The 56,263-nt window shown below is 66.9% G+C and carries 50 protein-coding genes (1 of these 50 cut by a window edge); 15 read left to right on the top strand and 35 right to left on the bottom strand.

What is annotated here, in order from left to right; translation table 11 throughout:
- The 3 genes in view from ACJ7C5_RS03475 to ACJ7C5_RS03465 are tightly spaced (at most 34 nt apart) and all read right to left on the bottom strand, a layout consistent with a single transcriptional unit that may run on beyond the window.
- Nucleotides 1–832, bottom strand: partial view of a DMT family transporter gene (locus ACJ7C5_RS03475; RefSeq protein ID WP_049461762.1) — the 5' portion only. Its footprint begins 116 nt before the window's first position; 832 of the gene's 948 nt are visible here — the first part of the coding sequence; its start codon is at nucleotides 830–832; its stop codon lies beyond the left edge, outside the window.
- A 34-nt stretch (nucleotides 833–866) separates the two neighbouring features.
- Nucleotides 867–1,697, bottom strand: coding sequence for a DUF72 domain-containing protein (locus ACJ7C5_RS03470; protein ID WP_412703062.1), 831 nt, complete (start codon nucleotides 1,695–1,697; stop codon nucleotides 867–869).
- Nucleotides 1,694–2,137, bottom strand: a complete 444-nt coding sequence (locus ACJ7C5_RS03465; protein ID WP_412703061.1) for a VOC family protein — start codon at nucleotides 2,135–2,137, stop codon at nucleotides 1,694–1,696. The genes ACJ7C5_RS03470 and ACJ7C5_RS03465 overlap by 4 nt, the downstream gene beginning before the upstream one ends.
- A 155-nt stretch (nucleotides 2,138–2,292) precedes the next feature.
- On the opposite strand from ACJ7C5_RS03465, the gene ACJ7C5_RS03460 reads away from it, so the two are divergent.
- The 3 genes from ACJ7C5_RS03460 (at nucleotide 2,293) to agp (ending at nucleotide 7,157) form a co-directional block, all read left to right on the top strand.
- A complete protein-coding gene (locus ACJ7C5_RS03460; protein ID WP_412703060.1) occupies nucleotides 2,293–3,807 on the top strand; it encodes a serine hydrolase in 1,515 nt (504 codons plus the stop codon).
- A gap of 205 nt (nucleotides 3,808–4,012) precedes the next feature.
- Nucleotides 4,013–5,845 (top strand): multidrug efflux ABC transporter SmrA, encoded by a 1,833-nt coding sequence (gene smrA / locus ACJ7C5_RS03455; RefSeq protein ID WP_412703059.1) that lies wholly within the window; start codon nucleotides 4,013–4,015, stop codon nucleotides 5,843–5,845.
- An 88-nt stretch (nucleotides 5,846–5,933) separates the two neighbouring features.
- Nucleotides 5,934–7,157, top strand: coding sequence for a bifunctional glucose-1-phosphatase/inositol phosphatase (agp, locus tag ACJ7C5_RS03450; RefSeq protein WP_412703058.1), 1,224 nt, complete (start codon nucleotides 5,934–5,936; stop codon nucleotides 7,155–7,157).
- A 141-nt stretch (nucleotides 7,158–7,298) separates the two neighbouring features.
- Here the strand turns inward: agp and ACJ7C5_RS03445 are convergent, their stop codons facing one another.
- On the bottom strand, nucleotides 7,299–9,107 hold the full coding sequence (locus ACJ7C5_RS03445) for a DUF885 domain-containing protein (protein ID WP_014036483.1): 1,809 nt from the start codon (nucleotides 9,105–9,107) through the stop codon (nucleotides 7,299–7,301).
- A 112-nt stretch (nucleotides 9,108–9,219) separates the two neighbouring features.
- On the opposite strand from ACJ7C5_RS03445, the gene ACJ7C5_RS03440 reads away from it, so the two are divergent.
- The gene (locus ACJ7C5_RS03440; RefSeq protein ID WP_412703057.1) at nucleotides 9,220–9,576 is read left to right on the top strand and encodes a GFA family protein; all 357 of its coding nucleotides are present in this window, start codon (nucleotides 9,220–9,222) and stop codon (nucleotides 9,574–9,576) included.
- Nucleotides 9,573–10,388 carry a DUF4349 domain-containing protein gene (locus ACJ7C5_RS03435; RefSeq protein ID WP_412703056.1) on the top strand — a complete coding sequence of 272 codons (816 nt, stop codon included), beginning with the start codon at nucleotides 9,573–9,575 and terminating at the stop codon, nucleotides 10,386–10,388. The genes ACJ7C5_RS03440 and ACJ7C5_RS03435 overlap by 4 nt, the downstream gene beginning before the upstream one ends.
- Before the next feature lie 31 nt (nucleotides 10,389–10,419).
- On the opposite strand, the gene ACJ7C5_RS03430 is transcribed toward ACJ7C5_RS03435, so the two are convergent.
- Together ACJ7C5_RS03430 and ACJ7C5_RS03425 are read right to left on the bottom strand one after the other, a co-directional pair.
- Nucleotides 10,420–10,713, bottom strand: a complete 294-nt coding sequence (locus tag ACJ7C5_RS03430; protein ID WP_005415831.1) for a hypothetical protein — start codon at nucleotides 10,711–10,713, stop codon at nucleotides 10,420–10,422.
- A 68-nt stretch (nucleotides 10,714–10,781) separates the two neighbouring features.
- Nucleotides 10,782–11,726, bottom strand: a complete 945-nt coding sequence (locus tag ACJ7C5_RS03425; RefSeq protein WP_412703055.1) for a LysR substrate-binding domain-containing protein — start codon at nucleotides 11,724–11,726, stop codon at nucleotides 10,782–10,784.
- A gap of 115 nt (nucleotides 11,727–11,841) precedes the next feature.
- On the opposite strand from ACJ7C5_RS03425, the gene ACJ7C5_RS03420 reads away from it, so the two are divergent.
- A complete protein-coding gene (locus ACJ7C5_RS03420) occupies nucleotides 11,842–12,714 on the top strand; it encodes a DMT family transporter (RefSeq protein WP_032128339.1) in 873 nt (290 codons plus the stop codon).
- A 589-nt stretch (nucleotides 12,715–13,303) separates the two neighbouring features.
- On the opposite strand, the gene ACJ7C5_RS03415 is transcribed toward ACJ7C5_RS03420, so the two are convergent.
- Both ACJ7C5_RS03415 and ACJ7C5_RS03410 read right to left on the bottom strand, forming a co-directional pair.
- The gene (locus ACJ7C5_RS03415; RefSeq protein ID WP_412703054.1) at nucleotides 13,304–14,206 is read right to left on the bottom strand and encodes a peptidylprolyl isomerase; all 903 of its coding nucleotides are present in this window, start codon (nucleotides 14,204–14,206) and stop codon (nucleotides 13,304–13,306) included.
- 130 nt (nucleotides 14,207–14,336) lie between these two features.
- Nucleotides 14,337–14,804 (bottom strand): hypothetical protein, encoded by a 468-nt coding sequence (locus tag ACJ7C5_RS03410; RefSeq protein WP_412703053.1) that lies wholly within the window; start codon nucleotides 14,802–14,804, stop codon nucleotides 14,337–14,339.
- Nucleotides 14,805–15,024: 220 nt separating this feature from the next.
- Here ACJ7C5_RS03410 and ACJ7C5_RS03405 point away from each other — a divergent pair, with 220 nt between their 5' ends.
- Together ACJ7C5_RS03405 and ACJ7C5_RS03400 are read left to right on the top strand one after the other, a co-directional pair.
- The gene (locus ACJ7C5_RS03405; RefSeq protein WP_010486360.1) at nucleotides 15,025–15,390 is read left to right on the top strand and encodes a PadR family transcriptional regulator; all 366 of its coding nucleotides are present in this window, start codon (nucleotides 15,025–15,027) and stop codon (nucleotides 15,388–15,390) included.
- Nucleotides 15,387–16,376 (top strand): sensor domain-containing protein, encoded by a 990-nt coding sequence (locus tag ACJ7C5_RS03400; RefSeq protein WP_412703052.1) that lies wholly within the window; start codon nucleotides 15,387–15,389, stop codon nucleotides 16,374–16,376. The genes ACJ7C5_RS03405 and ACJ7C5_RS03400 overlap by 4 nt, the downstream gene beginning before the upstream one ends.
- A 136-nt stretch (nucleotides 16,377–16,512) precedes the next feature.
- Here the strand turns inward: ACJ7C5_RS03400 and ACJ7C5_RS03395 are convergent, their stop codons facing one another.
- A complete protein-coding gene (locus ACJ7C5_RS03395; RefSeq protein ID WP_412703051.1) occupies nucleotides 16,513–17,820 on the bottom strand; it encodes a polyhydroxyalkanoate depolymerase in 1,308 nt (435 codons plus the stop codon).
- 93 nt (nucleotides 17,821–17,913) lie between these two features.
- Entirely contained in the window at nucleotides 17,914–18,504 is a 591-nt protein-coding gene (locus tag ACJ7C5_RS03390) for a class I SAM-dependent DNA methyltransferase (RefSeq protein ID WP_412703050.1), read from the bottom strand.
- Between the two features lie 147 nt (nucleotides 18,505–18,651).
- Between ACJ7C5_RS03390 and ACJ7C5_RS03385 the strand changes: the two genes are divergently transcribed.
- Nucleotides 18,652–19,107: a CopD family protein gene (locus ACJ7C5_RS03385; protein ID WP_412703049.1), complete on the top strand. Its 456-nt coding sequence runs from the start codon at nucleotides 18,652–18,654 to the stop codon at nucleotides 19,105–19,107.
- 325 nt (nucleotides 19,108–19,432) lie between these two features.
- Here the strand turns inward: ACJ7C5_RS03385 and ACJ7C5_RS03380 are convergent, their stop codons facing one another.
- The 24 genes from ACJ7C5_RS03380 to ACJ7C5_RS03265 form a co-directional block, all read right to left on the bottom strand.
- A complete protein-coding gene (locus ACJ7C5_RS03380; protein WP_097048365.1) occupies nucleotides 19,433–20,392 on the bottom strand; it encodes an acetyl-CoA carboxylase carboxyltransferase subunit alpha in 960 nt (319 codons plus the stop codon).
- A gap of 113 nt (nucleotides 20,393–20,505) precedes the next feature.
- The gene (locus tag ACJ7C5_RS03375; RefSeq protein WP_094000197.1) at nucleotides 20,506–21,375 is read right to left on the bottom strand and encodes a hypothetical protein; all 870 of its coding nucleotides are present in this window, start codon (nucleotides 21,373–21,375) and stop codon (nucleotides 20,506–20,508) included.
- A 64-nt stretch (nucleotides 21,376–21,439) separates the two neighbouring features.
- Entirely contained in the window at nucleotides 21,440–25,030 is a 3,591-nt protein-coding gene (dnaE, locus tag ACJ7C5_RS03370) for a DNA polymerase III subunit alpha (RefSeq protein ID WP_094000196.1), read from the bottom strand.
- 260 nt (nucleotides 25,031–25,290) lie between these two features.
- Entirely contained in the window at nucleotides 25,291–25,962 is a 672-nt protein-coding gene (locus ACJ7C5_RS03365) for a ribonuclease HII (RefSeq protein ID WP_412703048.1), read from the bottom strand.
- Nucleotides 25,959–27,218: a lipid-A-disaccharide synthase gene (gene lpxB, locus ACJ7C5_RS03360; protein ID WP_176433056.1), complete on the bottom strand. Its 1,260-nt coding sequence runs from the start codon at nucleotides 27,216–27,218 to the stop codon at nucleotides 25,959–25,961. The genes ACJ7C5_RS03365 and lpxB overlap by 4 nt, the downstream gene beginning before the upstream one ends.
- Nucleotides 27,215–28,006 carry an acyl-ACP--UDP-N-acetylglucosamine O-acyltransferase gene (lpxA, locus tag ACJ7C5_RS03355; protein ID WP_088025398.1) on the bottom strand — a complete coding sequence of 264 codons (792 nt, stop codon included), beginning with the start codon at nucleotides 28,004–28,006 and terminating at the stop codon, nucleotides 27,215–27,217. The genes lpxB and lpxA overlap by 4 nt, the downstream gene beginning before the upstream one ends.
- Nucleotides 28,007–28,022: 16 nt before the next feature.
- Nucleotides 28,023–28,481 carry a 3-hydroxyacyl-ACP dehydratase FabZ gene (fabZ, locus tag ACJ7C5_RS03350; protein WP_049445343.1) on the bottom strand — a complete coding sequence of 153 codons (459 nt, stop codon included), beginning with the start codon at nucleotides 28,479–28,481 and terminating at the stop codon, nucleotides 28,023–28,025.
- Nucleotides 28,478–29,500 carry a UDP-3-O-(3-hydroxymyristoyl)glucosamine N-acyltransferase gene (lpxD, locus tag ACJ7C5_RS03345; RefSeq protein WP_088025400.1) on the bottom strand — a complete coding sequence of 341 codons (1,023 nt, stop codon included), beginning with the start codon at nucleotides 29,498–29,500 and terminating at the stop codon, nucleotides 28,478–28,480. The genes fabZ and lpxD overlap by 4 nt, the downstream gene beginning before the upstream one ends.
- 495 nt (nucleotides 29,501–29,995) lie before the next feature.
- On the bottom strand, nucleotides 29,996–32,359 hold the full coding sequence (gene bamA / locus ACJ7C5_RS03340; protein WP_412703047.1) for an outer membrane protein assembly factor BamA: 2,364 nt from the start codon (nucleotides 32,357–32,359) through the stop codon (nucleotides 29,996–29,998).
- Between the two features lie 74 nt (nucleotides 32,360–32,433).
- Nucleotides 32,434–33,792 carry an RIP metalloprotease RseP gene (rseP, locus tag ACJ7C5_RS03335; protein WP_412703046.1) on the bottom strand — a complete coding sequence of 453 codons (1,359 nt, stop codon included), beginning with the start codon at nucleotides 33,790–33,792 and terminating at the stop codon, nucleotides 32,434–32,436.
- A 55-nt stretch (nucleotides 33,793–33,847) separates the two neighbouring features.
- Nucleotides 33,848–35,038, bottom strand: coding sequence for a 1-deoxy-D-xylulose-5-phosphate reductoisomerase (locus ACJ7C5_RS03330; RefSeq protein ID WP_412703045.1), 1,191 nt, complete (start codon nucleotides 35,036–35,038; stop codon nucleotides 33,848–33,850).
- 2 nt (nucleotides 35,039–35,040) lie between these two features.
- Entirely contained in the window at nucleotides 35,041–35,877 is an 837-nt protein-coding gene (locus tag ACJ7C5_RS03325) for a phosphatidate cytidylyltransferase (RefSeq protein ID WP_094000190.1), read from the bottom strand.
- Nucleotides 35,874–36,641, bottom strand: coding sequence for a polyprenyl diphosphate synthase (gene uppS / locus ACJ7C5_RS03320; RefSeq protein ID WP_049445328.1), 768 nt, complete (start codon nucleotides 36,639–36,641; stop codon nucleotides 35,874–35,876). Before uppS ends, ACJ7C5_RS03325 begins: the two co-directional genes overlap by 4 nt.
- Nucleotides 36,642–36,646: 5 nt before the next feature.
- Nucleotides 36,647–37,201: a ribosome recycling factor gene (frr, locus tag ACJ7C5_RS03315; RefSeq protein ID WP_032127942.1), complete on the bottom strand. Its 555-nt coding sequence runs from the start codon at nucleotides 37,199–37,201 to the stop codon at nucleotides 36,647–36,649.
- 96 nt (nucleotides 37,202–37,297) lie between these two features.
- Entirely contained in the window at nucleotides 37,298–38,026 is a 729-nt protein-coding gene (pyrH, locus tag ACJ7C5_RS03310) for a UMP kinase (RefSeq protein WP_010486325.1), read from the bottom strand.
- A 121-nt stretch (nucleotides 38,027–38,147) separates the two neighbouring features.
- The gene (locus ACJ7C5_RS03305; RefSeq protein ID WP_049445325.1) at nucleotides 38,148–39,686 is read right to left on the bottom strand and encodes a GGDEF domain-containing protein; all 1,539 of its coding nucleotides are present in this window, start codon (nucleotides 39,684–39,686) and stop codon (nucleotides 38,148–38,150) included.
- A 257-nt stretch (nucleotides 39,687–39,943) separates the two neighbouring features.
- Entirely contained in the window at nucleotides 39,944–40,819 is an 876-nt protein-coding gene (tsf, locus tag ACJ7C5_RS03300) for a translation elongation factor Ts (RefSeq protein WP_094000189.1), read from the bottom strand.
- A 126-nt stretch (nucleotides 40,820–40,945) separates the two neighbouring features.
- Nucleotides 40,946–41,752, bottom strand: coding sequence for a 30S ribosomal protein S2 (gene rpsB, locus ACJ7C5_RS03295; protein ID WP_088025413.1), 807 nt, complete (start codon nucleotides 41,750–41,752; stop codon nucleotides 40,946–40,948).
- Nucleotides 41,753–41,972: 220 nt separating this feature from the next.
- A complete protein-coding gene (locus ACJ7C5_RS03290) occupies nucleotides 41,973–42,671 on the bottom strand; it encodes a fimbrial biogenesis chaperone (protein ID WP_412703044.1) in 699 nt (232 codons plus the stop codon).
- Nucleotides 42,671–42,916 carry a hypothetical protein gene (locus tag ACJ7C5_RS03285; RefSeq protein WP_412703043.1) on the bottom strand — a complete coding sequence of 82 codons (246 nt, stop codon included), beginning with the start codon at nucleotides 42,914–42,916 and terminating at the stop codon, nucleotides 42,671–42,673. The genes ACJ7C5_RS03290 and ACJ7C5_RS03285 overlap by 1 nt, the downstream gene beginning before the upstream one ends.
- A 218-nt stretch (nucleotides 42,917–43,134) precedes the next feature.
- Nucleotides 43,135–44,172: a Csu type fimbrial protein gene (locus ACJ7C5_RS03280; RefSeq protein WP_412703042.1), complete on the bottom strand. Its 1,038-nt coding sequence runs from the start codon at nucleotides 44,170–44,172 to the stop codon at nucleotides 43,135–43,137.
- Nucleotides 44,169–46,547: a fimbria/pilus outer membrane usher protein gene (locus ACJ7C5_RS03275; protein ID WP_412703041.1), complete on the bottom strand. Its 2,379-nt coding sequence runs from the start codon at nucleotides 46,545–46,547 to the stop codon at nucleotides 44,169–44,171. Before ACJ7C5_RS03275 ends, ACJ7C5_RS03280 begins: the two co-directional genes overlap by 4 nt.
- A 7-nt stretch (nucleotides 46,548–46,554) precedes the next feature.
- The gene (locus ACJ7C5_RS03270; protein ID WP_412703040.1) at nucleotides 46,555–47,289 is read right to left on the bottom strand and encodes a fimbrial biogenesis chaperone; all 735 of its coding nucleotides are present in this window, start codon (nucleotides 47,287–47,289) and stop codon (nucleotides 46,555–46,557) included.
- Nucleotides 47,290–47,303: 14 nt separating this feature from the next.
- Entirely contained in the window at nucleotides 47,304–47,834 is a 531-nt protein-coding gene (locus tag ACJ7C5_RS03265) for a Csu type fimbrial protein (RefSeq protein ID WP_088025424.1), read from the bottom strand.
- Nucleotides 47,835–48,006: 172 nt separating this feature from the next.
- Between ACJ7C5_RS03265 and map the strand changes: the two genes are divergently transcribed.
- From map to dapE, 6 genes are read left to right on the top strand one after another with little or no spacing between them, the layout of a single operon-like run.
- Nucleotides 48,007–48,849, top strand: a complete 843-nt coding sequence (map, locus tag ACJ7C5_RS03260; protein WP_014036515.1) for a type I methionyl aminopeptidase — start codon at nucleotides 48,007–48,009, stop codon at nucleotides 48,847–48,849.
- A gap of 2 nt (nucleotides 48,850–48,851) precedes the next feature.
- A complete protein-coding gene (locus ACJ7C5_RS03255) occupies nucleotides 48,852–51,479 on the top strand; it encodes a [protein-PII] uridylyltransferase (protein WP_088025426.1) in 2,628 nt (875 codons plus the stop codon).
- Nucleotides 51,479–52,567: a 2,3,4,5-tetrahydropyridine-2,6-dicarboxylate N-succinyltransferase gene (gene dapD, locus ACJ7C5_RS03250; RefSeq protein ID WP_088025427.1), complete on the top strand. Its 1,089-nt coding sequence runs from the start codon at nucleotides 51,479–51,481 to the stop codon at nucleotides 52,565–52,567. Before ACJ7C5_RS03255 ends, dapD begins: the two co-directional genes overlap by 1 nt.
- A 2-nt stretch (nucleotides 52,568–52,569) precedes the next feature.
- Entirely contained in the window at nucleotides 52,570–53,436 is an 867-nt protein-coding gene (locus ACJ7C5_RS03245) for a hypothetical protein (RefSeq protein WP_412703039.1), read from the top strand.
- Nucleotides 53,437–53,473: 37 nt separating this feature from the next.
- Nucleotides 53,474–53,839 (top strand): arsenate reductase, encoded by a 366-nt coding sequence (locus ACJ7C5_RS03240; RefSeq protein WP_094000313.1) that lies wholly within the window; start codon nucleotides 53,474–53,476, stop codon nucleotides 53,837–53,839.
- Nucleotides 53,836–54,963 (top strand): succinyl-diaminopimelate desuccinylase, encoded by a 1,128-nt coding sequence (dapE, locus tag ACJ7C5_RS03235; protein ID WP_412703038.1) that lies wholly within the window; start codon nucleotides 53,836–53,838, stop codon nucleotides 54,961–54,963. Before ACJ7C5_RS03240 ends, dapE begins: the two co-directional genes overlap by 4 nt.
- An 85-nt stretch (nucleotides 54,964–55,048) precedes the next feature.
- On the opposite strand, the gene ACJ7C5_RS03230 is transcribed toward dapE, so the two are convergent.
- The gene (locus ACJ7C5_RS03230; RefSeq protein WP_412703037.1) at nucleotides 55,049–56,029 is read right to left on the bottom strand and encodes an IS110 family transposase; all 981 of its coding nucleotides are present in this window, start codon (nucleotides 56,027–56,029) and stop codon (nucleotides 55,049–55,051) included.
- Nucleotides 56,030–56,263 lie beyond the last annotated feature (234 nt).

Raw genomic sequence — 56,263 nt, 5'->3', positions numbered from 1 at the left:
GGTAGAACCACGGGGTGACTTCGTGCTGTTCGCGCAGCAGCACCACCGCCAGCACCACCGCATAGACCGGCTCCAGGTTGGTCACCAGCTGCACCGTATAGGCGCTCAGGTGGCGCAGTGCGACCAGCGCCAGCGCGAACGGCAGCAGCGTGCAGAACCCGGCCAGCACCAGCAGCAGGATGCCGTCGTGCAGGTCCGGGACCACCCACAGCGGGCTGGCCAGGGCAGGCAGCAGGTACGGCATCAGCGGTGCCAGCAGGGTCAGGGTGAGGGTGCCCGCACCCAGCTCCAGCGCGGTGACCGTGAGCGGGTCGGCGTGGCTGACCATGCGCTTGTTGAGCGAGCCGAACACCGCCACCAGCAGCGCCGATATCGCACCGATCAGCACGCCCAGGCGCATGCCATCGGGTACGCCACCGACCACCAGTGCCACGCCCGGCAGCACCGCCAGGCCGAATGCCAGTTCACGCAGCTGGAACGGTCGCTTGGCCACCCAGGGTTCGATGATCGAGGTGAACACCGGGGCCAGCGCAATGCACGTGGCGGCCACCGAGGCGTTGGCCAGCTTCACCGCGCCGTAGAAGGTCAGCCAGTGCAGGGCGACCAGCGCGCCGATGCCGGCGTAGCCTGCCACCAGCCGCAAGGGCAGCGTGCGCAGTCCGCGCCAGACTCGCGGCAGCAGTGCCAGCATCGCCGTCACCAGCAGCATGCGCCACCACACCAGCGGCAGCGCGGGCAGGGTGATCAGCTTGCCGAGGATGGCGGTGACGCCCCACAGCAGGACACAGAAGTGGATCTGCCACAGCGCTTTGCGGGTGTCGGGTGTGCTCATCCGCCTATTGTGAGGCAAGCCGATGACCGCAGCGCTATCCGCGTGAGGGATTGCTGGAAGTGTCCACCCGCCGCTGCAGGGCCATCGCTGCCGCCGGGTTGCGCGCCTTGCCCGCACCGATGCACAGCAGGTAGACCTCGCGTGGCTCGGCCGGGGCCGGTCCGGCCAGGCAGGGCAGGTCATCCACCGGCTCGCCGCGGGACCAGCGGCGTGCGCGTTCGGCCCAGCGCTGCTGCACGGGCGCCGGCAGGCCCTCGTTCAAGCGGGCCTGGCTGCGCTTGATCCGCGCGTAGACGAAGCCGGCACTGACATCGCCGTGCAAAGGCGCCTCGTCGCTGTCCTCGATCACCAGCGCCACGCCGAGGCGGCGCGCGGCGTCGACCAGTGCCGGGCCATGTGCCTCGGCGTTGCGGACCTCCAGCGCATGCTGCAGCGTCACCCCGTCCAATTGTTTCGGCAGCCGCGCCATCAGGGCACCCAATGCATCGGCATCGGCCGGATGGCGTGGATCGAATTGCCACAGCAACGGGCCAAGCCGGTCACCGAGCGCGAGTGCTGCCTGCAGGAAGGGCGCGGCCGCTTCCACCGTGCTGGACAGGTCGCGCCGCTGCACCAGATAGCGTGGTGCCTTCATCGAAAACCGGAACCCTTCCGGCGTCTGCGCGGCCCACTGCGCACACTGCGCCGCGGTGGGCGTGCGGTAGAAAGTGCCGTTGATTTCGATGCAGCGCAGGGCGCGGCTGGCATGGGCCAGTTCCTCGCGCTGCGGTAGGCCTGCTGGATAGAACACACCGCCGCGCCATTCGGGAAACACCCAGCCACCGATGCCGCAGCGGATGGCCGCCTGGCCGGCAGCTGTGGTCATTGGCCGTGGTCCGCGCGCCACGGATCGTAGCTGCCGAACCACCACAGGTAGCCTTCCGGGTCGGCGCAGGCGTAGCCACGGCCGCCGTAGTCCTGGTCGGCGATGTCGATGACGATGCGCGCGCCGGCGGCCTTGGCCCGGGCATAGTGCGCATCGGCATCGGTGACGATCACGCAGGCGCTCTGGGTCTGGCGTCCGCCGACCTCGTCAGGCATCACTGCATGCTGGTTCCATTCGCTGTCCTTGTTGACCGAACCAAGCATGATCATGCCGTGGCCGAAGGTGAGCTGCGCATGGAACACCGTATCGCCATCGGCGTACACGGCCTGGGCATGGAAGCCGAAGGCGCGCTGCAGCCAGTCGATGGCGGCCTGCGCGTCGCGATAGCGCAGGCACGGAATGATGGTGGAGCCGTTGCTCGGTTGCCCGTTCCCGCCCATGACACCCCTCCTATGGCACAGGGCAGGGTGCGCTGCAGACCGTTACCATCCCGCGAAACCCCGGTGACGGCCTGCACATGGCCGCCACCCCTGTTCGGAGATCGTGCTGAATGAAACCCTGGATTGGAGGAGCCGTGCTGCTGGCGTGCACGACCATGGCGAGCGCTGCCACCCCCGCGCAGCTGCAGGACCTGGATGCGACCGTCGAGCGCGTGCGCGCGCAGTTCGACGTGCCCGGCATTGCCGTGGCGGTGGTCAAGGATGGCGAGGTGGTGCTGGAGCGCGGCTGGGGCGTGCGCGAGCAGGGCAAGCCGGAGCCGGTGCAGGCCGATACGCTGTTCGCCATCGCTTCCAACACCAAGGCGTTCACCGCCACTTCGCTGAACCTGCTGGCCGAGGACGGCAAGCTGAAGATGGACGACAAGGTGATCGACCACCTGCCGTCGTTCCGCATGTCCGACCCGTTCGTGACCGGGCAGATGACGATCCGCGACCTGCTGTCGCATCGCAGTGGCCTGAGCCTGGGCGCCGGTGACCTGCTGTTCTGGCCAACCACCTCCTATAGCAATGCCGAAGTGGTACAGCGGCTGGGCAAAGTGCCGTTGAAAGGAGGCTTCCGCGAGAGCTACGCCTACGACAACATCCTGTACGCGGTCGCCCAGCAGGTGATCGAGCATGTCTCCGGTATGAGCTACCAGCAGTTCCTGCAGACCCGCATCTTCGACAAGGTGGGCATGACCGGCACGCGCTACAACGCCGATCACCTGAAGCCGGGCGACAAGGCTGCGGTCGGCCACGCCAAGTACGATTTCAAGGACCTGCGCACCGTTGCACCGCTGACCTGGTCGAACAATGCCGGTGCCGGTGGCATCTATTCCAGTGCGCACGACATGGCGCGCTGGATGCAGGTGCAGCTGGCTGCGGGCAAGCTGGCCGATGGCACCGCGCTGTTCACCGACAAGAGCCAGCAGCAGATGTGGCGGATGATCACGCCGCAGTCGATCCCGGCGCCGAGCGTGCCGGAGCTGGCACCGGCGCGGGCCAACTTTGCCGGCTACGGCGAAGGCTGGAGCCTGAGCGACTACCGTGGCCAGAAGCTGGTCTGGCACACCGGTGGCTGGCCGGGCATGGTTTCGCGGCTGACCCTGGTGCCGGGCGAGAAGCTGGGCGTGGTGGTACTGACCAACCAGGAAGTGGGCGCGGCGTTCAATGCGATCACCCTGAGCGTGCTTGATGCTTACCTGGGCGGTGAGAAGCACGACTGGGTGGACGCCTATGCCAAGGCCGTGGCCAAGGGCCAGGACAAGGCCGACGAGGCCTGGGCCAAGCACCAGGGCGCGCGCGACAAGGGCAGCAAGCCGTCACTGGCACTGGCCGGCTACACCGGCACCTTCCGTGACCGCTGGTATGGCGACATGCAGATCAGTGCCGAGGGCAAGGGCCTTCGCCTGCGTTTCATGAAAACCGCACAGCTGAGCGGACGCCTGGAGCACTGGCAGCACGACACCTTCATCGTGCGCTGGGACGACCGTTCGCTCAACGCCGACGCGTTCGTGAACTTCAGCCTGGACCCGGACGGAAAGGTACGCGAGGTGCGCATGCAGTCGATCTCCGACCTGACCGATTTCAGCTTCGATTTCCAGGACCTGCTGTTCACCCCGGTGAAATGACGCCGCGGGGCGTGGCCCGGCGCTGACGTTTGACGATCCCGCTGCGTGGGGGCGGGGGGGGGGGGGCCCCCCCCCCCCCCCCCCCGGGGGGGGGGGGGGGGGGGGCCGCCCCCCCCCCCGCCACTACCGGAACGGTGGCGATCATCGGCTGGCGTACACATCCGGCGTGGGATACTTCGCCGCTTGCAAGAGGCGAGGGAGTGCGATGTTCCGTTGGTTTGAATCCCTGATTCCGGTGTTCCCGCCCGTGGACGGGCGCATGCCGCCGCGCAAGGTGCTGCCGTTCTACCTGCACTACCTGCGCCCGGTGTGGCCGGTGCTGCTGGCGACTCTGATCGCCGGCCTGCTGCTGGCGCTGGTGGAAGTGGCGATGTTCGATTACCTGGGCCGCATCGTCGACATGGTCGCCGAGCAGCCGGGGGCCGATTTCTTCAAGCGCCATGCCAATGAACTGGGCTGGATGCTGTTCATCACGGTCATCGCGCGGCCGATCCTGGTCGGCCTGCACAACCTGCTGGTCAACCAGGCCATCGTGCCCGGCCTGAGCAACCGCTCGCGCTGGCTGATGCACAACTACGTGGTGCGGCAGAGCCTGAGCTTCTTCCAGAACGACTTCGCCGGCAGCGTCGCCAACCGGGTGATGCAGACCGGTACCTCGCTGCGTGAATCGGCCGTGCAGATGGTCGACTCGCTCTGGTACATCGTGGTCTACACCGGCACCGCGCTGTACCTGTTCGCGCAGGCCGACTGGCGGCTGATGGTGCCGCTGATCCTGTGGCTGCTGGCCTATGCGGTGATCATGGTCTACTTCGTGCCGCGCGCGAAGGAACGGGCCTGGATTGCGTCCGAGGCACGTTCCAAGGCGATGGGCCGCATCGTCGATGGCTACACCAACATTCCCACGCTGAAGCTGTTCGCCCATGGCGGACGCGAGCAGGCCTACGTCGCCGAATCGATCCAGGAACTGGCGGTCAAGCACCGCGCGCAGACCCGGGTGACCACCGGCATGGACCTGACCATCGCCATCGTCAACGGCTTCCTGATCGCCGGTACCTGCGGGCTGGCGCTGTGGCTGTGGAACGGCGGGCACATCACCGTCGGCGCGATCACCCTGGCCACGGGCCTGGTGATCCGCATCCACAACATGTCCGGCTGGATCATGTGGACCATCAACGGCATCTTCGAGGACATCGGCACGGTGCAGGATGGCATCACCACCATCGCCCAGCCGCTGACGGTGCAGGACCGCGAGGATGCGGTGCCGTTGCTGGTGACCCGTGGCGGCGTGCACTTCCAGGACATCCATTTCCACTACGGCAAGAAGGGCGGCGTGATCGCAGGCCTGGACCTGGTGGTGAAGCCGGGCGAGAAGATCGGCCTGGTCGGTCCCTCGGGTGCCGGCAAGTCGACCCTGGTCAATGTGCTGCTGCGCCTGTACGACCTGGAGAGCGGCCGCATCCTGATCGACGACCAGGACATTGCCTACGTCACCCAGGAAAGCCTGCGCCAGCAGATCGGCGTGGTCACCCAGGACACCTCGCTGCTGCATCGCTCGATCCGCGACAACCTGTTGTACGGCCATCCCGACGCGACCGATGAGCAACTGCGCGCAGCCGTAGCCAAAGCACGTGCCGAGGCCTTCATTGATACGCTGGTGGACGGGCAGGGCCGTCGTGGCTACGACGCACATGTCGGCGAGCGTGGCGTGAAGCTGTCCGGTGGCCAGCGCCAGCGCATCGCCATTGCCCGCGTGCTGCTGAAGGACGCACCGATCCTGGTGCTGGACGAAGCGACTTCGGCGCTGGACTCGGAAGTGGAAGCGGCGATCCAGGACAGCCTCGACCAGCTGATGGGCGGCAAGACGGTGATCGCGATCGCACACCGGTTGTCGACCATCGCGCGCATGGACCGGTTGGTGGTGATGGACCAGGGCCGCATCGTCGAGACCGGCACCCATGCCGAATTGATTGCGGCCGGTGGCCTGTACGCGCGGTTGTGGGCGCGGCAGACCGGTGGCTTCGTGGCTGCCGACCAGTAGATCCACGCCATGCGTGGATGCATCCCTTGGGGTCGGATTCCTTTCCGCAGGAAAGGGCTCTGACCCCAGTGTGTTTCCGGAGACCCGCATGATCCACCCGCTATGCCCTTTGCTGCTCGCGCTTGCCCTGGTCAGTTCAGCCGCGGCAGCCGCGCCAGCCCCCGTGCACGGCGACACGCTCGCGCAGGTCGTCCTGCTCAGCCGCCACAACCTGCGCGCGCCGGTGGTGGCCTCGGGCGCGCTGGCCAATGCCACTCCGGAGCGCTGGCCAGACTGGGACGTAGGCGCAGGCGAGCTGACCACCAAGGGCGGCGTGCTGGAGGTCTACATGGGCCGCTACATGGGTCAGTGGCTGCGTCAGGCACAGCTGTTGCCGGCCTCGGGTTGCCCGCAGCCGGCTGACTTCCACGCCCATGCCAACAGCCTGCAGCGTACCCAGGCCACCGCGCAGTTCTTCGTTGCCGGTGCCTTCCCAGGCTGTCATGTTGCGGTCGAACAGCGCATGCCGCTGGGCACGATGGATCCGTTGTTCGACCCGGTGATCCACCGCGACCATGCGGCGTTCCGCACACGTGCGGTATCGGTGATGCAGCAGGCGCTGTCCGCATCCGATCTGGCACCGGCACTGTCCGTGGTGGAGGGGATCACCCTCTACCCGCAGTCGGCGGCCTGTACGGGCCGCAGCAACTGCCATCTGGCGCTGGCCGATACCACCTTCAGTGCGGAACCGGGCAAGGAGCCTCGTGCGTCCGGATCACTGGCCCTGGCCAGCGGGCTGGTCGATGCCTTGTTGATGGAGCACTACCAGGGCAGTGGCATCCCCCGCGAAGGCTGGGGCCGGTTGACCACCGAGGCGCAATGGCACGCGCTGGCGCAGATCCGCAACCGCTACCAGGACATCCTGTTCGGAACGCCGGAGGTGGCGCGGGATGTGGCCGCGCCGCTGCTGGCACGCGTGGATGCGTTGTTGGAAGATCCCGCATCGCCGAAGGTGAGCCTGTTGGTCGGTCACGATTCTAATATCGGTTCGGTGCTGGCGGCGTTGGGAATCACGGACTACACGTTGCCGGGCCAGTACGAGAAGACACCGATTGGCGGCCTGCTGCAGTTCGAGCGCTGGCGCGACCGTGGGGCTGGTGAAGTGCGTTATCGGTTGGTGTATGTCTATCCCACGCGCGAGCAGCTGCGTGGTGCGATCCCCTTGACCGACGCGCAGCCGCCGGGGCGGGTGGAGCTGGTGCTGCCGGGCTGTGGGCCGTCGGGTTGCAGTGAAGTGCAGTTCGAGCGCGTGCTGCATCGCGCGCTGAATTGAATGCCATCCACGCATGGCGTGGATCTACTGGCGGGCGGGTAGTAGATCCACGCCATGCGTGGATGGGTCCATCCCGGGACGCCGAACAGAAAACGGCCCGGGTTTACCCGGGCCGTTCTGTTTCACGTCACACCGGCGCGATCACTCGATCGGCTGGTCCAGCATCAGCTGGCGTGCGAATCGCACCGGCGGGGCGCCGTAGGACAGCACCTGGTCGTGGTAGGCCTTCAGGTTGAACTTGTCGCCCAGCTTCTCCTGCACCGCCTTGCGGGTGTCGAAGTGTTCCTGCGCACCCACGAAGTAGGTCGGCAGCTGCGCCGACGTCAGCTGCGCGCGCACCCACTTGCCGGCGGCTTCGCTTTCCTGCTGGAAGGCGTCATGGGTCATCAGGTGCATCGCCTTCTCGCGATCCCAGTTGTCCACGTGCACGCCCTGGTCAAGGATCGCGTTGGAGATCGTGCGCAGGTAGAACTTCAGCTGCACCAGGTGGAACAGCGGGTCGTTGTTGAGGTAACCCTGCTCCTGCATCATGCGCTCGGTGTAGACCGCCCAGCCTTCGGCGAACAGGCCCGAACGCAGCACCGCACGCAGGGTGGAGGGGAACTTGGCCGAGTGCCAGCCTTCCAGGTAGTGGCCCGGGGTGCCTTCGTGGATGCTCAGCAGGTGGATCATGCGCGAGTTGTATTCACGCAGGAACGAGTCGACCTGCTTCTCGTTCCAGTCGTCCGGAATCGGCGACACGGCGTAGAAGGTCTTCAGGTTCTTGTCCAGCGGGCCCGGCGAATCGCAGTAGGCCACGGCCACGCCACGCTGGAATTCCGGCATCAGGATGATGTCCACCGGCGCATCGGGCAGGGTCACCAGGTCGTGCTCGCGCACGAACGCGGTGGACTGCTCCAGCGCGGCCTTGGCGTCGTCGACCACCTTGTCGCGTGCCGGCTTGTCGGCGTAGGCCAGTTCCAGTGCCGCCTCGATCGCCTTCTGCTGCTGCTCGTCGGTCGGCTGGGCCGGCATTTCCGGCGCACCCGGCTTGTCCTTCAGCACGGTCTGCGCGATGCCGTACATGTCTTCGCGCACGCGCTTGAGTTCGGCGCGTGCACGCTCACCGATCTCCTGGCGCGACAGCGAGGAGCTCAGCGCGAACTTCAGCTTCTGGTCGTACTTTTCCGCACCGATGCGGAAGTCGCCCTTGGCATTCGGCACCAGGGTCTTGTCCAGCCAGGTCTGCTGTTCGTCCACGGCTTTCTTCAGGCCGTCGATGGCGGCCTGCAGGCGCTGCTGGTCGGCCTGCGGCAGTTCACCGATGTGCGGGGTGATGAAGGTATCGACGATGCTGAGGATGCCCTTGTTCTGCTTGGCCACCGTCTCGGCATGGATCTTCGGCACGCGGGCCGGATCCAGGTTCTCGCGGGCCTGGGCGAAGATCGCCGGCAGCTTTTCCATGCGCGCGGTGGCCGACTTCAGGCGTTCCGGCAGCGGCGCGAACTCGCGCGCCATCAGGCCGTAGATCGCGCTGCCGGCAATGCCGTTATACAGCTGCGGATCCCACTTGCCGGACTGCAGCACTTCGGCGTTCCAGATTTCCGACTGCAGCTGGTTGCGCAGGATCGCTGCGTCCACCTGGTTCTCGCGGCCCAGCTTGGCCACCTCGATCTTGTCCAGCTCGCCCAGCAATGCCTTGTAGGCGGCCACGGTCTTCTGCTGGCCGGCGGCGCTCAGGTCGTCCAGCTCGCTGTCGTAGCGGTGGTCACCGATCTGGGTGGCGCTGACCGGCGAAAGCTGCATCCAGGTGTCCAGGGCGCGCTTGGACAGGTCGGCGAAGGCGGCATCGACCGCCGCGTCACCGGCCTGCTGGCTGGCGGCCGGGGTGGAACCGTTGGTCGGGGCGTCGGCCGGCTGGCAACCGGCCAGGGCGGCGACCAGGGCGAGGGCAAGAAGATGCGGGCGCATCGGCGTTCCTGTACAGGGTCAAACCCCGAGCATAGGCCCCCGGGGCTGCTTTGTCCCCGTGCCATAGGATTACCATGGGCGCAGACAGGGACCCTCCAGCGGAGCGCAGGACATGGAATACCAGGGAAGCTGCCATTGCGGCAGGATCGCATTCACCGTACAGGCCGAGACGCCGATCAGCGACGTCATCGACTGCAACTGCTCGATGTGCCGCCGCCGCGGCAGCCTGCTGTGGTTCGCGCCGCGCGAGGCGTTCCAGCTGACCACCGATCCGGCGGACGTGGCCACCTATCATTTCAACAAGGCGCACATCGATCATCACCACTGCCGCGAGTGTGGCGTCGCGCCGTACAGTGAAGCGGTGGACCCGCGCACCGGCACGCCGATGGTGGCGGTGAACGTGCGCTGCATACCGCAGGTGGATCTGGCCACATTGGCCGTCATGTCCTACGACGGAGCGGCACTGTGAGGCCGCTGCACGCGTGGACGCGCGTGGTGGCGATGCCGTTGCTGCTGGTTGCATTGGCAGCCTGTGCCAAACACGGCGATGCGGCGGCCGATGCAGGCGCCACTGCCGCCGAAGCAGCCGTTGCTTCACCGGAAGGCGCATTCCTCGCCTACGAACACGATGTGCAGGTGCAGCTGGAAGCGGCGCAGATCGCACCGCGCATCCAGCAGGTGGCGCAGGCCTGCCAGAGCGCGAAGTTCGGTGACTGCGCGGTGCTGCAGGTCGATCAGCGCAGTGGCGAGCAGCCCAGCGGCGAGGTCAAGGTACGCATCGCGCCGAAGGGCACCGAGCCGTTGATCGCGTTGGCCGGTGAGGGCGGCAAGCTGCAGTCGCGCAACACGCGTGCCGAGGACCTTGCGCAGGCCGTGGCCGACACCGCGCTGACCAAGGCGCGGCTGGAGAAGGAACACGCGCGGCTGCTGTCCTACCAGGACCGCAAGGACCTGAAGATCGAAGACCTGATGGCGATCACCACGCGGCTGTCGGAGATCGAGGCGGGTGTCGAACAGGCCAACAAGGATGCCGCGCAGCAGCGCCGGCGCATCGATACCCAGCTGGTGACGATCCACTTCGACACGACCTCGGGCCAGCGCAGCCGCAGCGAGATCGGTGAGGCGCTGAGCGAATCGGGCAGCATCCTCAGCACCAGTATTGCGTTCCTGATCCGCGCCGCGGCCGCGCTGCTGCCGGTGGCGGTGCTCGCCCTGATCGCAGCCTGGGGTGTGCGGGCATGGTGGCGTCGCCGCCGCCGCAAGCTACCGCCCAACCTCTGAGGTGAAGGCTGATGCCGGTAGTCTGCCGGCATCAGCCCTCGTCGGTCTCGTACTCGACGAACACATCCAGCTCCAGCGCCAGTTCCTGCACCGCGTCGCGCACCTTCTGCGCGGTGCTTTCATTGCCGACTTCCACTTCCAGCTCGTGGATGCCCGGGCCGATGTCATCGGACAGCCCGGCCGAGCTGGAATCGTCGTCGTCCATGTGTGGCATCAGGTCGTCGGTTTCCTCGACATGTTCGATGCCGTCCAGGCCGAGCAGCAGGTCGCTGATCGCGCGGGCGTCGTCTTCGGTTCCGGTGATGCGCAGTCGCAGCATGGCCATGGCGTCGATACGGTGTGGGGTTGCCTGCAGCCTAGCCAGCGTGAAGCAAAGAGCGGGTGAGGGCGCAGTCAGCCGTGCGTGGCCGGGCGCCCGAGCAGGCTTTCCGGCAATGCGGGAATCGGCGTGCGTTCGTCCTGCGCCTGCTCCAGCAACCAGTCGATGAACAGGCGCGCGGCGTGGCTCGGCAGTTGCCCTTCGGCGTGTACGACGTGATACGCGTAGCGCGCCTTCAGCGCCGGGCCGGGCAGGCGCACCACTTCGTAGCGCTGCAGGTAGGGCTGGGCGATGTGCGTGCGCGCCAGCACCGCGCCCATGCCGTACACCGCGGCACGCATCGCATCGGTACTGTCGGCGAAGGTGTGCATCGGCGGCAGCGGCGAGGGCGGGCGCACACCGGCATGACGGAACCAGTCACGCCAGCCCTGTGGCGACAGATCGGTCAGCAGCGGCAGGTCGGCGATGCGCGCCGGATCGACCAGTGCTTCGACCCCGGCCAGCGCCGGTGAGGCCACCGGGAACAGGTAGTCATCCATCAGGTGCTGTGCACGCAGGCCGGGCCACTGGCCCAGGCCATAGCGGATGCCGACCTCCGGCCCGTTGTCGTCGTAGCGATCCAGCCCGCTGCCCGTATGCAGCTCGATACGGATGTGCGGATGGGCCTGGGTGAAGCGTGGCAGTCGCGGCAGCAGCCAGCAGTAGGAAAGCGAGCGCAGCGTGGTGATCCGCAACGGCACGCTGCCGGCATCCGGCTGCAGGTGATGGGCGACGGCCGCGACATCGGAGAAGGCGGCGCTGGCGGCGTCGGCCAGCTGCCGGCCCTCGGCAGTCAGACGCACGCCGCGGGCGTGGCGCAGGAACAGCCGGGTTTCCAGCACCTCCTCCAGCCGGCGCACATGGTGGCTGACCGCGCTGGCGGTGAGGTGCAGCTCCTGCGCGGCCTGGGCGAAATTCTGGTGACGCGCGGCAACCGCGAACACGGCCAGCGCGGGGAGCAGGGAAGGGCGTAGCTGCATGTTGAGCCTCAAACCATATTTGTGGCTGGCAGCGATACTACGCGCTTGTGCGGCGGGCGTCTGCGCCCGATGCTGTCTGCCTTGGCGGGGAACAGACGATGGACGGAGGCAGGGCATGAATGCGGTCCCACAGGCGGCCGAGCGCGACTGGCGCACGCCGCTGGAATTGACCCTGCTGGGCGCCATCTGGGGCTGCTCGTTCCTGTTCATGCGGGTGGCGGTGCCCTCGTTCGGCCCGTTCGCGCTGGTCGAGGTGCGGCTGGTGCTGGGTGCGCTGGTGCTGCTGCCATTCCTGTGGCGGGCGCGTGCGCAGTTTCCGCCGCGGCGCTGGCTGTGGCTGGCACCGATCGGCCTGATCAATTCCGCGCTGCCGTTCGTGCTGTTCGCCTATGCCGCCGAACAGGCACCGGCCGCGATCGGTGCGATCTGCAATGCCATGACGGTGCTGTTCGCCGCGCTGATCGCGTTCCTGTTCTTCGGCGAGAAGATCGGCATGCGCCGTGCGGGCGCGCTGCTGGTCGGATTCGCCGGCGTGGTGGTACTGGCCACGGCCAAGGTCTCTGGCCTGAGTATCGGCACCGCGGTGCTGGCGGGTGCAGCGGCCTCGTTGCTGTACGGCCTGGGCGTGAACCTGGTGAAGCGGCACATGACCGGGCTGCCGTCGGCGGCGGCTGCGGCGGCAACGCTGTCCTGCGCTTCGCTGTGGATGCTGCCGATGGCGGTCAGCCACTGGCCGCAGGCGGCGATTCCGGCCAAGGCCTGGGGCGCGGCGATCGCATTGGGCGTGGCCTGCACCGGCCTGGCGTTCCTGATGTTCTATCGCCTGATCGGGCGTATCGGCCCGTCGCGTGCATCGACCGTGACCTACCTGATTCCGTTGTTTGGTGCGGCCTTCGCGTGGTTGTTCCTGGGTGAGCCGGTGACGCTGCAGATGCTGATTGCCGGTGCGTTGATTCTGGGTAGCGTGGCGGTGAGCCAGAAGGGCTGAGGGTGCCGAAGCACTGGTAGTGCCGGGCGCTGCCCGGCAGGTCTTTTCCGCGCCTGCGGAGAGGTGTCACTTTCTTTGCTCGTGCAAAGAAAGTAACCAAAGAAACACGCCGCCAGGTCGCGAACCGGTGCTGCGCACCGGTACCCTGCGCTCCTCGGCCCGTCGAGGGACGGCGCGCAGAAGTCAGCCGACTAACAGTCGGCTCTACAGGACATCGGCACCTCTTCGCCCTCGCCGGACCTGCGGTGCTCGGCTCGCTCAAGGCGGACTGGAAGGTCAAGATCAACGGCAAAGGCATCCACGCATGGCGTGGATCTACTGGGTGCAGCTGCGGCCTTTGATCTTGGATCCGCCTTGAGCGAGCCGAGCATCGCAGGGGAATCAGGGGCGAAGAGGTGCCGATGTCTGAGCGCAGCGAGTTCGGCACCGCCCCCTGATTCACCGAGAAGCGCAGGGGACCGACGTGCGAAGCACGGCGGCTCGCGACCTGGCGGCGCGTTTCTTTTGGTTACTTTTCTTTTCGCGCGAAAAGAAAAGTGACGCCCATGAACAATGAAGCGCCTTCAGCACGCGTAACGTGCGGAAACCATCACCGCACCGGCACCGGAATATTGCAAAGATCGATATGCCCCGCCGGGCGCTTGTAGAAATCATCCACGCGGTTGCGTCGCGCCTCCACCGTCTCGGCGAAGGTCTTCGAATCGGTGCGCAGCACCTGGATCGGCGTGCGCTCGACTGCCGGCACGTCGCTGGCACGGCGGATCGACACGATCGGCGTACGCAGCTTCGGGTCGGTGTAGAAGCCCATCGGCGCCGGGCCGCGCGGGGTCGCGCTGAGCAGCTCCATGCCCTTCAGCACGCGGCCGACCAGGGTGATGTTGCGGTCCAGCTGGCGCGGCGACTGGCCGGTCACCACGTACAGTTCGGCACCGATGCTGCTGTCTTCCTCGTTGCTGCGGCCGGCGCCCAGCATGCCGTAGCAGTGCGCAAGCCAGGCCTTGCCGGCCTGCGGATCCTGGCCGACCGGGAAGCCGTCGACGAAACCGGTCTGCGCGGCCCAGCCATCGCGGTCCGGCAGCACGCTGACCTTCAGGCCGGCACTGGCACGTTCGAACTCGGCCGGCAGCTTGCGCGCGGCACTGCCGAACGGCTTCGCCTTGGCCGCATCATCGGCGTCGGCATCGCCGAACTGCACCACGAAGTTGTCCTGCGAACGGTAGATGCTGGTGCCGTCCCAGAAGTGCTCGTGGGCGAAGGTCTGGATGTTGGCGACATGGCGCGGGGCGAACTGCGGTGCCAGCTCGATGATCACCCGCCCGGCCGGCAGGTCCATGTACAGCAGGTTGGCCGGGTCCGGGGTGCGCCAGTCGCTGGCCGCCGACGCGTCGAGGATCTGCTGCGGGCTGCGGTAGGGCGTGGCCGCACTGGCCAGGGCGGGCAGCAGGCAGGACAGGGCGAGGGCGGTCAGGGCAAGGCGACGACGGTGCGGCATGGGAACCCCGGAACATGAACGAGGCTTCGATTCTGCGCGACTAGAGACCACATCGCCAAGCGATATGTAGGGCAATCGCGTCAGCCTGCGCGCCGCCTCTTGGACGATTCAATCGGTCTGGCATCAACGTCTATCTTTCTTCTGCAATTAGAGCGGAGTAATGGCCGAAGACAGGAACAGGCTCGTAGTTGCCTATTGGGTCGTGCGTAGTTGAACACTCTTCCACATGATGGGGCGAGAAATTCTCTATGGTGAGCCGACCATCTTCGTTGAAGATATAGCAGGTTCCTTCAGCAACGTTGTCGCTCTTTCCAGCGAACTCCGTGTACACCGCCATGCTCAGGAACAGCTTGTCCGGTGCCACCTGCTGGAACTGATACGACAGGCGCTTCCTTAGGTGTTCATCCAGAAAGTCGACGCCAATCATTTCTTTGTCCAACAGCACATCGATAATCGCTGATGGCGTGGTGGGGGAGCCAACGAGAACCGTGTAGCGGGTCCGGCTCTCATGTCTCGCTTTGGCCTCGGATTCACTGATTATGTTTCGGGCGGACTTCTTTACGCCAAACCAGAAGTCGCAATAATAAAACTCAGTCATAAGTGGATATTCCCGGGATCGTCGTGCTCGCAGGAGCTGGATCAGCCGCTGCGCTGTTGGAAGGCGACGGTATGCCGCGGCTCGCAGAGGGACAAGCAAGCCAATGGGCCTGCCGGCCAGGTGGTCAGCCGACCCACGCCGACCGGCAGAGTGACTAACGACACATTCGCTATACCGAACTTCGCACTACTGTGGACTTCAACGTAGTGGAGGGCCGGTCATGTCCGAGGACGATGTCCACCTGAAGAAGTTCCAGAAGGAACTCAGCGCCGGAACCGTGTCGCTGGCCCTGTTGGCGGTGCTGGCCCGGGCCGGCGAACCGCTGTACGGCTACCTGATCGCCAAGGAGCTGGAGCGGGTGGGCGAGGGCGTGCTGAGCGGCAAGCAGAGCGCGCTGTACCCGGTGCTGCGCAACCTGGAGGGCGCCGGCCTGCTGGAAAGCCATGTGGAGCCGTCCAGCAGCGGGCCGCCGCGGCGCTATTACCGCATCAATGAACGTGGCCGCGACGTGCTGGCGCAGTGGCGCCAGGCCTGGCAGGCCACCCGCGATTCCGTCGATTCCGTGTTGGAGGGGGTACCACAATGAACGACCCGAGCCTGGCAGGCCGAGCTCTGCCGACCACCATTCCGCAGTACCTGGCGCAGCTGCGCGCAGCGCTGGAAGGCGCCGACCCGGCGATGGTGCAGGACGCGCTGTACGACGCCGAGGAATACCTGCGTTCGGAGCTGGCCGCGCAGCCCGGCCGCAGCGAGGCCGAGGTGATCGCTGACGTCGCCGGCAGCTATGGCGCGCCGGACGAAGTGGCCGAGATCTACCGCGAGACCGAAGTGACGGTGAACCGCGCGCTGCGTACGCCGCGCGCGGATACCGCGCCGGTGCTGCGTGCTGCGGCGGAAGCCAGTGGCGTCGAGCCGGCCGCACCGCCGCCGGTGCCGGTGCAGCGCTCGCTGCTGACGCGCTTCTTCGGTGTGGTGACCGATCCACATACCTACGGCGCGCTGTTCTACATGCTGCTGTCGCTGGCCACCGGCACCTTCTTCTTCACCTGGGTGGTGACTGGCCTGTCGCTGTCGCTGGGCCTGCTGATCCTGATCATCGGCATCCCGCTGACCGTGCTGTTCTTCGGCTCGGTGCGCGGGCTGGCGTTGCTGGAAGGGCGCCTGGTGGAAGCGCTGCTGGGCGAGCGCATGCCGCGTCGTCCGCGTTACACCGACCGCAGCCGCACGTGGCTGCAGCGCATCGGGGACATGTTCACCGACGGCCGCACCTGGCTGACCCTGCTGTACTTCGTGCTGATGCTGCCGCTGGGCGTCATCTACTTCACCATCGCGGTGACGCTGCTGTCGCTGTCGCTGAGCCTGATCTGGGCGCCAGTCGCAGCGATCTTCAGTGGCGACATCCCCGGCGTGTACATCAATGACGTGAACGTGCTGCCGATGGCGGCCTCGCCGCTGGTGGCGATCGCGGTTGCCGCGGCGGGCGCGCTCCTGCTGCTGCTGACGATGCACCTGGCACGCGGGATCGGCAAGCTGCATGGGCTGATCGCCAAGAACCTGCTGGTGCGGCTGTAAGCGGGAATCCACGCTTCGGTAGGTGCCAACCTTGGTTGGCACAATCCATCAGATACCGGGATTCATGGTAGAGCGCCAACCAAGGTTGGCATCTACCAGGGCGTACCGACCAAGGTCGGTACCCACCAGGGCCGAGTTACCCCGCCTTGCGGCGCAACGGGGTGACGTTGCTGTTCTTCTTCGTGGCCTTTGCCGCCGGCGCTTCGGCATGCGCGGCGAAGAAGTCGCGCACCTTCGGGTACACCACTTCGCGCCAGCGACGACCGCTGAAGATGCCGTAATGGCCGGCGCCTTCGACGATGAAATGCTCGCGGCGGTCAGCGTCGATGCCGGTGCACAGTGCCTGCGCGGCTTCGGTCTGGCCGAGGCCGGCGATGTCGTCCAGCTCGCCCTCGATGCTCAGCAGTGCAGTATCGCGGATGGCCGACGGATCGACCTTCTCGCCGTTGACCACCCACTCGCCGCGCGGCAGCAGGAAGTCCTGGAACACCACGGAAATCGTATCCAGGTAGTACTTGGCCGGCATGTCCAGCACCGCGTTGTATTCGTCGTAGAAACGACGATGCGCGTCGGCGTCTTCCAGGTCGCCCTTGACCAGGTCGGTGTAGAAATCCCAGTGCGAGCTGAAGTGGCGGCTCGGGTTCATCGATAGGAAGCCGGCGTGCTGCAGGAAGCCCGGGTATACGCGACGGCCGGCGCCGGGATAGCTGGCCGGCACGGTGTGGATGACGTTGTTCTCGAACCACGACAGCGTGTTCTGCGTGGCCAGATTGTTCACTGCGGTCGGGCTGCAGCGTGCATCGATCGGGCCACCCATCATCACCAGCGTGCGCGGTGTCGGTTCGCCACGGCTGGCCATCAGCGAAACCGCAGCCAGCACCGGAACGGTCGGCTGGCACACGCTCACCACGTGCAGGCGCTCCACGCCGAGGTGGCGGATGAATTCCTGGATGTAGGCGATGTAGTCGTCCAGGCCGAACTCGCCTTCGCTGGACGGCACCATGCGCGCGTCCACCCAGTCAGTCACGTACACGCGGTGGTCGCGCAGCAGGGTGCGCACGGTATCGCGCAGCAGCGTGGCATGGTGGCCGGACAGCGGCGCCACCACCAGCACGAACGGCTGGTTGAGCATGGTGTGCAGCTGGTCGGCTTCATTGCTGTGGCGCTTGAAGCGCAGCAGCTTGCAGAACGGCTTGCTCACTTCCTCGTGCACGACGATGGGCACGCGTTCGCCATCGACGTCGATTTCGTTGATGCCCCACTCGGGCTTCTCGTAATCCTTGCCGATGCGGTGGAAGAGTTCATTGACCGCCGCCAGGCGATCAGCGCCGGGCATCTGCGACCACCAGTGGCCCTGGTTGGCGAAGAACTTGGCGTTGGCCTGGGCCTGGTGCACCCAGGGGGCGAGCAGGTTGCGGGTCAGTTCGTGCAGTTGATAGAGCATGACGACCGAATATGTATGGTCATATGTTGCCGCGCAGCATATCCCATCCGGGTGTCCCGCAGGTTAAGTCGGCTGAAAATAATGAATCCGGATTCACATCCGTTCCAGCGCGGCCGCATCGCCTGCCAGGGCGGGGCCGAGCCAGCAATGCGACCCTACCGGCTGCAGGCCGTGCCGGGCCAGCGTCCGCCGGTACCAGCGCGCCGGGCGGGCCTGGAAGCCGTCGTGGTCGCCCTCGAACGCGTCCTCGGCGGCGAAGGTCTCCAGGAAGGCCACGCCGCCGGTCAGCTCCGCCACGCCGGCCAGTCCGGCACGCAGCTCACGGTCGGGCACGTAGTGCATCACGTCCGAACACACCAGCAAGTCGACCGGGGCGCAGGGCCGCAGCCAGGCGAAGTCGCCGAAGCGGGCCAGGTGCAGGTTGCGGGTGCGGCCGTAGCGGCGCACAGCGTACTCGCTGCTGTCGAAGCCGAGGTATTCGACCTTCGGACGCAGCTTCAGCAGCGGCGCGCGCCAGGCGCCTTCGCCGCAGCCGATGTCCAGCACGCTGCAGATCGGCCGTTCCAGGTAGTACTCGGCGCTGGCCACGGCCAGAGCGACCTTGCGCGCCAGCCGAGCGCTGCCGCCGATGTCGGCGCTGCGGTACCAGCGTTGGAAGTAGGCGGCGTCGTAGGTCTTGTCCATGGGGCGGTCGCAGTGGTGAAAACGGCGCTTATCGTACGGCGTTGCGGCGTGCCATGCGTCGATGTGTCGCGGCGCTGGCGCGTGGGGTGGCCCGGCCACGGCATGCGAGAATGGCCGCCAACCTACGCCAGCCGCCGGAACGAGCGCATGCAGAGCTACTACTGGGTCAAGACCTTCCACATCGTGTTCGTGGTGGCGTGGATGGCCACGGTGTTCTACCTGCCGCGCATCCTGGTCAACCTGGCCGAGACCGCAGGTCAGGCCGCCGTGAGCGAGCGCCTGCAGCTGATGGGCCTGCGCCTGTACCGCTTCGGCCATTCGATGTTCGGGCTGGCCTTCGTGCTGGGCCTGGTGCTGTGGCTGGGCTACAAGGTCATTCCGGATTTCCCGACGATGGTTGCCTCGGGCGGTGCCGGTTGGCTGCACGCCAAGCTGGGCCTGGTCGTGGTGCTGCTGGCGTATTTCATCTGGATCGGCCGCCTGTTGAAGGGCGTGGCCAAGGGCAGGGCGCTGCCGTCGTCGCGCGCGCTGCGCTGGATCAACGAGATCCCGTTGCTGGCCTTCATTCCGATCGTGTGGCTGGTGTTGGCCAAGCCGTTCTGAGATCCCGCGCGCTCGAACATGTCACTTTCTTGCTCGTGCAAGAAAGTAACCAAAGAACACGCCGCCGAACGCGAGCCGGTGCTGCGCACCGGTTCCCTGCGCTTCTCGGTGAATCAGGGGACGGCGCCGAACTCGCTGCGCTCAGACACCGGCGCCTCTTCGCCCCTGATTCCCCTGCGATGCTCGGCTCACTCATGGCGGACCCGAACGTCAACGGCCGCAGCTGCACCCAGTAGATTCATGCCATGCGTAGATGCTGTGCGAGGTGCAGACAAAAAAAGCCGGGCATCTGCCCGGCTCTTTTTTGTCCGACGTCAGGTAGCGCTCAGGCCGCTTCGTACGTGCCGTAGCTGCGCAGGCGGGTGTAGCGCTGTTCCAGCAGCTGTTCGGTGGACAGCTTGTCCAGCGCGTCCAGTTCGTTCAGCAGCACCGCCTTCAGGCGCTTGGCCATCTGCGTCGGGTTGCGGTGGGCGCCACCGGTCGGCTCGCGCACGACCTTGTCGACCAGGCCCAGGCTCTTCAGGCGCGGGGCGGTCAGGCCCAGTTGTTCGGCGGCATCCTTGGCCTTGCCAGCATCCTTCCACAGGATCGAGGCGCAGCCTTCCGGGGTGATGGTCGAGTACACCGAGTACTCCAGCATCACGGTGCGGTCGCCCACGCCCAGCGCCAGCGCGCCGCCGGAGCCGCCTTCACCGATCACGGTGCAGATGATCGGCACCTTCAGTTCGGCCATCTCGATCAGGTTGCGCGCGATCGCTTCGGACTGGCCGCGCGATTCGGCGTCGATGCCCGGCCAGGCGCCGGCGGTGTCGATCAGGGTCAGCACCGGCAGGCCGAAGCGCTCGGCCATCTTCATCAGGCGCAGGGCCTTGCGGTAGCCCTCCGGCTTGGGCATGCCGAAGTTGCGCTTGATCTTTTCCTTGGTGTCGCGGCCCTTCTGGTGGCCGATCACCATCACCGAACGGCCGTTGATGCGGGCCAGGCCGCCCATGATGGCCTTGTCGTCGGCGAAGGCACGGTCGCCGGCCAGCTCCTGGAACTCATCGAACATGACGCGGAGGTAGTCCGCGGTATACGGGCGCGACGGATGACGGGCCAGCTGCAGCACCTGCCACGAGGTCAGGTTGCGGAAGATCTGCGCGGTGCGCATGCGCAGCTTGTCCTGCAGCGCGTGCACTTCCGCCTCGACATTGACCGCCGGCCCGGCACTGGCGTTGCGCAGTTCCTGGATCTTGGCTTCCAGGTCGGCGATGGGTTGCTCGAAGTCGAGGTAGTTCGGATTCATCGGAAGCCGTCGTGTAAAGAAGAGGGGAATTCTAGCCGAATGCGTGCAAACCACCCGTACGCCTTCGTCTGGAAGGCGACGGTAGCGCAGCCGGGCAGGGCGCGCCAGTCAGCTCAGGGCACCACCAGGGCGCTGCGGCCCATCAGCTGGCTGCGCTGGGAAACGAAGTCGTTGTAGGCCTCGTTGGCCTCACGGCCCAGCCCGCTGCCCAGCGTGGCGGTGGCCGAGGTGAAGGCCATCTGCGCGGCGAAGTCCTGCTTGCGCAGGGCCTTCTGTTCATCGGCGGTGGTGGCCTTCAGCCAGCGCGCATAGACGTCACGCAGCGGCGCGGCATGCGCCTCGAAGGCCGGCACCAGCGCCGGCAGGCTGGCCGGGGCCGGTTCCAGGCTGAACGCCGGGGCCACGTAGCCGGCCGGCTGCTCGCGCTTGAACGCGCCGGGCTCGCCCATGCCTTCTTCCACGTAGGCAATGAAATCCGGCGCGGTGAACACCTTGGCCACGATCTGGCCGCCGCTGGCATCGACATGGGCGACCACCTTTTCCTTCGGGAACGGTTCGCGTACGCCGTAGGTCCAGGTCTTGTCGATGAACAGTGCGTGGCTCTTCTCGAACGGGCCTTCGAAGTCGACGCCACCAAGCTCGATGCCGGCCTTGCCGGTGCCGAAGTTCTTCAGCTTGCTCTCGTCGGTGACATAGATCTCGCGGGCGATCACGTACTCGCTCAGGGTCGGGTTGATCAGTCCGCCACGGCCGTCGACGTAGACGATGAAGCGCACATCGCCGAGCTTGTCGGTGTGCAGGCGGTGCTCGCCCACGGCCAGCGAGATCGGGCGCGAGCCCTGTGCGGCCACCGGCAGGTCCTTGCCATCGATGCTCAGCGCCAGCGGTGTGTCGGTCGGGTTGTCGATCTGGAACTCGATCTTCGACGGGGAGCAGGCGGCCAGGGCCAGCGCGGCAGCGAACGGGAACAGCAGGGTTTTCATCGGCAATCGTCCTTGATACATGGAACGGGAAAGCAGGGGTTTGAGCAAAACCAAGGAGCCAGCCTCAGCTGGCCCATGGCGGGCTGTAGCGCACCTTCAGCGTGCGCACGGCCGGGTCGGCGCGCAGCGCCTCCATCAGCTTGGAATCGATGCGCACCGCGCTCTGCCCGGACACATCGAGCATGCCGGCGACGCCGCCCTGCGGCCCCTTCAGCAGCAGGTCCAGGCGCAGCGGCGTGCGGCCGGGGCGATGGCGGTCGAGCAGGGCGTCGATGCGCTCCCAGACCGGGCGCTGCTGGCGCAGGTCCAGGCGCAGCGAGAGCCGGGTGGCGTAGTTGGCGCAGACTTCGTCGAAGTCCCAGCACTGGCGGATGCGCAGCGCGAAGCCGCCGTTGAATTCGTCCTCGCGCAGGCCACCCTTGACCACCAGGATGCGGTCCTTGGTCATCAGGTGGCCGAACTCGGCCATCGCGTCGGAGAACGCGCTGCACTCGACGCGGCCACGGCCGTCCTCGAGCTGGATGAAGATCTGGCTCTCACCCTTGCGGCGCACGCCGACCACCTGGCCGGCCAGCACGGTCTGCACTTCCGGGCGCCAGCGCTTTTCGCCGCCGCCACCGCCACCGCTGTTGGCGCTCCAGATCTTCTCCACCGAGCCCAGGTCGTTGCCGACCAGGTCGCGCACGTCGTCGCGCCAGGGATCGAACGGGTGGCCGCTGAGGTAGAAGCCCAGCGTGTCGCGCTCGCCGTTCAGGCGCTGCAGCAACGGCCATTCCTCGGCTTCGGGCAGGTCCAGCTGGATCGTGGTCGCGCTCGGGTCGGGGCCACCGAACAGCGAGTTCTGGCCCGACGCACGTTCGCGCGCCATCTGGTCGGTGGCCTTGATCACTTCCGGCAGCTGCAGCATCAGCGAGGCGCGGTTGTGCCCGAGCTCGTCCAGCGCGCCGCAGTTGATCATCGCTTCCAGCGTGCGTCGGTTGAGCTTGGCCGAGCCGACGCGGGTACAGAAGTCGAGCAGGTCCTTGTAGTCGCCACCCTTCAGGCGTTCGTCCACCACCGCTTCGCAGGCACCCTGGCCGACGCCCTTGATTGCGCCAAGGCCATATTGGATGGTGTCCGGGGTGACCGCTTCGAACATGAAGGCGGAGTGGTTCACCTTCGGCGGCAGCACGGTCAGGCCAAGGTTGCGCACCTCATCCAGGAAGCCGACCACCTTCTCGGTGTTGTCCAGGTCCGAGGACAGCGTGGCGGCCATGAACTCGGCCGGGTAATGACGCTTGAGCCAGGCGGTCTGGTAACTGACCAGCGCGTAGGCGGCGGCGTGCGACTTGTTGAAGCCGTAGCCGGCGAACTTCTCCATCAGGTCGAAGATCGCGTCGGCCTTGGCCTCGTCCACGCCGTCCTTGGCCGCGCCTTCGCGGAAGATCTCGCGGTGCTTGGCCATTTCGGCCGGCACCTTCTTGCCCATCGCGCGGCGCAGCAGGTCGGCGCCGCCCAGCGAGTAGCCGCCGACGATCTGCGCCATCTGCATCACCTGCTCCTGGTACACCATGATGCCGTAGGTGTCCTTCAGGATGGCTTCGGTGCGCGGATCGGGATAGATGATTTCTTCCTGGCCGTGCTTACGCGCGTTGAACGAAGGAATCAGGTCCATCGGGCCGGGGCGGTACAGCGACACCAGCGCGATCAGATCTTCGAAACGGTCGGGGCGCGCGTCCTTCAGCAGGCGGCGCATGCCCGAAGATTCGAACTGGAACACCGCGCCGGTATTGCCGTTGGCGAAGATGTCCTTGTAGGTGGGCGTGTCGTCCAGCGGAATCGCGGCGATGTCCACCGGCGGGATGCCGGCGCGTTCATGGCGCTTGTTGATCGCCTTCACCGCCCAGTCGATGATGGTCAGCGTGCGCAGGCCGAGGAAGTCGAACTTCACCAGGCCGACTTCTTCCACGTCGTTCTTGTCGAACTGGGTGACCGGGTTCTTGCCGAGGCCGTTCTCGTCGTGTTCGGCGTACAGCGGGCAGAACTCGCTCAGCGGCTCGGGCCCGATCACCACGCCACCAGCGTGCTTGCCGGCGTTGCGGGTTAGGTCTTCCAGCTGCAGCGCCAGGTCGATCAGGTCGCGGACATCGTCCTCGGTCTCGTAGCGCTGGATCAGTTCGGCCGAGGCCATTTCCGAGCTCGGGCCTTCCTTGCCTTTGCCCAGCGCATCCTTCAGGTGGATGCCGAGGATGTTCGGGATCAGCTTGGAAACGCCGTCGACCAGACCGTACGGGAAGCCCAGCACGCGGCCGGAGTCGCGCACCACCGCCTTGGCGGCCATGGTGCCGTAGGTGATGATCTGGCTGACGCGCTCGCGCCCGTACTTGCGCGCGACGTAGTCGATCACCTCGTCGCGGCGGTCCATGCAGAAGTCGATGTCGAAGTCGGGCATCGACACGCGTTCCGGGTTCAGGAAGCGCTCGAACAGCAGGTTGTACGGCAGCGGGTCCAGGTCGGTGATCTTCAGCGCCCACGCCACCAGCGAACCGGCACCCGAACCACGGCCGGGACCGATCGGGATGCCCTGGTTCTTGCCCCACTGGATGAAGTCGGCCACGATCAGGAAGTAGCCGGGGAAGCCCATCTTGATGATGGTGTTGAGCTCGAACTCCAGGCGTTCGAAGTACTCTTCGCGGGTCTTGCCCGGCGCCAGCGGATTCTTCTCCAGGCGTTCTTCCAGGCCATCGCGCGACATCTTCTGGATCCAGGTGTCCAGGGTTTCGTCGTCGGGCACCGGGTAGTTGGGCAGGAAGTAGGTGCCCAGCCGCATCTCGATGTTGCAGCGCTCGGCCAGCGCCAGCGTGTTGTCGATCGCATCGGGGATGTCGGCGAACAGCGCGCACATCTCCTCGGCCGACTTCAGGTACTGCTGGTCGCTGTACTCGCGCGGACGCTTGGGGTCGTCCAGCACGCGGCCGGTGGAAATGCACACGCGCGCTTCGTGCGCGCTGAAGTCCGACGGCGACAGGAAGCGCACGTCATTGCTGGCCACCACCGGCAGGCCACGCTGGCCGGCGGCCATCAGCGCGAACTGGTTGAAGGTTTCCTCGCCCTCGCGGCCGGTGCGGGTCAGCTCCAGGTGCAGGCCGTCGCCGAACACGCGCTGCCAGTCGGCCAACTGCTGCTCGGCCAGCTCATGCTTGCCGTCCAGCGCCAGGCGCCCGGCCAGGCTCTGCCGCCCGGCCAATGCGAACAGGTTGGCGTTGCCGGCCTTCAGCCAGTCCGGGTGCACGGCCACGCCGCCCTCGGGGCGATGGCCTTCCATCCAGGCGCGGGTCAGCAGCCGCGACAGGCTCAGGTAGCCTTCGCGATCGCGGCACAGCAGGGTCATCCGCCACGGGTCCTGGCCCTCTTCGGCGATCAGCACGTCGGCGCCGGCGATCGGCTTGATGCCCACGCCTTCGGCGGCCTTGTAGAACTTGACCAGGGCGAACAGGTTGTTGAGGTCGGTCACCGCCAGCGCGGGCAGGCCGAGCTCGACCGAGCGCGATAGCAGGTTGGCCTGCTTGGCCTTCTTCGGGTCCGCCTGGTCCGGTTTGGCCGGCACACGGATGGTCGAGTCCGCCAGCGAGAACTCGGTGTGGACGTGGAGATGTACGAAGCGGGAGTTGGACATGCCGGACCAGGTTGGAGCGCGCGGGCCCCGGGTGCTGACGGAAGATCGTCGCCGGGGTCGGGATGCGCTGGAGTGCCCGGTCAGGGTAGCGAGGGCAGGGGGAAGCGACAAGGACTTGACGGTACGTCGATTGCGCGCATGCCGCTGGGCATGGCCCGGCGCTGCCGGATGCGTTCATATTGCCGTGTACGCGGACTTCCCGGTCGCCGGATGCGTCCACGTTGCCGTGGTAGCGCCGGGCCATGCCCGGCGGCCATTGTTCAGGCAATCGCGATGTCGGCCGCGACGGCCTGCGGCACTTCCAGGCACTCGCGCACCGGGGCGAAGCTGCGCCGGTGCTCCACGCACGGCCCGTGCTCGCGCAGGGCGGCCAGGTGGGCGGGGGTTCCATAGCCCTTGTGCTGCTCGAAGCCGTACTGCGGGTGGCGGGCATGCACGTCCTGCATGTAACGGTCGCGCGAGACCTTGGCCAGGATCGAGGCGGCCATGATCGCGCGGTCGATGCCATCGCCGCCGACCAGCGCCTGCGCCGGCAGCACCAGGCCCTTGGGCACCACGTTGCCATCGATGCGGGCGAAGCCGGCCACGTGGGCGACCGCTGCAACGACGTCACGCATGCCCTGCAGGGTGGCCTGGTAGATGTTCAGGCGGTCGATGGTGTCCACGTCCACCAGCACCACGTGCCAGGCCAGGGCGCGCTCGATGATGCGGTCATGCAGCTGCTCGCGGCGCGCCGCGGTGAGCTGCTTGGAATCGTCCAGGCCGTTGATCCGCGGCCGTGCCGGGTCGAACACCACGGCCGCCACCGCGACCGGCCCGGCCAGCGGGCCACGACCGGCTTCGTCGACGCCGGCGACCAGGCGCTCCGGTTCGACCACCGCCGCGCCATCGAACAGGGTCAGGCTGGCCGCTGCGGCGTGGCGGCGGCTCATGCCTGGGCCTGGTCGCGCATCAGCAGCTCGCCAACGGCGTCGGCGGCACGTGCCGAAGCATTGCGGCGCAGGCGCTCATGCAGGCGCGCGTAGGTATCCTGCAGGTCGGTCACCCGTTGCGGATGGTCGAACCATTGCTGGATGGCCGCGGCCAGCTTGTCCGGGGTGCAGTCGTGCTGCATCAGCTCCGGCGCCAGGTCCTGGCCGGCCAGAATGTTGGGCAGGGCAAAGCGGTCGACCTTGATCAGGCCCAGCGCCTTGACCAGGCGGTAGGTCAGCTCGTTGACGCGGTACCCGACCACCATCGGCCGCTTGACCAGCATCGCCTCCAGCGTCGCGGTGCCGGAGGCCAGCACCACTACGTCGGCGGCGATCATCGCGTTGCGTGCCTCGCCGTCCAGCACGTGCGAGTACGCAACCGGCAGTGCCGAGCGTGACAGCTGCTCTTCGATCAGGCGCTTGCAGGCGGGATTGGCGGCCGGCACCACCACGTGCAGGCCCGGGATGCGTTCGGAGACCTGCCAGGCAGCCTCGAAGAAGGGTTCACCGAGGCGCGAGATTTCGCCCAGGCGGCTGCCCGGCAACACCGCCAGCACCTTGGCCGAGGTCGGAAGGCCGAGCGCGGCGCGTGCTTCCTCTCGGTTGCCCTGCAGCGGAATGTCATCGGCCATCGGGTGGCCGACGAAACGCGCATCGATGCCATGCTTGGCATAGATCGGCGGCTCCATCGGGAACAGGCACAGCACCAGGTCGGCGCTGCTGCCGATCTTCTCGGCGCGCTTCTCGCGCCAGGCCCAGACCGAGGGGCTGACGTAATGCACGGTGCGCACGCCACGCTGCTTCAGCCAGCGCTCGATGCCCAGGTTGAAGTCGGGCGCGTCGATGCCGATGAACACGTCCGGTTGCCATTCCAGCGCACGCTGGCGGAACGCCGAGCGCAGCTTGAGCAGGCGCGGCAGGTGGCGCAGCACTTCGGTCAGGCCCATCACCGCCAGCTCGCTGGCATCGTGCCAGGTCTGGCAGCCGGCGCTGCGCATGGCATCGCCACCGATGCCGGCGAATTCGGCATTCGGAAAGCGCGCCTTCAGTTCGCGTACCAGGCCCGCACCCAGCAGATCACCGGAAGCCTCACCGGCCACCAGGGCGATCCGCAACGGGCGCTCGCTGAGCACCCGCTGCGCGGGGACGCTGCCGGCCATCGAGGCCAGCGGAATCACGGCGGCGCCGGCCGGCGCCTGGCCGGTCGTGCTGCTCATCGCAGCAAGGGCCTCTCGGCGTGCTCGATGAAGTCCAGCATGGCCTTCACGTCATCGCTGTCACGCGCCTGTTCGGTCAGCTGCACCTTGGCCTCGGCCAGCGGCAGGCCCGCCACGTACAGCGTGCGGTAGGCACGCTTGATGGCGGAAATGCGCTCGGCGTCGAAGCCGCGGCGCTTCAGGCCTTCGCTGTTGATACCGCGTGGGCGTCCCAGCGAATCGGTGCCGACCATGGTGAACGGCGGAACATCACCGTTGGTCAGCGCACCCATGCCGAGGAAGGCGTGGGCACCGATGCGGCAGAACTGGTGGGCACCGGCGAAGCCGCTGATGATCACGTAGTCGCCTACGGTCACGTGGCCGGCCAGGGTGGTGTTGTTGGAGAACACACAGAAGTTGCCGACATGGCAGTCGTGCGCCACGTGCGTGTAGGCCAGCATCCAGTTGTCGTTGCCGATCGTGGTGATGCCGCCGCCGCCGCCGGTGCCACGGTTCAGGGTGACGAATTCGCGGAACACGTTGCGGTCGCCGATCACCAGCTCGGTGCGCTCACCGGCGAACTTCTTGTCCTGCGGCTCGCCACCGATCGCGGCATGGCCGACGAAGCGGTTGTCGCGGCCGATCCGGGTCGGGCCATGGATGCTGCAATGGGGGCCGACCACCGTGCCGGCACCGATTTCCACATCGGCCCCGATCAGGGTGAAGGCGCCCACCTGCACGTCATCGGCCAGGCGCGCGGCCGGATCGATGACGGCGGTCGGGTGGATCCGCGGTGCGTTGTCAGTCATTCCTGCCTCCAGTGGATCAGCCCTTGGCGCCGGCGCACATGACTTCGGCCGAGGCAACGACTTCACCGTTGACCTTGGCTTCGCCGTAGTACCAGCCCATGTTGCGGATCAGACGCTTCATCTGCACATCCAGCATCAGCACGTCGCCGGGGACGACCTGCTTGTTGAAGCGGGCGTTTTCCACCTTGACCATGTAGAACAGCTTGGACTGCGCATCCCGGCCGAGCGTGAGCTGGGTCATCACGCCACCGGCCTGGGCCAGCGCTTCGATGATCAGCACGCCGGGCATGATCGGGCGGCCCGGGAAGTGGCCCTGGAAGAACGGCTCGTTGATGCTGACGTTCTTCTGCGCCAGGATGCGCTTGGCCTCGATGTCGAGTTCAAGCACCCGGTCCACCAGCAGGAACGGGTAACGGTGCGGGAGCAGTTCCTGGATCTCGCAGACGTCGATAGGAAGCTGCAGCGTGTCGTTCATTCTTTCTCCTTGCCAGCGGCCAGGACGCGGCGAGCCAATGCGTCCAGCTGCTTGAAGCGCGCGGCGTTCTTGCGCCACGTGCGGTTGTCGGTCAACGGGGTGCCGGACGAGTACTCGCCCGGCTCATGGATGGAATTGCGGACCACCGACTTGCCGGTGATCACGACCTTGTCGCAGATCTCGAGGTGGCCGACCACGCCGACGTGGCCGCCGAGCAGGCAGTAGCGGCCGATCCTGGCGCTGCCGGCGATGCCGGTGCAGCCGGCGATGGCCGAGTGCGCGCCGATCTGCACGTTGTGCGCGATCTGCACCAGGTTGTCCAGGCGCACGTCCTCGTCCAGCACGGTATCTTCCAGCGCACCGCGGTCAACGCAGGTATTGGCGCCGATCTCGCAGTCATCGCCGATGCGCACGCCGCCCAGCTGCGGCACCTTGATCCACTTGCCGGCGTCCATCGCCAGGCCGAAGCCATCGGCGCCGAGCACGGCACCGGGGTGCACGCGGACGCGCTTGCCGAGCTTGACCCGGGTAACCAGGGTGACCCGGGCGATCAGTTCGCAGCCATTGTCCAGGCTGCAGTCTTCGCCGATCACGCTGCCGGTGCCGATGATGCAGTTCTCGCCGACCACGCTGCGCGCGCCGATCGAGACGAACGGGCCGATATGGGCGCTGGCCGCGACCTGGGCGCTGGGATCGATGACGGCGCTGGGATGGATGCCCGGCGGCCGCGTCGGCGCGATGTCGAACAGCGCGGCGATCTTGGCGAAGGTGGTGTAGGGGTCCTTGGCGACGAGCGCGGCGCCGGGGGCGGCCTCGGCGTCGTCGGCACGCAGGACCACCAGCGAGGCCTGGCTGTCGGCCAGCTGGGCGCGGTAGCGCGGGTTGGCGAGGAAGGTCAGCTGGCCAGGACCGGCATGGGCGAGGGTGGCCACGCCATGGATGGCGGTGGCGGGGTCGCCATGGACCTGCAGGCCGAACTGCTCGGCGAGTTGCTGGGCGGTGTAGGTGGGAGTATTCACGGCGGGAGTTTAACGTGTGACGCCATTGCGGTCATGCGGGGCGGTCATGCAGCCAACGGCAGGGCCCCTCGCGGCCGGCAGAGCCAGTCCCATGGGCTGGGTCGGACGGGGCGGGGCTGCGGGGGACGGCGCAAGTACGTCCATGTAGCCTTGGTCGCCGCATCCATGCAGCTCACACCCCCGCAGCCCCACCCCGTCCGACCTCCGACGGCGTGGCGCGAGTGCCAGCCACGGAAAAACAGAAAAGATCAAAAGCAGAACGGGCGCTTCCGGCATTCAGGCCAAACGAAAACGCCGGGCAATGCCCGGCGCTTCGCGCCCCGTCTGGTGGAGAGCCCCCCTTTGTTAAGGGGGGCGCGCCGCTGGGAATCGCAGGAGCGATTCCCAACGTTGCCATGCAACGGCCCGAAGGGCGCATGCCATGGATGGCATGCGTAGCGGCGCGGGGGATAGGAGGGATGCGCGTGCAGTTCTGATGAACCGCAGGGCGGTTCGTCAGAACTGCCCACCGAACGTGAACTGCAGACGCTCGATCTTGTCGCCATCTTCCTTCTTGAGCGGGAAGGCATAGCTGATCGAGATCGGGCCGACCGGGGCGCGCCACAGCAGGGCCACACCGGTCGACACGCGCAGTTCGTTGGCCTTGAAGTTGTCCACGCCGGTATAGACGTTACCGAAGTCGACGAAGGCCGATACGCGTGCCGACGGGCTGTCGAACAGGCGCGGGAAGTAGGCTTCCACCGAACCGACCGTCTTCAGCGAACCACCCAGCGGCTGGCCTTCCGGATAACCGGCGGTGACTTCACGCGGGCCGAGGGTGTTGTCCTCGAAACCGCGCACCGAGTTGGTACCACCGGCATAGAAGTTCTCGTAGAACGGCAGTCCCGTGGCGGTGACCGGACGCAGGTTGCCCTTCTCGTCCGGCACCATCGCGGTCTTGTCGCTGCCATAGCTGTCGCCGTAGCCGATTTCGGCACGGGTGTTGATCACCAGCGACGGCATGATCGGCCAGTACTTGCTGATCTGGTAGTTCAGCTTGTAGTACTCGATGGTCGAGCCCGGCAGCGTGGTTTCCAGGCCAACGCGCTGGTAGGTACCGCGGGTCGGCATGAAGTAATCGTTGCGCGAGTCGCGCGCCCAACCCAGCTCCGTGCGCCAGGCATGGAAAGTCTTGCTGCCCAGTACGTTGATGTAGTCGATGATCGACTGCGGCGTCGCGTTCTGGTAGGTGGTGATCTGGTTGCTGTCGATGCCGAACATCAGCGAGACGGTATCGGTCTCGGTGATCGGCACGCCGAACACCACCTGCGCCGAGCCATTGGTGCTGTTGTACTGCGCGGTGTTGAAGTCGGAGTAGTCCAGTTCGCGCCAGGACAGGTTGTAGCCCAGCGACACGCCGTCATCGGTGAAGTACGGGTTGGTGTAGCTGAAGCCATAGCGCTGCAGGTAGCTGCTGCGCGAGGCTTCGACCGACACGCGGTTGCCGCCGCCGAGGAAGTTGTTCTGCGACAGCTGCACCGACGTGGTCATGCCGTAGGACTGCGAATAGCCCAAGCCGAACACGAAGCTGCCGGAGGTGGTTTCCTTGACGTTGTAGACGACGTCGACCTGGTCGTTGCTGCCGCTGACGGCCGGAGTCTCGACGTCAACGGACTCGAAGTAGCCCAGGCGCTGCAGGCGGATCTTGGAGCGGTCGATCGCGGCCTGCGAGTACCAGCTGTTTTCGAACTGGCGCATTTCGCGACGCATCACTTCGTCGGACGTACGCGTGTTGCCGCGGAACAGGATGCGACGCACCGACACGCGCGGACCGGGAACGACCTGCATGTTGATCGCCACGGTCTGGTCGGGGCGGTTGGTGGTCGGGATCGGGTTCACCTTGGCGAACGCGTAGCCGATGTTGGACAGCGAGTTGGTGATGGTGTCCGAGCTGAATTCCAGCAGCGCACGCGAGAACGTGTCGCCCGGCTTCTGGATCACCATGCGCTCGACGTCCTCCTGCGGGAGGATGGTGTCGCCGCTGACCTTGATCTCGGAGATCTTGTACTGCGCACCCTCGGTCACGCCGGCGGTGAGGAACATGTCGCGCTTGTCGGGGCTGATCGAGACCTGGGTGGAATCGATGCTGAAGTCGACATAGCCGCGGTCCAGGTACCAGGAGTTGAGCTTTTCCAGGTCGCCGGACAGCTTTTCCTTGGAGTACTGGTCATCACGGCGGTACCACGACGCCCAGTTGTGCTCCTTGGACTCCCAGGTCTCCAGGATGTCCTTGCTCTCGAACTTCTCGGTGCCGACCAGGTTGACGTGGCGGATCTTGGCCGCCTTGCCTTCCTTGATCGCGATCGCGATGTCCACGCGGTTGCGGTCCAGCGGGCTCACGGTCGGGGTGATCTCGACGGTGTACTTGCCGCGGTCGTTGTACTGGCGGCGAAGCTCCTGGGTCACGCGGTCCAGGCTCAGGCGGTCGAAGGTGCCGCCTTCGGTCAGGCCGATGTCGGACAGGCCCTTGAGCAGCTGCTCGGACTTGATGTCCTTGTTGCCGGTGACGGTCAGCTTGTTGATCGCCGGGCGTTCCTTGACGGTCACCACCAGGATGCTGCCCTGGCGGTCCAGCTGCACGTCTTCGAAGAAGCCGGTCTTGTACAGGGCGCGGATGGTCTCGCCGACCTTGTTGTCGGTGATGGTCTCGCCACGTTCCACCGGCAGGTAGGTGAACACCGTGCCCGAGCTGATGCGCTGCAGGCCATCCACGCGGATGTCGCTGACAGTGAAGGGCTCGGCTGCCTGGGCCAGGGCGGGAGCGCCGGTGACGGCGGCGAGGGCGAGGGCCAGCAGGCGGCGATTGGGGAGTCGCGTCATGTCACGTCCGGTAGGAAGGTCGATTTCATTGGTGCGGGATGCCGACGCTGTAGACGGCAACAACGTGGAAAAGTTCATCGCGGGACCAGGCCGAGGATGTCGTTGTAGAACGCCAACCCCATCAGCCCGGCCAGCAACGCCAGGCCGATGTATTGGCCGGCGGCGATGGCACGCTCGCTCAGCGGGCTGCCCTTGACCAACTCGATAAGGTAATACAGCAGGTGGCCGCCGTCCAAGATCGGGATCGGCAACAGGTTGATGATGCACAGGCTGAGTGACAGCAGGGCAAGGAACTGCAGGAACCAGTCGAGGCCGCGCTTGGCCGAAACATTGGCCACGCGGGCGATGGTGACCGGCCCGGAAACGTTCTGCAGCGAGGCCTTGCCGGTGACGATGCGGCCCATCATGCCCAGCGAATCGGCGGCCAGGCGGCCGGTTTCGCGCACGGCCACGGTGACCGCGTCCAGCGGCCCGTAGCGCAGCAGGGTGTCGTAGGCGGGGCTGTAGCTGGTGGGGAATCCGACGCCGATCTGCCAGACCGGGTTGCCCTTGCCATCCTTGCCCTGACGGGGGGTGACTTCCAGCGCCAGGCGCTCACCGCCGCGCAGGACCTCGATCATGCCCGGGCCACCGGCGCGGCCGAGGGCCTGGATCTCGCCGATCACCTGGTCGACGCTGTCGATGCGCTGGCCGTCGATGGCCACGATCAGATCGCCCGGCTGAAGCTGCCCGGCCACCACCGAATCGGCGGTCAGCGAGTCGACCAGCGCCGGCTGCAGCCACGACTGCCAGTACAGGCCAGCCAGGATCGGTACGCGCCGTTCATCGAAACCGGCCGGCAGCTGCGACAGCGGAAGGGTGCGCACCCGCACCCGGTCGGCGCGGTCGAGCACTTCCAGCTTCACATCGCGGCGGTCCATCGCGGCGGCGGTCAGCGCCATGCTGGCTTCACCGAGGGTGGCCACCTGGCGCTCATCCACGCGCAGCACGCGGTCGCCACTGGCCAGTCCGGCGCTGGCGGCAATGCCATCGGCACGGCCGATGGTCGGCGAATAGTCCTGCTTGCCGATCACGAACATCGCCCACAGCAGCAGGATGCACAGCAGCAGATTGGCGATCGGTCCGGCAGCGACGATGGCGATACGCTGCCAGACGGTCTTGTGGTTGAAGGCCTGGCCGCGCTCGTGCGGATGGACTTCAACCTCGCGCTCGTCGAGGAATTTCACGTAGCCACCCAGCGGGATGGCGGCGATCGCGAACTCGGTGCCGTGCCGGTCCCGGCGCGACCACAGTGGGCGGCCGAAGCCGACCGAGAAGCGCAGGATCTTGACCCCGCACAGGCGCCCGACCCAGTAGTGCCCGAATTCGTGGAACGTGACCAGCAGCCCGAGGCTGACAATCATCCACCAGACCGATCCGATGAAGTCAGTCATGCAGGCTCACAGTGGCGGGCAGGGGCGGCGTCGTCATGCGGGGCGAGGCGGTCGTTCAGGCGGCGTCGATGGCGTTCAGGGTCAGCTGGCGTGCCCGCTGGTCGGCGGACAACAGGACCTCCAGTGTATCGGCTGCTTGCGTCGGCAGTGTTGAAAGAGCGTTAGCAACCAGCTCCGGGATCGTCAGGAAACCGATCCGGCCCTGAAGAAACGCTGAAACGGCCTCTTCATTGGCAGCGTTCAGCACCGCCGGGGCGGTACCGCCGGCCTGCATGGCCTGCCAGGCCAGGGCCAGGCAGGGGAAGGCGTCGGTGTTGGGGGCCTCGAAATCCAGCCGGCCCTGGGCCAGCAGGTCCAGGCCGGCAACGCCCGATTCGATGCGCTGCGGCCAACCGAGGCCGACCGCAAGGGTGGTGCGCATGTCCGGCAGGCCCATCTGCGCCAGGGTCGAACCGTCCACGAACTCGACCAGCGAATGCACCAGGCTCTGCGGGTGCACCAGCACCTCGATGCGCTCGCCTGGGATGCCGAACAGGTGGTGGGCCTCGATCACTTCCAGGCCCTTGTTCATCAACGTCGCCGAATCGACCGAGATCTTCGGGCCCATCGACCACTTCGGGTGGGCCACGGCCTGCGCCGGGGTAACCTGGGCCAGCTCGGCCCGGCTGCGGCCGCGGAACGGGCCACCGGAGGCGGTCAGCAGGATCCGGCGCACACCAGCGCCGTCAATGCTGGCGTCGCGTGAGCGCAGGCACTGGAAGATCGCGCTGTGTTCGCTGTCGATCGGAATGATCTCAGCGCCAGCGTGCTGGGCAGTGCGGGTCAGCAGCTCACCGGCCAGCACCAGCGATTCCTTGTTGGCCAGCAGGATGCGCTTGCCGGCGGCAGCGGCAGCCAGGGTCGAAGACAGCCCGGCGGCGCCGACGATGGCGGCAACCACGGTGTCACAGGCATCGCTGGCGGCCAGCTGGTCCAGCGCGGCATGGCCGGCATGGGCCTCGGTGGCCAGGCCGGCATCGCGCAGGCCATCACGCAGTTCACCGAACAGCGATTCGTCGGCGATCACCGCGTGCGCCGGCTTGTGCTGGCGGCACAACGCGAGCAGCGCCTGCACCTGGCGGCCGGCGGCGAGCACCGTGGCCTGGTAGCGCTGCGGGTGGCGGGCGATCACGTCCAGCGTGGAGGCACCGATCGAGCCGGTGGCGCCGAATACGGCGACCCGGCGCAGGTCTGCGACAGCATTCATGGTCAGAACCCGAAGATTTCCTTGCCGAGTGCGAACACCGGCACTGCCGCCAGAACGCCGTCGACACGGTCGAGTACGCCACCATGGCCCGGAATCAGATGGCCCGAGTCCTTGGCGCCCGCGTGGCGCTTGATCAGGCTTTCGAACAGATCACCCAGCACCGAGGCGAACACGGCCACCACCGAAGTGATCAGCAGGCCTGGCAGGTGTGCGGTATCGATGCCGGCCAGCCAGCCCAGGCCGACGGCCACGGCGACACCGGCCAGCAGGCCGCCGAACAGGCCTTCCCAGGTCTTGTTGGGGCTGATGCGCGGGGCCAGCTTGTGCTTGCCGAAGTGACGACCGGCGAAATAGGCGCCCGAATCGGCCGCCCAGACCAGTGCCAGCGCCGCCAGCAGCCACAGGTGGCCCTGCGTGCCCGGCGGATCGCCGCCAGCATGGATCAGCACCAGCGCGGCCCAGGCCGGAACGATGGCCAGCGTTCCGGCCAGCATCTTCACGATGCGCGAGGGGGCCGACGGTTGCGCGCCGAAATTGAAGAAGCGAAGCCAGACCAGCGCCGCCAACCACCAGGCAACACCGGCCAATGTGGTGATCTGGAACAGCACCAGCGTGCTGCCATCGGCCCACACCAGCAGTACCATCAGCAGCAGGTTCAGTACCAGCAGCACGGTGCGCGCCAGCGTGTCTTCGATGCCGGCCAGCTTCAGCCACTCCCACAGGCCGATCAGCAGCACGGCGGCGGCGGCCGCCGCCAGCCATTGCGTCGGCAGCAGCAGGATCGCGGCAATGGCGACCGGCGCCATGATCAGCGCGGCGAGGACTCGGGTCTTGGTCATGGGCTGGAGGTCTCGGTGGCCAGTGCGGCGATCTGGGCGCTGGTCAGACCGAAACGACGTTCGCGGCCGCCATAGGCGTCCAGCGCCTGCTGCAGCAGCGCGGCATCGAAGTCCGGCCACAGGGCCTCGGTGAACCACAGCTCGGTGTACGCCAGCTGCCACAGCAGGAAGTTGCTGATGCGGGTATCGCCACCGGTGCGGATGAACAGGTCCGGTGGCGGCAGGTCAGCCAGGGCAACCTGGCGGCCCAGCAGCGATTCGTCGATCTGTTCGGGCAGCAGGCGGCCGGCGGCGACTTCCGCTGCCAGCGCGCGCGCGGCACGGGCGATGTCCTGGCGCCCACCGTAGCTGGCGGCGATCGACAGGGTCAGGGTGGTGTTGTCGGCGGTGCGCTGTTCGGCCAGCTGCATGCGGCTGACCAGACCGGCGCCGAAGCGCTCGCGTTCGCCGATGAAGCGCACGCGCACGCCACGCCGATGCAGCTCGTCCACTTCGCGGTCGAGCGCGCCGAGGAACAGCTTCATCAACGCATCGACTTCTTCCTGCGGCCGGCCCCAGTTCTCGCTTGAGAACGCGAACAGGGTCAGCGCCGGAATGCCCAGCTCAAGGCAGCGCTCGATGGTGCGGTTGACCGCACGCGCGCCGGCCCGGTGGCCGATCACGCGCGGACGACGGCGCTGCTGTGCCCAGCGGCCATTGCCATCCATGATGATGGCAATGTGGCGGGGCAGGGCGGCCGGCAACGGAGGCGGGACTGAAGGCATCGACTTCAGACCGACAGCAGTTCTTTTTCCTTGTCGGCAACGACCTTGTCGACGTCCTTGATGTTGGTGTCGGTCAACTTCTGGATGTCGTCCTCACCGCGCTTCTTCTCGTCTTCGCTGATCGCCTTGTCCTTGACCAGCTTGGCGATTTCCTTGTTTGCGTCCTGACGGATGTTGCGGATCGCGATCTTGGCGCCTTCGCCTTCCTTCTGCACCTGCTTGGCCAGCTCCTTGCGGCGCTCTTCGGTCGGCGGCGGCATGTTGATGCGGATCGCGGTGCCCAGCGTGTTCGGGGTGAACTCGGCGTTGTAGAGACCCTTTTCGATCTCCTTGATCATGCTCTTGTCGAACGGCGTGACCAGCAGCGAGTGGGCGTCGGCGTTGGAGATCGATGCGACCTGGTTCAGCGGGGTGCTGGCGTTGCCATAGGCGCTGACCGTGACGCGGTCCAGCAGGGCCGGGGTGGCGCGGCCGGTGCGGATCGAGGTGAGGGTGTGCTTCAGAGCGTCGATGCTCTTGGCCATGCGCGTCTGCGCGTTGTTCTTGATGTCGTTGAGCATCGCCCGGTCCTGGGTGTAACTGGAATCGGGCGATTATAGGCGAATACGGGACGCTGCCGGGCCTGAATCGGCCCGGAGCTCGCCTGGCACTCAGGCTCAGGCCGGGTCGCGGCCCTGGACCAGGGTGCCGATGTTCTCGCCGCTGAGGATCTTCAGCAGCTCACCCGGCTGGCCCATGTCGAACACGCGCATCGGCAGGTCGCTGTCGCGGGCCAGTGCGAAGGCGGCGGTATCCATCACTTCCAGGCCACGGCGGATCACTTCGTCGTAGCTCAGGCTGTCGAAGCGGACCGCGTCGCTGTGCTTGTTCGGGTCCTTGTCGTACACGCCATCGACCTTGGTCGCCTTCAACAGCAGGTCGGCACCGATCTCGATCGCGCGCAGGGCGGCACCGGAGTCGGTGGTGAAGAACGGGCTGCCGACGCCGGCGGCGAAGATCACCAGACGGCCCTTTTCCAGGTGGCGGATGGCGCGGCGGCGGATGTAGTCCTCGCACACGTCGTTGATCTTGATCGCGCTCATCACGCGGGCCTTGGCGCCCAGCTTTTCCAGGGCGTCCTGCATGGCCAGGGCGTTGATGACCGTGGCCAGCATGCCCATCTGGTCGCCGGTGACCCGGTCCATGCCGCCAGCGGCCAGGCCGGCGCCGCGGAAGATGTTGCCGCCGCCGATCACCAGCGCCACTTCGGCGCCTGCCTGCTGGGCTTCGATGACCTCACGGGCCAGGCGGTTGATGATCTTCGGGTCGATGCCGTAGTCCTCATCTCCCATCAGCGCCTCCCCGGACAGTTTCAGAAGGATGCGGCGATAGGCGAGCTTGGACATAGGGACCTCGGGTGCGTGGAAATCGCGGGCGATTCTACGCGCATGCGGCGTCGGGCCAAAGTGTTTTGTGCACTGCGGCGCAAAATCCTGGCGTTCGCCCCGGTCATGCGGGGCTTCCGGTTCAGCCCAGCTCGGCGCTGGCGGTGGCCGAAAGCTCGTCGTGGCCCAGGGCGCCGGGGGAGCGGGCGATCACCCGGTTGCGGCCCAGGTTCTTCGAGCGGTACAGCACATCGTCGGCGGCACGCAGGAGGTCCTGTACGTCGGCAAAGCGTTCGTAGCCGCCCTGGGTGGCCACGCCGGCGGAGAAGGTGACGAACAGCGGCCCTCCCTCCAGCTCGGCCATCGGCGTGGCGACGATGTTGGCCAACACCCGGCGGATTACGTCCAGCGCCACCGATTCACTGGTGTTGGGCAGCAGTGCGACGAACTCCTCGCCGCCGAAGCGGGCCACGGTGTCGCTGTTGCGCAGCTGGCCCTGCAGCTTGCCGGCAAAGGCGCGCAGCACCTCGTCGCCGGTCAGGTGGCCGTGGGCATCGTTGATCTTCTTGAAGTCGTCCAGGTCGATGAAGGCCACCGACAGCGGCCAGCCCTGGCGCCCGGCGCGCAGGAACTCCTGCTCCAGCACCGCCTCCAGCTGGCGGCGGTTGAGCACGCCGGTCAGGGCGTCGCGGTGGGCCTGGTCGGCCAGGCGCTTGGCCCGCGCCTCGAATTCGTCGGCGCGGCGGCGCGCCTGGTCGGCATCCTGCAGCTCGCGCAGGTTGCGCAGGGTGGCCAGCTCCTGCGCGTGGTCGATCAGTTCGCGAACCCGCAATGGCGAGTTCAGGCCGGCCTCGAACAGGCTGGCGATGTCCGGCAGGGCCTCGCTGATGCGGGTCAGCACCTGGTCGAATCGGGCGCTGTCGAGTTCCAGCCGGTCATGCACCTGGTGCAGGGCGCGTTCGCGGGCGGCATCGGCGTCGTCGTCCAGCCAGATGTCGGCGACCGCGCCGGACAGCTGCACGCAGGCCTGGAACGGCGACTCGGCAGCGTCCTCGTCCTCGCTGTGGCTGATGCTTTCCACCAGATAGCGCGGCAGGCCCCACTGCTCGGCCACCCAGGCGCCGACGTCGGCATGGCTGCAGCCCAGTTCCTCGCGCTCGCGCGCGACCAGATCCGTGTTGTCACGGGCTTCGCGCAGCAGCGGCAGATAGCGCTCCGACTCGGCCTGGGCCAGGCACAGCACGCCCAGGTCCTGCAGCAGCCCGGCCAGCATCAGTTCCTCCAGCCGGCGCAGGCCGCGGGCCTGGCCCAGCTGGCTGGCGGCCAGGGCGCTGAGGATGCTGCGTTTCCACGCGCGCTGGCGCAGGTCGTGGTCGGCACCGGCACCGCCGGTCAGGCCCTGGGTGACGGTGAAGCCCAGGGCAAGGCTGATCGTGGCATTCAGGCCCAGCATGGTCAGCGCCTGGCCGAGGTTTTCGATGCGGCGACGGCTGGCGTAGAGCGGCGAATTGGCGATGCGCAGCATGCGAGCGCTCAGCGCCATGTCGATGGCGATGATGTCGGCGGCGGTGGCGATATCCGCTTCCGGGTCCTGGGCCAGTTCGATGATGCGCAGGGCAATACCGGGCGGCGAGGGCAGGTTGCGGCAGAGCGCCAGGGCGGCTGTCAGCTCGGGAGGCATGTCGGGTCGTTCAATTCCATTGGGACAAGAATACCTAGGAATGCATCACAGTCCGCGATTTTCGTTCCTGCTATGTGACTGCGGATTCCCTGCGCCGAGTATCGGCTTGATTCGCGCGCAACGCAAAGGTGCCGGTGCGCGCACCGACGGCGCGCACCCGCCGGTCGGGCATGGGTTCATCCCTTGGACCATGCATAAAAAAAGAGCCGCGGTTTCCCGCGGCTCCTTCTGGTCGCTTCACAGCCGGAAGGCTGGAATCAGACCTGCATCGCCTTGGCAACTTCAGCGGCGTAGTCTTCCACCACCTTCTCGATGCCTTCGCCGACGATCAGCAGCTTGAAGCCTGCCACGTCGGCGCCAGCGGCCTTGACCACCTGCTCGACGGTGGTGTCGCCCAGCACGTAGGTCTGGCCGTACAGGGTCACGTCGCTGACGATCTTGTTGATCTTGCCGCTGATGATCTTTTCCAGGATCTCGGCCGGCTTGGCCTTGTCCTTTTCGGACATCTTGGCCAGCTCGATTTCCTTTTCCTTCTCGACGAAGTCGGCCGGAACGTCCGCAGCCTTGTTGTGCGGCGGCTTCAGGGCAGCCACGTGCATGGCCAGGCCACGGGCCAGCTCGACGTCGCCGCCGACCAGGTCGACCAGCACGCCAACCTTGCCGTTGGTGTGGACGTAGGCGCCGACGGTGTTGTTGCCATCAACCTTCACCATGCGACGGATCTGGATGTTTTCACCCAGGGTCTGCACGGCGGTGGCGCGGGCTTCTTCAACGGTGCGGCCATCGGCCAGCTTGGCAGCCTTCACGGCTTCGACGTCGGTGGCGCCCGATGCCAGGGCGGCAGCGGCGACGGCATTGACGAAGGACTTGAAGTTGTCGTCGTTGGCGACGAAGTCGGTTTCCGAGTTGACTTCGACCAGCACGGCCTTGCCGCCATCCTGGGCCAGGCCCAGACGGCCTTCGGCGGCCACGCGGTCAGCCTTCTTGTCGGCCTTGGCAGCGCCGGACTTGCGCATGGCTTCAGCAGCAGCGTCGATGTCGCCGTTGGCTTCGGTGAGAGCCTTCTTGCATTCCATCATGCCGGCGCCGGTGCGCTCGCGCAGTTCCTTGACCAGGGAAGCAGTGATTTCCACGGGATTACCTCACGAAAGAAAGGGGTTGGGCCGGCATGGTGGCCGGCCCGTGTGACACGGTCCTGTCACGCGCCAAAGGCTGCGTGCAGGGAGGGTGGACGCCGGGCGTCCACCCCGGGGCCTGGATCAGGCCTGGGCGTCGTCGCCCTTCTTGGCAGCCTTCTTGGCCGGAGCGCGGCGGGCCGGCTTCTCGTCGCCTTCAGCAGCGGCTTCGGCGAACTCTTCCTCACGCACCGAAGCGGCGTGCGGCGCAGCGGCCTTGCCTTCCAGCACGGCGTCGGCAGCGGCGCGGGCGTACAGCTGCACAGCGCGGATGGCGTCGTCGTTGCCCGGGATGGCGTAGTCCACCAGTTCCGGGTTGTAGTTGGTGTCGACCACGGCGATGACCGGGATGCCCAGCTTCTTGGCTTCCTTGATCGCGATGTCTTCGTGGCCGATGTCGATCACGAAGATGGCGTCCGGCAGACGGTTCATGTCCTTGATGCCGCCCAGCGAGGCTTCCAGCTTGTCGCGCTCGCGACGCAGGCCCAGCACTTCGTGCTTGACCAGCTTCTCGAAGGTGCCGTCGGTTTCACCGGCTTCCAGTTCCTTCAGGCGGGCAACCGACTGCTTGACGGTACGGAAGTTGGTCAGGGTGCCGCCCAGCCAACGCTGGTTCATGAACGGCATGCCGCAACGCTCGGCTTCTTCCTTGATGGTTTCGCGGGCGCTGCGCTTGGTGCCCAGGAACAGGACGGTGCCGCGCTTCTGGGCAACCGACGAGATGAAGTTCATCGCATCGTTGAACAGCGGGACGGTCTTTTCCAGGTTGATGATGTGGATCTTGCCGCGGGCGCCGAAGATGTACGGAGCCATCTTCGGGTTCCAGTAGCGGGTCTGGTGGCCGAAGTGGACGCCGGCTTCCAGCATCTGACGCATGGTGACCTGGGGCATTGCAATACTCCTGATATGGAACCAGCGATTCCGCCCGCGGGGATAGGTATGCGGGACGCGTGGAAGCGCGATCGGTTCCGGGGTTGGGCTTCCCTGTTGCCTCCGTGGCCGAACTCCTTGCGGAGCACCCCGGCACGGATGGGGGCAGCAGGTGTGGATTCACCGGTGACGTCCGGTGTGGACGGGTTCCCGCGCACGCAGGCGGCAGGAATCCGGTCGATTATAGCCCGCTGGGAGCGCTGGCTGCAATTGCCGGGTCCGGTGTGGTCAGTTCGACCACGCGGCCGTCCTGCAGCCGGGCCTGGAAATGGCCGCCGGCGTAGCCATCGCCACGGGCGGGCAGGGCCCAGTGGCGTTCCCGCCCGGCCAGGACATAACCGGCCAGTCCTGGCAGCAGCACGGTGAGGCGGCCATCGTTGGCGACGAAGGTGAGCTCATGCAGGCGGGCGTGCAGGGTACCGGCATTTTCCAGTCGCAGCGAAGGATGCGACGGATGGGGCTCGATTCCGGCATGCAGTCGTGGCTGTGCCAGTGGTCCCGGATTCCCCCGGAACAGTGGCAGCGAGTAGCGCGCCAGGCCTGGTGCGCTGGGGGCGAGCACGACCCGGTAGGCCCGTTCGGCAGCAACGGGGGCGGGCTGGCGCGGCAGCAACCAGATGCGCTGGCGGGTGCCGGGCGCGATATCGAGCCGGGTGGGGCTGGCCAGGATCTGGTCGCTGGGCCGCAGCGTCTCCGCGTCGGCCTGCTGTTCCCAGACCAGGATCCGCACTTCGCCCTGCCAGTGGCCGGGGCCGGGGTTATGCAGCCACAGCTCGCTACGCCCCCCTGCGGCCGGCAGCTGCAGGGTGGTCGGCTGCAGGTCCAGCGCCGCCGCGGGCAGTGCCAGCAGCAGTGCCAGAACGCTCAGCAGGGTGCGCATCAGTAGATGACGGTCACGGCGGGTGCCGCGTCGTCGCTGTCGGTGGGCGGGGCGAGGTCGCGGATCTGCTGCGGAAGCCCGGGTGCGTCGCTGCGCTGGTGCGGAGTCGTGCATCGGGCGTTGCCGGCATCATTGCTGCAGCCCTCGACCACGATCAGCCGGATCTGCAGGGCACTGCTGCTGGGATCGGCCCACGCCGGCGTACTGGCGACCAGCATCGCCCCGATCAGAAATGCGCGAACCACCTGCCATCCACCGTGCTGTAGGACCCGTTGCGCGATATCGGCAGGATCGGCCGAATCTGTAGCGTCGACTGTCAGTCGACTGCTCCTGGGGCAGGGGTGATGGGCGCATCCACGCATGGCGTGGATCTACCGAACCTGGCCCCGGTGGGGGCCGACCGTTGGCCGGCACGTGGATCGAACCCTCCCTGGTGGGGGCCGACCGTTGGTCGGCACACGGGTCAGTAAGTGATTGTCACCTGCACCAGGTCGTTGTAGGTGCCGGCCGCGGGCTGGCCGGTCACCGGTGGTACCCGGCCGTAGATGGTCAGCTGCTGCGCACTGCCGGTGCCGGTTCCGCTGGCGGTATCAACGGTCAGCGTATTGCCCCAGCGCTGGGTCCGTGCCGAGTCCCGGTACAACTCGTAATTGAGGAAGTAGGTGCCGGTGCCGATGGTGGTGGCCATGCGCCGGGTGGTGGTGGCAGCGGGGTTGTTCTGGCCGTTGTTGAGGCCGACCTGGAAGGCGGTGTTCTTCAGGCAGGTCAGGGTCAGTGTGGCCGTCTGGTCGATGTTGGCCGGAATGCCGCCGGTGACATTGCCGAAGTTCATGTTGGTGGTGACGTAGCTGCCGCATTGCGGCAGCACGTTGGCGGTGGCGGTGAAGCTGAAGGCGGCGCTGGCGCTGTTGGTACCGGTGGCGCCGCCGTTGCAGGTGGCCGGCACGGTGGCGGTGCCGAGCAGGACTTCGTTCCAGGCCCAGGTCAATACCACGTTGGCACCATTGAACGAGCTGCTGTACGCGCCGGAAGCCAGCACCTGGTTGGCCGGGATCTGCGCGAACAATTGCGTGGTCTGCGCGCCGCTGCCGCCTGTCAGCAGCGGTACGTTGTAGGACATGGCCAGTTCCTGCGCCGGTGGCGTGCCGCGTGGAAGCAGGCCGGTGACCTGGCCGAAGCTGGCGTTGTTGTACAACTGGAAATTCATGGTGTCGCCACTGCCGGTGGCCATCGTCCGTGACGTCGTGGCACTACCGCCGCCACTGCCGGCACCGATGCCTACGCAGACGCGCACACCGGTAGTGGCCAGCAGGCTGAGCGCGGCGGTGGTGCAGGTGACCGTGATGTTCAACGTGGCTGTAGTGGGGCCGGGGGCATTGCTGTTGATGTTGCCGAACGGCAGGGTGGGGTTGGCGACGGCCGTACAGACCGCAGTGGCGCCCGCCGGTGCGCTCGCCAGCAGGCCGGCCAACAGCAACAGGCCGAGCAGCAGCACCTTCACGGCGCTACCTCCGGGATGCACTGCAGCGGTGCCGGCTTCGGCCGCGCGCCGGCTGCCACCACCTTGGGCAGATCGGGCACCTTCACCCGGCACTGTCCGCGGCTGGTGGTGATGTACAGCACGCTGCCGGCGGCGACGTCTTCCAGATACAGCAGGCCGTCATAGCCCACCGTCGTCTGGCGGCCATCGGGCAGTTGTACTTCGCTGCCCACTTCCAGCGGCTGTCCGTCCATCGCCAGCAGGGTCAGGCTCAGAGAGGGCCGCGAGCGCAGCTGGAAGGTCACGCGCGCACCTGCGCGCTGGCGCGGCGTCACCCAGTCCTCGATGCGGTCGGCACGCATGTCTTCGGGCAGGTCCAGGGTGTCGATCGAGACCCGGTTGCGCTGCCAGGACAGCAGCGGGCTGACCAGCAGCAGGCCACGATCATCGGTGACGCCGATCAGGCGGTTTTCCAGCCGCACCGGCACGCCGCCGACACCGTTGGTGCTGATCACCGCGAACGCGTCCGAGACCTCGCGGGTGGCGAACGCGTGCCCGCCCATCCAGACCAGGCTGCCACTGGCGCTGCCGTAGGCATAGTTGAGCCCGCCCTGGCGCGAGGCGCCGAACGAATAGCGGCCGATGCCATTGAGAATGCCGACCTCGGCCAGGCCACCATTGCCGTCCTCGCCATGGCGTACCTGTGCACGCCAGCCGACACCGCCAGCGCTGCCGTCACCGGGCACCGGCTGGGTCACGTCGGCCACCCAGCTCTGGCTGTCGCCGTTGCGCTGGCTGGACAGACTGGCCTGGCGGTTGTTGCCCAGGCTGGCGGTCACCGACAGATAGATGCTGCGGTCGTCGCTCTGGTCCAGGTTCTGGTTCACCGACAGGTAGGCTGACCAGCGCTGGCTCCAGGTGCGCGACCAGAACAGGCTGGCGTAGCGGTTGTCCTCGCCATCCGGGTAGCGCAGGCGCAGGTAGCTGGCGCTGAGCGTACCCAGCCGCAGCAGATCCATGCCGACCGTGGCCTGCTCGCTGATGCTGGGCGGCAGGTTGCCCTGCAATGCGCCCAGGTCGCGGTAGTCGCCGTGGCTGCGCACGCTGCGCAGGTTGAAGTTGAGGCGACGGTTGTTCCAGCTGTAACCCAGCGCCCACTGCCCGCCCTGCAGGCCGTGGTAATCGCTGTGCGCGTAGGCTGCGTTGAATACGCCGGCACCGCCGAGCAGCCACCAGCCGCCGATGCCGGCCTGGGTCAGGCCGCCGCCGCCTTCGGCATGGGCCTCGCCGGTGAACGAGTCGCTGATGCCGCCGCGCCAGCTGGCGTTGGCCACAGTGCGATCATCGTAGGCGAAGGAGCGCTGGCCGAAGTCCTCGCGCAGGCGGCCGACGCCGATCGACCAGTCCGACAGACCCTTGGCCAGCAGTTGCTGGGTACCGTAGAAACTGAAGTCCAGCGTCTGCATGCGGCCGAAGGCATCGGTGACCACCACCTGTGCGCTGCCGGTGCCACTGATGCCCGGCTGCGCGGCCAGCTGGAACGGGCCGACCGGCACCTGGCCGCTGTACTGGCGCAGGCCATCGACGTACAGCTCGACCGTGGACGGCACCACCGCCTGGCCGAGGAAGCTGGGCGTGGGGGTCAGGACGCGATAGGGCTGCAGCCCGTAGTTGCGGCCGATCTGCAGGCCGCCCAGGCGCACCGGGCGGGTCCAATCGACGAAGCCGCTGTAGAAGTCGCCGACCTCCAGGGTCATCGCCTGGTCGGGGAAATCCAGGCGCCAGCGCGTATCCAGACGTACGCTTTCGCCGCGCCAGCGACGGTCGCCGGGCTGCTGGTAGCGACGGCTGATCGCGGTGTTCTCGAAGGTGCCGTCGCCGATGCCGAACAGGCGCAGCTCCGAGCTCAGGCTGAGGTTGCCGAGCGTGTCCACCCGGCTGCCGTAGATGTCGTAGTTGAGCAGCACGCCGGGCGAGGCGCTGCCGGCGGGCGCACGCGTCTGCGGGCGGCTGAGCACGGTGGTCGGCAGGGTTAGCTGGTCCAGCGGCACGTCCAGCGCCAGGGTCTGCAGGTGGGCGTCATAGCGCACCACCGCGCCGCTGATCTGGTCCAGGTACACCGGTGCATCGCCACTGGCATTGAAGCCGAGCTGGCGCAGGACCTCGGGGCTGGCCTGCAGGCGGCCGCGGTTCTCGATGAAGGGAAGCAGCCCGCGCGGCGTGCTGTTGAGCGACACGTCCAGGTACAGCGTCTGGTTGGCGGTCAGCGGGGTGGGGGGCGGCAGGATCGCATCGGCGGAGATGCCTGATACGTCGGCGGCCCCGGTGGCCGTTGCGCCGGACACATCGGCGGCTTCGGTCGCCGCAGGAGCCAGGGCAGCAAGCAGCGCGCCCATCAACGCCTCAGCGAGCCGATGGGGGCGACAGCGGCGTCTGTTCCGACTCGCCATTGAGCTTGGCCGTGATCTGGTCGTTGTCGCGGTCGATCGCCATGCGCTCGATCGGCCAGCGCATCACCTGGCCGGGGAGGACATAGCCCAGCAAACCGGGGTGCACGATGCGCGGGCGCTTGACGCTGCCGAGTGCGAGATCGGCAATCTGTGCGTAGCTGTTGCCCGAATTGGCCACCTCGACGCCGTTGCGGCCATCGTCCAGCGTTACCAGGCGCGCCTGCAGCTGGGGGGCGAGCTTGCCGGACGCGGGTTGTACGAACACCGGGATCGAGTAGCGAAGGACGAACTGCATGCCCTCGGCACGGGTGGCCAGGTCCGGTACCTCGTCCACGATCAGGCGGTAATACTGCTGCGCCGAGGGGGGCTCCCGGGTCGGGCGCATCACCCGCACCAGCTGCTGCTGGCCGGCGGCCAGCTCCTGCATCGGCGGCGAGGCCATCAGTTCATCGGTGGGCAGCAGTTGCTCCTGGCCGCCCTGCTGCACCCAGCGGAAGACGCGTACCTGCAGCTTCACCGGGGAGGTGCCGCTGTTGGTCAGCCACAGCTCGCCGGCACGCTGGCGGGCTTCCAGCTGCAGGCTGGTGGGGGCGACCTGCAGACTGGTGGCACCTGCCGTAGAGGTCGCCAGCAGGCACAGGGCGAGCAGCGCCACGCCGGTGGCGCGCCACGGGCGGGGTCCGGCCATGCGGGCGTGCTCCATCAATAGGTGATCGTGGCGGTGACCGTATCCAGGTAGTTACCGGTGGCCGGGTTGTTGGTGCTCAGGTTGAGGATCTGGCCGTAGACGATGTAGGGCACGGCCAGGCCGGTGCCGATGCCGGCCTGGGTGTTGGTGCCGGAGGTGGAACCCCAGACCAGGGTGTGCGCGGCATCCTGGTACAGCTGGTAGCCTACGAAGTTGTTGGCGGTCACCGCGGCGTTGGTGTTCTTCATCCGGCGGGTGGTGACGTCATTGGCGGTGCTGGCGTTTGCACCCGCATTCAGTGAAATCGTGTACGGAGTCAGGGCCGAGCACTGTGCGGTCACTGTGCCCTGGCCCAGGGTGGGGGTAGCGGTGGTCGAGGCGGCGGTGCCGAAGTCGACGTTGGTGGCGGCCGCCGCGGTGATGGTGCAGGCCTTGGTGACCACCAGGGTGACGTTGAAAGTGGTGGTGTCGGCAGCCAGGGCCGGGCTGGACAGCAGGACCCCGGCCAGGGCCCAGGCAAGCGGGGAACGAAGCGCAGATCGCATGGACAACCTCCCTGACCCGAAGGTCCGTTGAACAAGGCGAAGGCGGCACGTTCGGCACCGCTTCGGCGACGGTAGCCTCAGCTTGTGCGGGTAAGTGTCTGTAATCCGTGATAAATCAGCGAAAGAAAGCGCGCAGGCCATCACGCTTTCACTTTCCTTGCCGGAACCGTGCATGGCCCGGATCGCCAGTTGGGTGGCGTTCGTTCAGATTGCGGCCGGATCGGCGATAATGGGCGCCATGAGCGTGAATCTGAAAACCCCGCAGGAAATCGAGATGATGCGAATCGCCGGCCGCCTGGCCAGCGAAGTGCTCGACATCGTCACCCCCCACGTCAAGCCCGGTGTCACCACCGAGGAACTGGACCGCATCTGCCACGACCACATCGTGAACGTGCAGGGCGCCATTCCGGCCAACGTCGGCTACCGCGGCTTCCCCAAGACCGTGTGCACCTCGGTCAACAACGTCATCTGCCATGGCATTCCCAGCGAAGGGAAGGTGCTCAAGGATGGCGACATCATCAACATCGACGTCACCGTCATCAAGGACGGTTGGCATGGCGACACCAGCCGCATGTACTTCGTCGGCACCCCGTCGGTGATGGCCCGCCGCCTGGTGGAAACCACCTACGAAGCGATGTGGCGCGGCATCCGCGCGGTGCGCCCGGGCGCCACCCTGGGCGACATCGGTCATGCCATCCAGAGCTATGCCGAAGGCGAGCGTTTCAGCGTGGTGCGCGAGTACTGCGGCCATGGCATCGGCAAGGTCTACCACGACGAGCCGCAGGTGGTGCATTACGGCCGCCCGGGCCAGGGCCTGGTGCTGCAGCCGGGCATGACCTTCACCATCGAGCCGATGATCAACGAGGGCACCCGTTACAACAAGGTGCTGCCGGATGGCTGGACCGTGGTGACCAAGGACCGCAAGCTGTCGGCACAGTGGGAGCACATGATCGCGGTCACCGAGACCGGCGTGGACGTGCTGACCCTGTCGCCGGGCGAATCGCAGGTCTCCTGACGATGCTGCCGGCGGGTTCACTGCTGGACGCGCCGGCCGATTCGCTCGACGATCCCGAATGGGCGTCTGCCGCACGGCAGGCGCTGCAGCAGGCCGATGCGCGCTTGTACCGCCGCTTCGACCAGGGCGACAACATCGAGCGCCTGCTGGCGCTGCGGGCGCGCGCTGCCGACCATCTGATCCGCCTGGCCTGGCAGCGTTGCCTGCCGGCCGATTGCGGGCTGTCGCTGTTCGCGGTGGGTGGCTATGGCCGCGGTGAACTGTTCCCGCGTTCGGACATCGACCTGCTGGTGTTCGGCGATCCGCCGGCACAGGTGGCCCATGAGGCAGCGCTGGCGCGCCTGTTCGCGCTGTTGTGGGACTGCGGGCTGGCGGTCAGCCATGCGGTGCGTTCTGCATCGCAGTGCCGCGAGGCGGCAGCGGACCAGACCGTGCTGACCGCGCTGATCGAGGCGCGCCCGATCCTGGCCGATGATGTGGCGCGCCGCGCGCTGCGCGAGGCCGTCGACGATCGTGAACTGTGGCCGGCGCGCACTTTCTTCCTGGCCAAGCTGGAAGAGCTGCGCAACCGACACCAGCGCTTCGGCGACACTGCCGACAACCTGGAGCCGGACCTGAAGGATGGCCCCGGTGGCCTGCGCGATCTCAACACGCTGGGCTGGATGGCACTGCGTGCGTTCGGCGTGCGTGACCTGGAGGCGCTGGTCGGGCTCGGCCATCTGGGCGCAGACGAAGCGGCAGCACTGAAGCGCGAGCGTGCGGTGCTGGCGCGGCTGCGCTTTGGCCTGCATCTGGTCGCGCGTCGCCCGGAAGAGCGCCTGCGTTTTGATTACCAGAAGACCCTGGCGGCACGCCTGGGCTTTGAAGACGATGCCGAGAACCTCGGTGTCGAGAAGATGATGCAGGGCTTCTACCGCGCCGCGCTGGTAGTGCGCCGGATCAGCGACCGCCTGTTGCAGCGCTTCGAGGAACAATTCGATGGCGAGGCCCAGCCGGAACCGCTGACCGTGGGCTTTTCCCTGCGCCGTGGCTACCTGGCCGCCAACGAGGCCGACTGGCCGCGCGGTGATATCGGTCAGGTGTTCGCGCTGTTTGCCAGCTGGGCCAACAATCCGCAGGTGCGCGGCCTGCATTCGCTGACCGCGCGCGCGCTGGCCGAAGCGCTGCCGCTGCTGCCGGCCTACGACCAAGCCGATGCCGATGCGCGCGAGCAGTTCCTGGCGCTGCTGCGCGGCCAGCGACCGGTCGATACGCTCTCGCGCATGGCGCGCTTGGGCGTGCTTGGCCAGTGGATTCCCGCTTTTGCCCAGGTCAGCGGGCGCATGCAGTTCGACCTGTTCCATGTCTACACCGTCGACCAGCACACGCTGATGGTCCTGCGCAACATCGGCCTGTTTGCCAGCAGCCGTGCCGACGAGCGCTTTTCGATCGCGCACGAAGTGTGGCCGCGCCTGCGCAAGCCGGAACTGCTGCTGCTGGCCGGCCTGTTCCATGACATCGCCAAGGGCCGTGGCGGCGACCATTCTGAGCTGGGTGCGGTGGACGCGCGCGCGTTCTGCCAGGCGCATGCGCTGAGCACCTCCGACACCGAACTGGTGGCGTGGCTGGTCGAACAGCACCTGCGCATGTCGGTGACCGCGCAGAAGCAGGACATCGCCGACCCGGTGGTGATCCATCGCTTCGCCACCCTGGTCGGCAGCCGCGACCGCCTCGACTATCTGTACCTGCTGACCTGCGCCGACATCGCAGGCACCAGCCCCAAGCTGTGGAATGCATGGAAGGACCGCCTGCTGGCCGACCTGTACTTCGCCACCCGGCGCGCGTTGCGCGAGGGGCTTGAGCATCCGGTGCCAGCTGCCGAGCGTGTGGCCGAGGCGCGCGACAGCGTGCGTGCGCTGGTGCGCGAACGGGGTTACGACGATGCCACCATCGACCGCCAGTTCGCGGTGATGCCTGATGAGGGCTTCATCCGTCTGCGCCCGGAGCAGCTGGCCTGGCAGGCCGCCGCGCTGGTGCCGGTGAAGCAGGGCCAGGCGCTGGTGAAGGTACGCCGGATCAGTGTCGACGACCCCGCGCTGGAAGTATTCGTGCATTCGCCGGACCGCGACGGCCTGTTCGCCGCGATCGTGATGACGCTGGACCGCAAGGGCTACGGCATTCACCGCGCCCGCGTGCTGGACGGCCCGGCCGATACCATCTTCGATACCTTCGAAGTGAACCCGGCCGATACCTTCGCCGATGGCAGCAGTGCCAACCTTGAGGCGGCGCTGCGTGAGGCGCTCAGCGGTGACCTGTCGCGCCTGCGGCCGTCACGCCGGGTGGTGCCACGACAGCTGCGGCACTTCCGCTTCGCCCCGCGCATCGAGTTCCGCGATGAGCCCGGCGCGACCCGTTTTGCCCTGGTCGCGCCCGACCGCCCCGGCCTGCTGGCCGACGTGGCGTTCGTGCTGCGCAACCAGGGCCTGCGCGTGCATGATGCGCGCATTGCCACGTTCGGCGAACGCGCCGAAGACACCTTCGTGATCAGTGACGAACACGACCTCCCCCTGACTGAACCTGCCCGGCAGCAGCTGCATGACGCGATGCTGGCCTGCCTGGACCCTGATCGAAACGCCGGAGACCCCGCCTGATGGCCACCAAGCCTGTTAAGAAGACTGCTGCCACCGCCAAGAGCGCAGCGGCCAAGAAAGCTCCACAACAGCCGAAGGCTGGTCAAACTGCCGCCGTGCCGGCCGCGAAGAAGGCTGCCGCGCCGAAGAAAGCCGCAGCGGTGAAGGCCCCGGCGAAGAAGGTGGCGGCACCGAAGAAGGCCCCGGCCAAGAGTGCCGAAGCCGCACGCGCCGAAACCATCGCCCGCAAGTCGCTGCGCAAGCCGGCCGCGCCGGGCGTGGAAGAACTGAAGTTCGGTATCGAAAGTGCCTTCGAACGTCGCGCCACGTTGACCCTGCACGAGCTGGAAGGCTCGACCAAGCCGCTGGTCAACCGGGTGATCGATGGCCTGGAAAGCGGCGAGTTCCGCGTTGCCGAACCGGACGGCCACGGTGGCTGGAAGGTCAACGAGTGGCTGAAGAAGGCGGTGCTGCTGTACTTCCGCGTCAACGACATGGCCGTGGTCGATGCGCGCCCGGCGCCGTTCTGGGACAAGGTCGAATCGCGCTTCGCCGGCTATGACGAAGCGAAGTTCCGCCGTGGCGGCGTGCGCGTGGTGCCGGGCGCGATCGCCCGCCGCGGCACCTACTTCGGCAAGGACGTGGTGCTGATGCCGAGCTTCACCAACATCGGCGCCTACGTCGGCGAAGGCACCATGGTCGATACCTGGGCCACCGTCGGTTCCTGTGCGCAGATCGGCCAGCACTGCCACCTGTCCGGCGGCGCCGGCATCGGCGGCGTGCTGGAGCCGCTGCAGGCCAGCCCGACCATCATCGAGGACCATTGCTTCATTGGTGCGCGTTCGGAAGTGGTGGAAGGCGTGGTCGTCGGTCACCACAGCGTGATCGGCATGGGCGTGTTCCTCAGCCAGAGCACCCGCATCTACAACCGTGCCACCGGCGAAATCACCTACGGCTACATCCCGCCGTACAGCGTGGTGGTGTCCGGCTCGCTGCCGAGCAAGGACGGTACCCATTCGCTGTACTGCGCGGTGATCGTCAAGCAGGTTGATGCCAAGACCCGCAGCAAGACCAGCGTCAACGACCTGCTGCGCGGCCTGGCCGACTGAAGGTGACTGCGCCGGAAGATCTGGCGCAGTCCGCGATCTACCAGCATCCGTCCGACACCCTGTTCGGGCGGATGCTGCCGCGCCTGCTGCACGCCCCGCGCTGGACCCGGCTGCGCCGCGCACTGTCGCGGCGCTGGCCGATGCCGGCGCTGGTCAGTGATGTGCGCGACGTGGTCTACGTGAGCTGGTGGGTCGACGTGCGCCGCGCACCATCACCACCGCCGGGCCATCATTACGTGGTCCATGCCGGGCGTACGCCCTACACCATCCTCAGCTACCGTCACGGCCACTTCGGGCCGGCACTGGCCGGGCCGCTGCGTTCGCTGCTGCCGTCCCCAAGGCAGAGCAACTGGCGCTGGTACCTGCGCCGTGACGACGATCCGGGCGGGACACCGGTGGTGTTGTTCGACCGCAACGTGATGGACCAGCTGGCCTTCGTGGCGGGCGCGCGCGCCTTCAGCGATGCCATGCAGCCGCATCTGTCCACACGCTTCGAGCATGTGGTGGGCGCCGATGGCGGTGGGCACACCCTGATCGAAGGCGGGCAGGGCAGTGCGCCTGGGCTGCACCTGCAGTGGCGGGCCGCTGCCGGCTGGGAGAATACGGCGTGGACGGCGGCCTTCGGTGGCCATCAGGCCCTGCTGCGCTTCCTGACCTGCCAGGACGAGGCCATTGCCCGTACCTGCGACGGACTTTGGGCCAGCACCCGCATCGCGTTGCCGGTGGAGATCGACCGCCTGCAGCCGCTGCAGCTGGAAGACGAACTGCAGTGCCCGCGCCTGCAGGCGATGGGCGTGGCGTTGCACGAGGGGCTGGCCTTCCGGCTGCCGCGGGTGCCGTTCCGGGTCGTGTCCGAGCGCCTGTTGTGAGATTCTGGCCCTCTGTTTTCCAGCATCACAGATGGCCATGAGCACCACTGTCTACGGTTTGAAGAACTGCGATACCTGCAAGAAGGCGACCAAGTGGCTGGACCGCTTCGGCGTGCCGTACACCTTCGTCGACTACCGCGACAACAAACCCAGCCCGGAAACACTGCTGGCGTGGGCTGCGCAGCTGGGTGGCCTGGCTGCGATGGTCAACAAGTCGTCCACCACCTGGCGGCAGCTGCCGGACAACCGCAAGGCCGCTGATTCGGATGCCGAATGGAAGCTGCTGCTGCGCGAGTACCCGCAGCTGATCAAGCGTCCGCTGGTGGTCACTGCCGACGGCACGGTCAGTCAGGGTTTCAGTGACAACGGCTTCAAGGCCCGCTTCGGTGTGGGTGACGCATGAGCGCGGTCCTCGACCTGACCTGCGAACTGATCGCACGACGCTCGGTGACGCCGGATGATGCTGGCTGCCAGGCACTGCTGGCGGCACGCCTGAAGCAGGCCGGGTTCCAGTGCGATCACCTTCGCCTGGGCGACGTCGACAACCTGTGGGCGACCCACGGGCATGGCGCGCCGGTACTGGTACTGCTGGGCCATACCGACGTGGTGCCGACGGGTCCGCGCGAGGCCTGGACCAGCGACCCGTTCACGCCGCAGATCCGCGATGGCGTGCTGTATGGCCGTGGCGCCGCCGACATGAAGGGCAGCGTGGCGGCGTTCGTGGTCGCCGCCGAGCAGTTCGTCGCCGCGCATCCTGATCACCCCGGTACGCTGGCGGTGCTGCTGACCAGCGACGAGGAAGGCGACGCCATGGATGGCGTGCGCCACGTCGCGCGCCTGTTCGCCGAGCGCGGCCAGCGCATCGACTGGTGCATCACCGGCGAACCGTCGTCGACCGCGACGCTGGGCGACCTGCTGCGCGTGGGGCGTCGTGGCAGCCTGTCGGCCAAGCTGCGGGTGCAGGGCGTGCAGGGCCATGTGGCGTATCCGGAGAAGGCACGCAACCCGATCCACCAGGCGGCGCCGGCCCTGGCCGAGCTGAGTGCACGGCGCTGGGACGAGGGCTACGAGAGTTTCCCGCCGACCAGCCTGCAGATCTCCAACATCCATGCCGGCACGGGCGCCAACAACGTGATTCCCGGTGAGCTGGAGGTGGATTTCAACATCCGCTACAACCCGCACTGGGACGCGCCGAAGCTGGAGGCGGAGATCGTCGCACTGCTCGACCAGCATGGCCTGCAGTACACGCTGAAGTGGCATCGCAGCGGCGAGCCGTTCTACACCCCGGAAGGCACGCTGCGCGCCACCGCGCGTGCGGTGCTGGCCGAACACATCGGTCGTGTGCCGGAGGAAAGCACCGGCGGTGGCACCTCCGACGCGCGCTTCATCGCACCGCTGGGTGCGCAGTGCATCGAAGTGGGGCCGGTCAACGCCAGCATCCACCAGGTGGATGAGAACGTGTGCGTGGACGAGCTGGACGCGTTGCCGGGGCTGTACCAGCGGCTGGTGGAGCGGCTGCTGGCGTGAGCCTGCGACGGTGGGTGCCGACCGTTGGTCGGCACGCCTTTCGCCGGCACTGCTTTCCTGTAGAGCCGAGATCCTATGTTCGCGGTCAAGCCTGCTGGAAGCAGGTTTGACCCACCTTCAGCATGGCGGGATCGAAATCCTTGCCGCTCTTGAAGACGCCCCAGGCGATCTTGGCCAGCTTTCTGGCCTTGGCCAGCTTTCTGGCCAGGATGTTGAAGCTGGCGGTGCTGCTGTGTCCGCGCTCGCGGATGGCGAGGTAGAGAGGCTTGCCGCCTTTGGATCGGGTCAGGCCCATGGCGGCCATGTAGAGGATCTGGCGCAGGCTGGCATTGCCTCGTTTGGACAATCGGCGTCGGCCGATCCGTGCACCGGACTCGTTGGGTCGCGGATCCAGACCGGTGCAGGCGATCCAAGCGTCGGAGTTGGCCAGCGGCCAGCGGGTGATGTGATGGGTGACGAAGGCAGCCACCGTCGGCCCGATCCCGGGGATGGTCATGATCCGCCGGTACAGGTCGCGCTGTTGGCCGCTGCGACACAGCTGCTGAATCTGCTGGTCCAGCATGGCAATGGCCTCTTTCAGGCTACTGAAAATGCGCCCAAAGAGGGCGGACTCCGATGCCCCCGCGCCCAGAGAGAGATTCAACTTCGCCTTGCTCCGGACCAGACTGTCACGTTGCTGGAGCAGCACGTGCAGCCGCTCCTGCTCGGGCGAGCGAGCGACATGCTCGTGCAGATTGTCGGCCTCTTTGGCGATGTAGCGCGCAATGACCTGGGCATCGCCGGAGTCGGTCTTGCCGCGGCAGGCCACGCCCTTGGCGTAGTGCTTGATATCGCGAGGATTGAGCACGAAGACGGCGTGATCGGCCTTCTGGGCAGCGTGAACCACAAGCTCGTGGTAGCGGTTGGTTGCCTCAACGCCAATACGGGACTTCGCGGGCAGGCTGGACAGCCATTTGTTGATGGCCGAGGCTGAATTGGCGATTCGGATGCTGCCCTTGGTGCCGTGGCACGCCACCACCAGGGTCCTTGAATCGGTATCGATACCGACAGCGTGACGATCTGACATCTGCGCAACTCCCAGCTATTGTTGAAGGGCTGGGGTGGTACCGCACCACGTTGGCTTGCCTACATCGGCGGTCCTCAAAGGCCGCTAGATCCTTTATCGACGTTAAGGTGCGGGATGGGGATCGCTCGGCTCGTCTGTCGGCTGCTACCCGCAGATATCATGTTGACGGTCCCTCCACCCTGGCTCCTACATACCTCGTAGGAGCCGGAAGGAACATACAAGCCATGCTCGGCT

It is taken from the genome of Nocardiopsis yanglingensis (assembly GCF_045809185.1).
GTDB lineage: Bacteria > Pseudomonadota > Gammaproteobacteria > Xanthomonadales > Xanthomonadaceae > Stenotrophomonas > Stenotrophomonas yanglingensis.
Note: the sequence above shows the minus strand (reverse complement) of the source record. Positions and strands in the feature narration are given on the sequence as shown.

Coding starts and splice junctions, on each gene's coding strand:
- ACJ7C5_RS03275 (WP_412703041.1), bottom strand. CDS start 46,547: ATGGGCGCGCTGCTTGCTGCCCTGGCTCCTGCGGCGACCGAAGCCGCC.
- ACJ7C5_RS03380 (WP_097048365.1), bottom strand. CDS start 20,392: ATGAATCCGAACTACCTCGACTTCGAGCAACCCATCGCCGACCTGGAA.
- rseP (WP_412703046.1), bottom strand. CDS start 33,792: ATGACTGACTTCATCGGATCGGTCTGGTGGATGATTGTCAGCCTCGGG.
- ACJ7C5_RS03430 (WP_005415831.1), bottom strand. CDS start 10,713: ATGGCCATGCTGCGACTGCGCATCACCGGAACCGAAGACGACGCCCGC.
- ACJ7C5_RS03390 (WP_412703050.1), bottom strand. CDS start 18,504: ATGGACAAGACCTACGACGCCGCCTACTTCCAACGCTGGTACCGCAGC.
- ACJ7C5_RS03465 (WP_412703061.1), bottom strand. CDS start 2,137: ATGGGCGGGAACGGGCAACCGAGCAACGGCTCCACCATCATTCCGTGC.
- dapD (WP_088025427.1), top strand. CDS start 51,479: ATGGCCACCAAGCCTGTTAAGAAGACTGCTGCCACCGCCAAGAGCGCA.
- pyrH (WP_010486325.1), bottom strand. CDS start 38,026: ATGTCCAAGCTCGCCTATCGCCGCATCCTTCTGAAACTGTCCGGGGAG.
- ACJ7C5_RS03410 (WP_412703053.1), bottom strand. CDS start 14,804: ATGACTGAGTTTTATTATTGCGACTTCTGGTTTGGCGTAAAGAAGTCC.
- ACJ7C5_RS03470 (WP_412703062.1), bottom strand. CDS start 1,697: ATGACCACAGCTGCCGGCCAGGCGGCCATCCGCTGCGGCATCGGTGGC.
- ACJ7C5_RS03420 (WP_032128339.1), top strand. CDS start 11,842: ATGAATGCGGTCCCACAGGCGGCCGAGCGCGACTGGCGCACGCCGCTG.
- agp (WP_412703058.1), top strand. CDS start 5,934: ATGATCCACCCGCTATGCCCTTTGCTGCTCGCGCTTGCCCTGGTCAGT.
- ACJ7C5_RS03265 (WP_088025424.1), bottom strand. CDS start 47,834: ATGCGATCTGCGCTTCGTTCCCCGCTTGCCTGGGCCCTGGCCGGGGTC.
- ACJ7C5_RS03400 (WP_412703052.1), top strand. CDS start 15,387: ATGAACGACCCGAGCCTGGCAGGCCGAGCTCTGCCGACCACCATTCCG.
- ACJ7C5_RS03440 (WP_412703057.1), top strand. CDS start 9,220: ATGGAATACCAGGGAAGCTGCCATTGCGGCAGGATCGCATTCACCGTA.
- ACJ7C5_RS03270 (WP_412703040.1), bottom strand. CDS start 47,289: ATGGCCGGACCCCGCCCGTGGCGCGCCACCGGCGTGGCGCTGCTCGCC.
- ACJ7C5_RS03255 (WP_088025426.1), top strand. CDS start 48,852: ATGCTGCCGGCGGGTTCACTGCTGGACGCGCCGGCCGATTCGCTCGAC.
- lpxA (WP_088025398.1), bottom strand. CDS start 28,006: ATGACTGACAACGCACCGCGGATCCACCCGACCGCCGTCATCGATCCG.
- ACJ7C5_RS03460 (WP_412703060.1), top strand. CDS start 2,293: ATGGCGAGCGCTGCCACCCCCGCGCAGCTGCAGGACCTGGATGCGACC.
- ACJ7C5_RS03395 (WP_412703051.1), bottom strand. CDS start 17,820: ATGCTCTATCAACTGCACGAACTGACCCGCAACCTGCTCGCCCCCTGG.
- ACJ7C5_RS03425 (WP_412703055.1), bottom strand. CDS start 11,726: ATGCAGCTACGCCCTTCCCTGCTCCCCGCGCTGGCCGTGTTCGCGGTT.
- ACJ7C5_RS03415 (WP_412703054.1), bottom strand. CDS start 14,206: ATGCCGCACCGTCGTCGCCTTGCCCTGACCGCCCTCGCCCTGTCCTGC.
- ACJ7C5_RS03385 (WP_412703049.1), top strand. CDS start 18,652: ATGCAGAGCTACTACTGGGTCAAGACCTTCCACATCGTGTTCGTGGTG.
- uppS (WP_049445328.1), bottom strand. CDS start 36,641: ATGCCTTCAGTCCCGCCTCCGTTGCCGGCCGCCCTGCCCCGCCACATT.
- ACJ7C5_RS03305 (WP_049445325.1), bottom strand. CDS start 39,686: ATGCCTCCCGAGCTGACAGCCGCCCTGGCGCTCTGCCGCAACCTGCCC.
- ACJ7C5_RS03290 (WP_412703044.1), bottom strand. CDS start 42,671: ATGCGCACCCTGCTGAGCGTTCTGGCACTGCTGCTGGCACTGCCCGCG.
- bamA (WP_412703047.1), bottom strand. CDS start 32,359: ATGACGCGACTCCCCAATCGCCGCCTGCTGGCCCTCGCCCTCGCCGCC.
- ACJ7C5_RS03330 (WP_412703045.1), bottom strand. CDS start 35,038: ATGAATGCTGTCGCAGACCTGCGCCGGGTCGCCGTATTCGGCGCCACC.
- ACJ7C5_RS03230 (WP_412703037.1), bottom strand. CDS start 56,029: ATGTCAGATCGTCACGCTGTCGGTATCGATACCGATTCAAGGACCCTG.
- ACJ7C5_RS03405 (WP_010486360.1), top strand. CDS start 15,025: ATGTCCGAGGACGATGTCCACCTGAAGAAGTTCCAGAAGGAACTCAGC.
- frr (WP_032127942.1), bottom strand. CDS start 37,201: ATGCTCAACGACATCAAGAACAACGCGCAGACGCGCATGGCCAAGAGC.
- ACJ7C5_RS03445 (WP_014036483.1), bottom strand. CDS start 9,107: ATGCGCCCGCATCTTCTTGCCCTCGCCCTGGTCGCCGCCCTGGCCGGT.
- dapE (WP_412703038.1), top strand. CDS start 53,836: ATGAGCGCGGTCCTCGACCTGACCTGCGAACTGATCGCACGACGCTCG.
- ACJ7C5_RS03375 (WP_094000197.1), bottom strand. CDS start 21,375: ATGAAAACCCTGCTGTTCCCGTTCGCTGCCGCGCTGGCCCTGGCCGCC.
- ACJ7C5_RS03325 (WP_094000190.1), bottom strand. CDS start 35,877: ATGACCAAGACCCGAGTCCTCGCCGCGCTGATCATGGCGCCGGTCGCC.
- map (WP_014036515.1), top strand. CDS start 48,007: ATGGCCCGGATCGCCAGTTGGGTGGCGTTCGTTCAGATTGCGGCCGGA.
- fabZ (WP_049445343.1), bottom strand. CDS start 28,481: ATGAACGACACGCTGCAGCTTCCTATCGACGTCTGCGAGATCCAGGAA.
- ACJ7C5_RS03365 (WP_412703048.1), bottom strand. CDS start 25,962: ATGAGCCGCCGCCACGCCGCAGCGGCCAGCCTGACCCTGTTCGATGGC.
- dnaE (WP_094000196.1), bottom strand. CDS start 25,030: ATGTCCAACTCCCGCTTCGTACATCTCCACGTCCACACCGAGTTCTCG.
- smrA (WP_412703059.1), top strand. CDS start 4,013: ATGTTCCGTTGGTTTGAATCCCTGATTCCGGTGTTCCCGCCCGTGGAC.
- lpxB (WP_176433056.1), bottom strand. CDS start 27,218: ATGAGCAGCACGACCGGCCAGGCGCCGGCCGGCGCCGCCGTGATTCCG.
- rpsB (WP_088025413.1), bottom strand. CDS start 41,752: ATGCCCCAGGTCACCATGCGTCAGATGCTGGAAGCCGGCGTCCACTTC.
- ACJ7C5_RS03240 (WP_094000313.1), top strand. CDS start 53,474: ATGAGCACCACTGTCTACGGTTTGAAGAACTGCGATACCTGCAAGAAG.